The following is a 57,671-nucleotide window of genomic DNA, read 5'->3' as shown; positions in this document are numbered from 1 at the left end:
CGCCATGCGCGCCATCGAGGCGGATAATCCTGACCTGAAAGACGTGCTTCCTAAAACCTACAACCGCTTCGACAACTCCCTGCTCAAGGAACTGCTCAAGACCATGAACTCCGTCCCCAATGAAGAAGAACAACGGGGCGTCGGGGAGCAACTGAACGAGGAAGATCTGGCCCTTTTCGATCTTTTAACCAAGCCACAGATTGCAATGAGCGATACGGACCGGGACAAGGTGAAGGCCGCGGCCCGGGAGTTACCGGCCGCGCTCAAGGCGGGGAAACTGGTGCTGGATTGGCGCAAACGCCAGCAGGCCCGCGCCGGGGTGCGGGCGACCATCGAGAAACTGCTGTACCAGGGTTTGCCGGCGGTTTGCACGCCGGAGCTGTTCGAGCAAAAAACGACAACCCTGTTCCAACACATCTACGGCGCCCACTGCGGCGCCGGGCGCAGCGTGTATGCGGCGTCATGAAAATATCGGCAATGCTGAAAAGATAAAATGAAATCGGGCCTCCCCATACTGATCCTCATTCCGCACGCCGGACGGACCGTCCCCGAGGAACTCGCCGGATACGAGATCCTTGGCGACTTCGACCTGTTTTTCGAATCCGACGCCTGCGCGGACGTCCTTTTCAATTTCGACGAGAAGACCATCGCCCGCATCGATTCGCCCGTCTCCAGGGTGTTTGTCGACCTCGACCGGCACCATCTCATGGTCGCCCCGCGCACCGACGACGGTGTCGTGAAGAAACTGACCCCCTCGGGACACGCCATATACCCCCGGGGGATTTTCCCCGACGAGATCGCGATCGGCAACCTGCTCATGCGCTACTACCACGGCTTTCACCGCGCGATAGAAAAGATCCTCGAGACCGGCAAGGTCCGGCTCATCCTCGACTGCCATACGATGATGGCGGTGGGCCCCAGACACGCTGCGGACCCTGGAAGGCCACGACCCCTCGTAACCGTGAACAACATCGTGACCCATGAAGGAACGCCGATCAAGACCTGCCCCGACGAGACGGCGCGCGCGCTCCTTGAATCCATGAGAAAATCGCTCGGAGGAGAGGAATGGACCGTCGGCGAGCCCTTCGCGCTCAACAATCCCCCGTTCGCAAGCCATATCATGCTGCGCCATGGCCGGGGCAAAACGCCGCTTCTGCGGCTCTCGGTTTCGCGGGGCCTCTTCATCAACGACCGCTATTTCCGCCACGACGACCTCTCCGTAAACAGCGTGCGGATGCTCGATCTTCGTCGTAAAATATGGGAGGGTATAGAGCGTTTTTACCGCAGGCATTTCTGACCCTTCCGCTTTCCGCGTCCTCAAACGCCCGGCGCCACCGGCCGGCGGAACACGGCCCCGGCAATAAACCGTCCATCCGGTCTCCCCTGATGGCGAGTACCGCATGTTTGGTCTCATCCAGAGCGGTATATATTGCGCATAATCCAGAAAAAAACGACTGTACAGTTGCCACTGCCCTGGTTTTGTGGTACATTTACATGATTTACCCGGAAAGCGGCACCGGCTCCGGATTTCCTTAGCGTATCCGGTTCGCGGCTTGACGCAGTCGGGCGGAATATCCTTCGACTTTCACTTTACGTACAGATTACCGCAGCGAGGCGCTGATGAGATTCTTACTGTCGCTGATGTTTGTTTTGCTCGTTCCTGCTGCGCTTTTCGCGCGCGTTCAAATCGTCACCACCTATCCCTATATGGCCGATATCGCCCGTACCATCGGAGGCGATAATGTGGAGGTGATATCGATCGCCTCGGGCACCAGCCATCCCCACTACGTCAACACGAACGCCGCCGCATTGCATGCCCTTAAAAAGGCCGACCTGCTGATCATCAACGGCGCGGGACTCGAGGAGGCCTGGATAGAGGGACTCTTGAAAAGCACCGCCCGGGCGTCCATCCAGGCGGACTCGGACGGATACCTCGACCTTTCGGAGCATGTTACCCTTATCCGGGAGGATGACATACCCATACAGCGCACCTCACAATTAACGCACCACGGAGTGAACCCTCATCACCATCTGGATCCCGCCAATATCCCCGTTTTCGCCGACGCGATCGCCGCGCGTCTGCGCAAGCTTGACAACGCGAACGCCGCAGCATACCAGGACAACGCCCGCGCATTCAATGAGCGATGGAAGCGAAAAATGAAGCACTGGGACTCCGTACTCCTCGACAGGAAGGGCGCAATAGTCATTCAGCGTCACGCGCTCTTCGATTATTATCTCAGGCGCTACGACATCGTCTGCGCGGGCTCCCTCGAACCCGCCCCGGGGGTTTCGCCGACCGTCCAGCACGCCAACCGTATTTTATCGGAAACGCCGCCCGACCGGATTACGTTCATCATCCGCGACGTCTTCAACACGGCCACCGCGGCGAGCCATCTGGCGTCGCGCACCGGGATAAAAATGATCGTGCTCCCGCACGATGTCGGTTCGCTCCCCGAGGCCGCCGACATCTTTTCCCTGTTCGACGAGATCGCCAGGAGACTGGCCGAATAGCGGCGTCTTTTTTTCTTGATATTATCGCTCCCGGCCCTTCCCCTGATGCTCGTACAAATGGCCGGAGGGCGGCACGGGACACGAGCGTTACGGCCTTGCACTGAATTTATTAAGCTACGAGGTATCGCCGGAGATCCGCGCATACCGGCTCGCCTACGGGCTGCTGCTGAACCACGAATGGTCGAGCACGGGAAGCGGGTACGACCTAAGCGTGCTCCGGTTCATCTACAACCTGAAGCGCGACGGCGACTACTTCCGGCACAACTTCCTTCCGTTCTGGTATTACAGAAGCGATCCGAACGAATGGGTGCTCTGCATTCCGCCGCTGCTCACCTACGTGAGCGCCGAGAGCGATGGAGACAAATTCCAGTTGTGGGGACTCGGCGCGCTGTGGTATCGGAACCTGAAACCCGCCGAGAGCTACGATCGACAGATGCTGCTCCTGGGCATCCCCTACTATCACCTCGTGAAACCCGAGCGCGGCTACAGCTCGACGGGGAGCCTGTGGGGTCTTATATGGGAGTCGGAATCGGAAACCGAAACGGGATTCAAAAAGCTCTCGGTACTCAAGTTCGTGTACAAGCGCGTGGAGATGAACGGCGAGGCCTATCATCAGGTGCTGGGCATCAGGTTTTAGGCCCGCGCAAGCCCCTCCAGGAAGTCGTACGCTGAGAGCGCGGCCGTTGCGCCGTCGGACGCGGCCGCCACGATCTGCCTGATCGATTCGCTTCGAAGGTCGCCCGCGGCGAAGAGGCCCGGAATGGAGGTGCGCATGCGCATGTCGACCATCACCTCTCCGTAGTCGTTGAGGATCTCGCCCGGAATGTACTCGGTGTTCGACCGGTAGCCCACGAAGATGAACACGCCGTCGACCGGCAGATCGCTCTTGGCGCCGGTCTGTTTATTTTCCAGGCTGATCGATTCGACCTTGCCGCTGCCATTGATGGAGCGCACCACCGAATCGTACACCGGTTCGATGGCTCCGTTTTCAAGCACGCGCTTTTGTAGAAGCTTTGCGCCCCGGAAGGCGTCGCGCCGGTGCACCAGGTATACCTTCGAGGCGAAGCGCGTCAGATGCAGCGCCTCCTCGAGCGCCGTGTCGCCTCCTCCCACAACCGCGGTGACCCTGCCTTTAAAGAACGCGGCATCGCAGGTGGCGCAGTACGACACCCCCCGGCCGGTAAACTCGGCCTCGCCGGGAACGCCGAGCTTGAGAAGCGACGCGCCCGTGGCGCAGATGACCGCGCGCGCGCGGATCGGTTCCCCGCCAACGATAGAAATCTCGAAGCAGTTTTCAGCCTCGTTGCGGCGAAGCGTGGACAGCTCACCGCTCACTATCCCGGCTCCGAGACGCCGCGCCTGGTTTTCCATGGAGCTCATAAGCTCCCAGCCCGGGACGGGGTCGACGAAACCGGGATAGTTTTCGACCTCGTAGGTGGTCATCACCTGCCCGCCCGGCGCAAGCTTTTCAAGCACCACCAGGTCGATGCCCGCGCGCATCCCGTAGATCGCCGCGGAAAGCCCGGCGGGGCCCGCGCCGACTATTACAAGATCCTTCATCGATCCGCTCCTTCAACGATTGTATGACCGGCGACCGGCAAAGACTCGGCACTCGGAACGAATTTTGCAACCATATTTTGCAACCGTACATATCGGCGTTAAATTTTGGTTGAACAGCCGGGCCCCGTTGCTTAAAATCGGCAGTGTTGTCGGGCGGGCGAACCGGCGCCATCCCTGTCACGGATTTAAAAAGCCGTTCCATCTTTACCATAAAAAAAGTGCTCTCTCCACGGAGAAACGAGATCACAGGGAAGACCAATTTCTACCGGGCATAAATTAAAACCGGAAGAAGATTTACGGGGCATTCGCTCATATTGAAAACACCGGAGAAGCCGATCCATGATCGAATTCTTCACATCGCAGGGACCCATTATGCAGGCGCTCATGGCGACCTGCTTTACCTGGGGCCTAACGGCCCTCGGCGCATCGCTGGTGTTTCTGGGCAGGGAGGCGAACCGTAAAGTACTCGATTTCGCCCTCGCCTTCGCCGGCGGCGTCATGATCGCGGCCAGCTACTGGTCGCTCCTCGCCCCGGCCATAGAGATGTCCGAGGCAGGCCCGCTGCCGGTCTGGGTACCTCCGGCCACGGGCTTTATGGCGGGGGGGATATTCCTCCGCCTGATGGACCGGGTGCTCCCGCACCTGCATCGCTTCCTGCCCGTAAACGAGGCCGAGGGCGTCAAGACCTCGTGGCAGCGGAGCACGCTCCTGGTCCTCGCCATAACCCTGCATAACATACCCGAGGGGCTTGCCGTGGGCGTCGCTTTCGGCGCCGTAGCGGCCGGACTGCCCTCGGCCACCCTCGCGTCGGCGATCGCTCTCGCCGTCGGTATCGGCATTCAGAATTTCCCGGAGGGCATGGCGGTGTCGCTCCCGCTTCGACGCGAGGGAATGGCGCGCGGTAAAAGCTTTTTCTACGGGCAGATGTCGGGCATGGTCGAGCCGATGGCCGGGGTGCTGGGGGCGTCAATCGTGCTGGCAGCCCGGTCCATCCTGCCCTACGCGCTCGCCTTCGCAGCCGGCGCCATGATCTACGTGGTGGTCGAGGAGGTGATACCCGAGTCGCAGTCGGGCGGCAACGGCGACCTGGCCACCATGGGGGTAATGGTGGGATTTACGATAATGATGATTCTCGATGTTGCGCTGGGTTAAAGGATTCCAGTCCGACGTCGCGGGAAAAAAGATTCGAACGTTTCCGGCGCCGCCGCGATCTCACGGCGACGCCATTCATCGGCGAATGTACGCCTGTCACTTTTTCAGAGAACGACGCTCGTAAAGAAACAGGCCCAGGCCGAGCGCCGAGAGGAGCGCGAAGAACACCGCGGTGTTGCGGGTAAGCGCCGAGCCAAGCTGGCGGCGCTCGAGCAATATACCCAGATACAACCCGTCGTCTTTTGCAAGCTCCTCGCCGCCGGACACCCGCCGGTCAAAATCGCGCAAAATAAACTTCACCGGCTGCGCGGCGACGTCGAAATTCTCGTAGCGCGCGAAGATCTGCGGATCGCGAAGCATAAGGTAGGCCTCTTTATACGCCGCGGCCACATCGTTCTCGGCCGCAAGAAGGGCGCTTATCTTCGGCTCGACACGAAGCATGGAATAACCGGCGATCCCACCGCACACAAGGGCTATGCCGAGGGTTATAAGGGCAAACCAGAGATAAAGCCCCGAGTCGTCAATTTTTTTCATGAGCCTTCCCTTTCAGTACGGAATGTATGTTTTCCCGGCGAAACGTCACGCGCTTAAGCTCTATATCCTCGTCCGGCACGTATATCTCTTCGGTCGCCCCGCTTTTAACCACCTCGTCGTAGCTGATCTCGAGCATGTCCAGGAGCGGCCGTACGTCCTTCTCGGTACCGCTGGCGATCACCGAGACCGGGACCGTTTCGAACGGGAATATCGCCGGCACCGAGACGCGCACGGGATTGAACGGCGACTCCGGAAGCGCCTTCCCCTTCTCGCTGAACACCACGTCGGCCGAATAATCGAAAAAGACCCTGTCGCTGTTCTCGTTCCGGAGGCCCCCCGCCAGGTTCAATGTAAAATACACGCTGTTGTCTTTGATCGTCGTTTGAATCACCAGTCGGGGCGATTCAAGCTTCTCCGGTGCGCGGGCGCATCCCGCGACGAGAAACAGTGAGACCAGTGCGATCGATCGTTTCATCAGGCTTTCTCCAGTAAACGGATCCGCTTCATCGCCGGTATCGAAAATCGCTCCCGAATCCTCCGGCAACACTATTGTATCTGGAACGCCGTGAATGTTTCGTCAAGAAAAAATAAAAATCAGCCCCAAACCGCGCCACTTGAGCTCATAAAAATGAATTGACCGCACGCGGCCACACCCCCGAAATATCGGGCATTGAATTAACGAACCGGAAGGATGTATACCCATGAGCAGCGACGAAAGGCTTAAAAAAAGGGCCGGCGTCTGCAAGAACGAATGCCCTGTCTGCACCCGCGCCCGTAAAAAGGGCCGCGGCTTCCTTTACCGCCTCGTGAAACTCGAACGCCGCATCTGCCCCTATTGCCGGGCCTACGAAGAGGTCTACGGAAAACCGGCCTACGAGTGATGACCCTGCCCGCCCGTTTCTTCTGCGCCCCCATGGCCGAGCTCACCACACCGGCGCTTCGCGAAACCATAAAAGGCTTCGGAGGCGGGGTCGTGCTGTGCTCGGAGATGCTTTCGGCCGCCGCCATCGTCGCCAGGTCGAAGCATAACGAGCCCCTTGTTCTTAAACGCGAATTCGAGGAGCCCTTCGGCTACCAGATCGTCGGCACCGAGCCGAAGGTGATGGCCAATGCCGCGCGCATGCTCCAGGAGCGCGGATGCTGGGCGGTGGACATCAACATGGGCTGTTCGGCCCCCGACATCGCCAAGACCGGCGCCGGCGCGCGGCTGCTCGGGAACCCGGACCGCGCGCGGGAGATCGTGCGCGCCTGCCGCAGGGCCGTTTCCATAAAACTTTCAGTCAAGATGCGCGCGGGTTACGACTCGAGCGACCCCGTGCGCCTGGTCGAGTTCGCGCGCATGCTTGAGTCCGAGGGAGTGGACCACATCACGCTTCATCCGCGCCACGGCAGGCTGGGCTTTCGCCGCAAAGCGGACTGGAAGCTCGTTCTGCTCCTTAAAGAATCGCTCCGCATCCCGGTGATCGGTAACGGCGACATCATCTCGCCCGTCGGCGCCGTCGCGCGCCTGGGCGAGACCGGATGCGACGCGGTCATGATCGGGCGCGAGGCCGTGAAATCCCCGTGGATATTCATGCTCTGCACGGAACTCCTTGCGGGCGTCGAGCGCGTGCACGCCATCGACGTACGCGAAATCTTCATAACGGTGCTCCACAAACTGCGCGACTCTCTTCCCGCACATCTGCACAAGAGCCGCGGCCACCGCTTCGCGTTCTATTTTTCGAAGAACGCCTATTTCTCCCACGAACTATTCACCCGCATACGAAAAGAAACGGACATCGACGGGATGGCCAGGCACGTAATGGACTACTACGACGCGCACCCCGACGAGGCAACGCTCGTCATACGCCCCGGGAAGGCCCGCGACGACGCGGCGGCGGGATGAGATGGCGGCCGCGGCATCGATAAGTGATTGACGCGTACCGTCGAACATACATCTGATAAATTCTTGGACCATATTCACGGAAGGACGACATGCGGCTGATCAAATTCACCTGGAGCGGATTAAAACAACCCTGCTGGGGAATTGAGCGCGATGGAAAGGCATACCCCGTCGCGGGCTGCACCACTGCGGCAACCGCCTTCCGTTTCGCCCGGGCCGGAAAAGCGCCGACGGGACGCGGTGTGCCCATTGAAAAGTGCACGCTCCTTCCCCCGGCCGACGAGCGCGCGCACGTCTACTGCGCGGGGCTTAACTACCGCGACCACGCCGCGGAGGTGCGCATGCCCATCCCGGCGAGCCCTGTCTTCTTCACCAAGTCGGGGGGCGCGCTCGCGGGAGCGCACGACGACATCATCTACCCCGAAAGCGTGACGCTCCTCGACTACGAGGTGGAGCTCGCGCTCGTCATCGGCGCGCGCATCGGCCGAAACGACGTAGTGACGGCGGACAACCTTCCGGCCTGCATCCTTGGCATCACCATCATGAACGATGTCTCGGCGCGCGACGTCCAGTTGAGTGCGGGACAGTGGTTCCTCGGCAAGAGCTTCCGCACCTTCGCGCCCCTGGGACCGGTCATCCAGACCCTCGACGCTTTGGTCCTTTCGCGCCTCTACGCGCTCGAGCTCGAGCTTTCGGTGTACAACGCACTCGGCGCCCCCTACGACTACAAGCGCCAGCGCGGCACGACCGCTGACATGATCTTCAAACCCCACGAGCTCATCCGCTGCCTCCAGGAAAAATTCGACCTCCTGCCCGGCGACGTCATCGCCACCGGCACGCCGTGCGGGGTGGCACTGGGCCGGCCCTCGCACTTCCGCGCACGCATCGCCGAGATACTGGGCATACCCCAGGGCGAGCGCATCGCGCGCTTCCTCAAGGGCGAGCGACGGCACAATCCGAAATATCTGATGCGCGGCGACCGCATCGAGGCGCGCATACGGAGCGCGGACGGCGTGGTCGATCTGGGGGTGCAGAGGAATTTTGTAAAATGAGCAAACCACCCGGGGATTATCCGTGCCTGCGGGACGCTTTATAGTACCAATTTTTTTACTGCCCTCATTAAACTCTTGATTTTTCACGCCAAAGGTGTAATTCTTAGCGGTATTAATTCCTTAGCTCGATTTTTGAAATATTGTCCATCTTATACTTTGGCGTTAATACGGCGATCAGAAATTCAAATAAGGAGGTTTCCATATGGCTAAGGGATATGCAGGTCAATTTTTGCGCGTTGATTTAAGTTCGGGAGTTTGCGAAAACTTCATCATCGATGATGCGGTATTGCGGAAATTCATCGGTGGATCTTCCCTGGGTGCAAAACTCTACATAGACTCTTACAACCTGCACGCCGATCCTCTGGCCCCGGAGAGTCCGCTGATGGTTATGACCGGGCCCATGGTGGGAAGCGGTTTCTCGGGGACCTCCCGGTTTGCCGTATGCGCGAAATCCCCCCTGACGGGGATCTGGGGTGAAGCGGCCTGCGGCGGTACATTCAGCCCCGAAATGAAACGGGCCGGCTACGACGGCATCGTTATCACCGGCGCGTCACCGAAGCCGGTCTATCTATCATTGACTGATGGTACGGCGAAGCTTATCGACGCATCCGATCTCTGGGGGAAGGATATCTACGAAACAACCGACATCCTGAAGGCCCCCGATAAATCCATCAAAGTCCTGGCAATCGGCCCCGCGGGTGAGAATCTCGTGAAATTCGCCGCCATCGGGAATGACAAGGGCCATTTTATCGGACGGACGGGACTCGGCGCTGTAATGGGATCGAAGAAATTAAAAGCCATTATCGCCAAAGGATCCAAGCGCCTTGAAAAAGCCGATGACGCCCGGTACAAGGAGCTTGCCAGGGCCGCCGTCCAGGAGATCAAGGACTCGACACTGGCAGGCTCCCTGCACGCGATGGGATCGGATGCCGCCATGGTCACGGGAATGTTCAGTGGCGATGTCCCCATTAAGAACTGGAGCGTGGGCGAAGATTTCGATCTCTCGATAAGCCTCGGCGGCCCCACGTTGAGTGAGAAATACCTGACCAGGGCCCATGCCTGTTCGCATTGTTCCCTGGCCTGCAAGCGCGTCGTCGTCGTCAAGGAAGGGCCCTATCAAACCGAGGAAGGTCCGGGGCCCGAATACGAGACCTGCGGCAGTTTCGGGACCATGCTCATGAATGGGGATCTTACCGCCGTAATCAAGGCCAATGAATTATGCAACCGTTACGGAATGGATACGATCAGTTGCGGCTCGGCAATCGCCCTGTCCATGGAGCTCTATGAGAAGGGAACCCTTTCCAAAGGCGATGTGGACGGCCTGGACCTCGCCTGGGGAAACATGGAGGCCGTTATGCCGCTTCTGAAAAAGATCGCCTACCGGGAAGGATTCGGTGATACGCTTGCGGAAGGCTCGCTCAATGCGGCAAGGAAAATCGGCAAGGACGCGGTCGATTCCGTCATTCATGTCAAAGGCCTGGATCTCCCCATGCACGATCCGCGGGGATTCCATGGCATGGGGCTCGCCTACATGATGTCAAACCGGGGAGCCTGCCATCTTCAACATGCCGCGCTCGCGACGGAACAGGGGATGGCCTCCTGGCCGCAGTTGTTTGATATGAAGGATGACTACAACGGTCAGATAAGCGATGAAAAGGCCGTCCTCATCTACAATTCTGAAAACTACGGCATCCTCGGTAATTCTCTATCGATCTGTCACTACCTTGTCTATGTCCTGCAACCGGAGACCATCCGGGATGCTTTCAACGCGATCACCGGTTTCAACCTTGGCTTTAAAGATTTGCTCGAGGCCGGCATGAGGGACTGGACGCTAAAACGGGGGATTAATAACCTCATGGGGGTAACCTCGAAGGACGATGTCCTGCCCAGGCGTGTCTTAACCCCCCTGACGGACGGGGCCGCAGCCGGATCGGTTCCGGACATGAAGCGCCTGCTGTCCGAATATTATGCGCTCAGGGGTCTTGACGAACGGGGATTCCCCAGGGAAGAAAAGCTTGTAGAACTGGGCCTGGAGGAGCTGCGATCAAAGCTTTACAAATAAAATCAAGGAGGAGGTAATTGGTATGGCATTAAAAGCGTTTTCACAAGAATGGATGGATGCATGGCTGAAATCAATTCAGACTTCACAGGAATACAAAGAGATTGCCAAAGAATGGGAAGGCAGCGTGTCCATCATCGTAAACCCCGACCCATCCAAGGGCATACCGGACCCGGTTTATATGTGGACGGACTACTGGCATGGCGAAGCGAAGGACTTCCATTATTGTGACAAAGCCAAGGCGGAAAGCGCCAATTTCGTGATGAGCGGCGACTATATCCGCTGGAAGCAGGTCGCCAAGAAGGAGCTGGATTCCACGAAAGCCCTGATGCAGGGCAAGCTGAAATTAAAGGGCGACCTGACCTATGTCGTTAAACACGTGAAAACCGTCAACAAGGTGGTTGACCTGCTGGCGGCCCTTGACACCGTTTTCCCTGATGATTAAAATCTATCATATCTAAAGGAGAAACCTATGGCTTACGATCAGGATTTAGAATTCATTTATTACGGACCGACCAGGGTCGTTTTCGGCGTAGGTTCATCCCGCGAGGTCGAAGTCGAGATGAGTTCCCTGGGGTGCGGCCGGGCCGTCGTGATGACGGATCCGGGCATCATAAAAGCAGGACTTCTTGACGTCGTTAAAGATACCCTGGGGAAAAAATGCGTCGGCGTATTCAGCGATATCCCGCAGGATACCGGGGTCGGGACTGTCAATCGCGCCGCCGACTATGCCAAGGAATGTGGTGCGGACATCATTATCAGCCTGGGCGGCGGCAGTGTTATCGATACGGCAAAAAATGTCTGCATCATCCTGAAGGAAGGCGGCCGCTGCGAGGACTGGCAGGGATTAGGAATGCTGAGCGGACCGGTGACACCCCACATCGTCATCCCCACGACGGCGGGAACGGGCAGCGAGGTGACTTTCGCGACCGTCCTTTTTGATGAAACGAAAGGGCAGAAGGTCTTGACCAATGAGATGTTCAACGCACCCCGCGTTGCCATTCTCGATCCGAAAATGACGGAAAAGCTCCCCCCTCTGCTGACTGCCGGGACAGGCATGGATGCCATGTGCCATGCCGTGGAGGCCCTTCACTCATTACAGCATGAACCGATTGCAGACGGCCTTGCCATTCATGCAATTCGCCTGCTGAGCCGGAACCTGCCTGCATGTGTTGACAACGGTTCCGACCTGGTGGCAAGGGGACAGGTTCAGATCGCCGCCCTGTTGGCCGGCTGGTCTTTCGGCAATGCTCTGGTTGGCATTGTCCATGCCATGGCGCACTCCATTGGCGCCATCGCCAGGGTGCCCCACGGGACCGCCAACGGTATACTGCTGCCGCACTGCATGAATTTCAACCTTGAAGATGCAGTGGAAGCTTATGGCATGGTTGCAGAGGGTTTCGGAGTCCGGGAACGCGGCATGGACGACCTGACGGCCGCCAAGGAATCTGTCAAGGCGATGAAGGCATTCACAAAGCGCATCAAACATCCACAAAAACTCTCCGAGGTGGGTGTCAAAGAAGCGGATCTTCCAAGGGCGTCGGAGCTGTGCATGTCGGACGGCTCAATTCTGAATAACCCGAAGATGGTTATCGATTCATCGCAGGTCCTGGAGATTTACAAGAAAGCATTTTGATTGCGGATAATGCCGGGAGACAGTCGAAAGACCGCCTCCCGGAAGGATGGACAACCGGAATTTAAGGCAACAGCAGGGGGGATGATGAACCAGTTCATCGAAAACAGGGCCGCGGATGAGGTCCCTTTCTCAAATGTTCTTGAGGATCTCATGACCCAGAATATTGAAAAACACCCGGACAAGATGGAGGTCCTCAAGAAAATGAAAGGGGCCGTAGCCTTGAACTTGCATGATATCGAGGCGGTGGTGACTCTTCGTTTCGACGGGGGGAAAATGACCATCGATGCCGGAATCGTTGGAAAACCGGCGCTTGTCATCAAGACCGAATCTGCGCAGGTAATGGACCTGAATGTCCTGAAAATCAAATGGGGCTTGCCGTATTATTTCGATAAGGCGGGATTAAAGGTCATTTCGCACATCCTGACAGGCCGTCTCAAGGTGCGGGGCATGTTTTCCCATCCCATTCTGCTTACACGCTTAACTGTCATCATGTCCGTCATGTAAATCCGGCCTTGTGTAACCATCAGGCGGTAATTTTCAAGGCCCCGGCAACGGGGCCCTTTAAATTTGGAGGCAGAAATGTCGAGAAAAAGAGCCGGCGCCTTTTTCATTCGGCGACGTATGAACCTATTGATGGGTTGAGAAAACTGGAACGCTTTCCCCTGTGCGGTTAATCAGTCTTTCCGTTCCATAGCCTTTTTCCCCTCGTAAAAGGCTTTAATGTTGAGGTCGTGGAGCTTTGAGGCAAGAAGCCCCTTGACGGCCTCAAGAAACAGCTCTTCCTTGAGCCCCGGGAAAAAACTTGATAAGGCGCCCACTAGCACCACATTGGCGGACTGAAGGCTTCCCAGGTTCTTCGCAATATCCTGCCCGTTGATTATATATGCGTTGCCTTTGAAATATTTTTTGAAAGTCTCACCCACATCCTTCGGGTATTCCCTCAGGCCGAGGTTTACCGCAGGAGGGAATACCATCTGGTTATTTATGATTACCCTGCCTTCAGGCTTCACCCAGTTAATATAGCGAATCGCCTCGAGGAGTTCGAAAGAAACGAGGAAATCAACATCACCATGCTTGATCAGCGGGGAATAGACCTTCTTCCCGAACCTGAAATGGGTTGTGACCTCTCCGCCGCGTTGTGCCATTCCATGTACTTCCGCTTTTTTTACATCATAACCGGAATTCAGGAACACTTCGGCGAGGATATTGCTCGCAAGGATCGCGCCCTGACCGCCAACGCCGGAGAGAAATATATTTGTCACTTTTTCATTTTCATTCATGTTGTTTCTCCCTATTGCGATTTTTTAACGGGTTTTATAGATTCAAACTTACAGAGCTGTTGACAGACCCGGCAGCCTACGCACTGGTCTGGATTGATACGGACAGTCCCTTTCCTCTTATGGCCATCTGTTGACTCCCCGGCGCCTTCATGCCAGCTAATGGCGGGACAGTTGATATTGAGACATATTTTACACCCCCTGCATTTGTCCTCATCTATCGCATATAACGTGTACTCGAACTGTTTCTTCTCCCTTCTGAGAAGCACGCAAGGGGCGTCAACGCAGAGCACGAGTGACGGTTCGTCTTTATCCATCTCTTCCTTTAACACTTCCATGGTTTCGGCAATATTATAAGGATCGACATTCCGGATGCTCTTCACGCCGAGAGCCCTTCCGATCTGTTCATAATCCACCATATACGTCGGTTCCCCCTTTATGGTAAAGCCGGTGCCGGGATGCTCCTGTTGCCCCGTCATGGCGGTAATTCTGTTGTCCACGACGATCGTAGTGGCGTTCCCCTTGTTATAAACAATGTCCATAAGGGGAGTCAGACCATTATGGAGGAATGTGGAATCGCCCAGCACTGAACAAACCTTGCCGAGGGCTTCTTTCCCGAGGGCCTTCATCGCCCCATGGGCCTGCGCGACGCCGGCGCCCATACATACAGTCGTGTGGATGGCGCTGAGGGGGGGGGCGGCGGCGAGGGTATAACACCCGATGTCGCCGAATACGAAGGCTCCAAGCCTGTTGAGCGCGTAAAAAAGCGGCCTATGGGAGCAACCCGCGCAGAGGTTCGGCGGCCTTCTTGGAAGATCTTCCGGTTTCACGCGAGTCTCCGGCTCCCTGTACTCATTCCCTTTCAGGGCTTTTTCGATAATGTCCGGCGACAGTTCGTACATGACGGGTATGACATCTTTCCCGCGGAAAGGCTTGTAGCCCATTGCCCTGATCTCGGTCTCGAAGAAAGGGTCAAGTTCTTCGACTATGACAACCTTTTCCACCTTTTCGAAGAACTCCGCGATCATCTTTTTCGGCAACGGCCATACCATGCCGAGTTTGAGGCTGGACCATTCGGGGAAGATTTCTTTGGTGTAGTTGTAAGTTACGCCGCTTGAGATGAAGCCGATCTTCGTATCTTTCAACTCCATTTTGTTGTGTTTGAACTCATCAGCGAAGGCCTCAAGTTTCCGTATTCTCTCCTCGACTTTTATTCGCGCCGCACGGACATTCATGGGCACCATGACGTATTTCTGCCACTCTTTCCTGTCCAGCCCAGCCGGTTCGGCCGGCTCCACCCGTTCCCCGAACTCAACCACCGTATCCGAGTGAGATACCCTGGTTTCCGACCTTACCAGAACAAGCGAGTCAAACTGCTCGCTGAGATCAAAGGCGATTTTCACAAAATCGTAGCACTCCTGCGAGTCTCCCGGCTCCAACATGGGAACCTTGCCGAAACGGGTCCAATGCCGGCTGTCCTGTTCGTTTTGGGAGCTGTGACTGTATGGGTCGTCAGCCACAAGTATCACCAACCCGCCTTTGACACCGGTATACGCGAGCGTCATGAGTGGATCCGCGGCAACGTTCAGTCCCACGTGCTTCATGCAGGCGAGAGCCCTTGCGCCCGCGAATGAGGCGCCACTTGCCACTTCAAGGGCAACCTTCTCGTTGGGCGCCCATTCGGAAAATATCTCGGGGTATGTATTTGCTATATCTCTCAAAATTTCGGAACTCGGCGTTCCCGGGTAGGCTGCCGCCACCTTCACTCCCGCGTCCGAAGCGGCCCTTGCAATCGCTGCATTCCCCTGCATGATCTGTTTTTTCATGTTTTCTCCATCTCCGTTATTTCACCGGGAAAATAATTTTCCCCGGTGACATGTTCATGGGCTCGTCCCTGTTTTGTGGATATTCATGGCGATTACCCGTGATTCATGGTTGGGATTATACCAAGGGTACCTCGAAAAATCAGGACATTCATTATTAAAATAATCGTAAGTCCTGATATCACCAGCGGTTGCACCCACGGGGGAACTTCGAAAAACTGATTATAGAGGTTCCCATAAAACCAAGGAGTAACCATCAAGAATTCGAAGGGAGTACGCCAGAAGCAAGTCGAGAAGTCAAGCCGTAAAATCATAGACGAGATGATGGCACGATGCCCGGCCTTATGGTATCGTATGCGTATTTACGGGAGTCATTATGCCAAACGCCCTTGACTGGAGAAAATGGTACGGATCATCGAAAAAATTTCCGCATTTATTGCCTGGGGGAGCACTTCCGGCAGTGGGACTCGGGTCGGGAGAAAACGCGTCCCGGGGAGTGGGAACTTTCCCAAAATATTATAAATATGCTTGACAATTTATAGACGACCGGTCTACTACTCTCATCGTGGAGATCCTGCATGGCCAGAGAAGACACCAGACAACTCATCCTCACTAATGGAGCAAAACTTGTCCATTCCAAAGGATTCGCAAGCACGGGAATCCAGGAAATCCTTGACGCCTCGTCCGTGCCAAAGGGCTCATTCTATTTTTACTTTAAAAGCAAAGAGGATTTCGGCCGGGCCCTGGTGGACCATTACAGTAAATACATTTCCGCCATGTTCGACAAATATCTGAGTGACACAGGCAGCCTCCCCCTGGACAGGCTCAAACGCTTTTTCGAAGACAGCTGTCAATTTTATAGGGGCACCCGATTCTTCAGCGGCTGTCCCATCGGCAACCTGGCGCAGGAGATGAGCGGTTTGAGCGAACCTCTCAGGGAGAAATTAAACGAGGCATATTCCAAAATGCGCTCATCTCTCCGCGCGTGCATTATGGAAGCGCAGGAACAAGGCCAGATCGACCGGAGCATGAGCGCCGGCAATCTTGCCATGTTCATCCTGAACGGCTGGGAAGGCGCCCTCATCGACATGAAGCTGTCGAGGAGCGTTGCGCCCCTGGTTGTTTTCAAGGATATGCTGTTCGGTTGTGTTATTAAATGATAATGGGCATTAAAATCTCCGGACACACCAAAACCATCAATCAGGGTGAGCGGCTATGAAAGAAGAAATACGAAAATACGCCATGAGTTGCGGAGTGGATGACGCGGGATTTGCCGCAGTATCCGACTACAACAGCCCCCAGGGCCCGAAAATCGAGACGCTTTTTCCTGAAGCGAAATCCATCGTGGTCTTATGCGTCAAGGAAATGTCCCATGTAGACAGCCCCAATCCCCAGGTCGCCATGAACGGCCGTCTGGACATCATGGAATTCGCCCGGGCAACCAGCTACAAGATGGCCAGGTTTCTCGAAACAAAATGCGGCGCCCGCGCCATGACCGTGCCCCTCTCGTACCCCCTGGAGCTGAGCCCGCAAAACCAGAGAAGCGTGGCCGATGTGTCCCTGCGGCATGCTGCGGTCGCTGCAGGATTGGGCACGTTCGGCCGCCACAACCTTGTGATCCATCCGCGCCTGGGGCCGCGCGTGCTTTTCATGGCGATACTGACCGACCTGGCGCTCCCCGCTGACCCGCCGGTGACGGAGGACATATGCTCCCGGTGCAACATCTGCGCGGAAAGCTGCCCGGCATCCGCCCTGGACGTGGAAGGTCAGACTGATTTTATAAAATGCCTTATGACATCGCAGCCCTATGGCCTGGCGAAGACAATCGGATTCTGGATGAAATGGGCCGACAAGCCCCCGGAGGAGCAGAAAAAAATGCTCCTGTCCAAAGACTTTTTCATGATGTATCAGGCCGGTTTTATTGGCTTTCAATATTTCTGTTTCAAGTGCTACGCCTCCTGCCCGGCGAGAAGGTGACAACAATTTACAATCGGAGGGCTCACATGGATATGTACGAACAACTCAGGGACGTGCTCGATTCGCATCCCACTACCGCGCCGAAGTCAAAGGCAATCATCGAAATCCTTAAGATTCTCTTCACCCCCGATGAGGCTGCCGTGGCGTTAGCCATGAGCTTCAAGGCCGGCAGCATCGGTAAAATAGCGGCGGCGGCATCACTGCCGGAACCGGAAACCGAAAAGAGGCTCGAGGCGATGGCGAACAAGGGGATACTCTTTTCAAAAAGCAAAGACGGGAAAAAAATCTACGGTCTGGTGCCGCTCATCCCCGGCGTGTTCGAGTTCCCCTTCATGAAAAGCGACGGCTCGCCGATGTACCAGCGGCTGGGCCGGCTCTGGGAGGAATATCATCACGAGGCGCTGGGCGCGTCGTTCGCCGGCAACCCGACGCCCCTCATGAGGGTCGTCGCCGTGGAAAAATCTTTAAAGGCGGAAAACCGCGTCCACCCCTATGAAGAAGTGAAACACTTCATCAACAGCGCAAACTTCATTGCCCTTGCCGACTGCGCCTGCCGCACGAGCGTGGGAAAATGCGACAAGCCGAAAGACGTCTGCCTCATCTTCGAGGGTGCGGGCGAGTTCCTTGTTGAGCGCGGATTCGCCCGGCACATCACCAGGGAAGAGGGGATGCGGGTGCTGGACCGTTCGGAAGAGGCCGGCCTTGTCCACACCAGCAACAACAGCGCGGAAAAGGCCAACCTGATATGCAACTGCTGCCCCTGCTGCTGCACGGTCCTGCGCGGCAAGACACAGATCAAGCACCCCCACGCCTTCGAGCCGAGCCGCTTCGAGGCCCGGGTCAGCGGTGCCGACTGCACCGGCTGCGGCGTCTGCGCGGACGAGCGCTGCCCGGTAAAGGCAATCGAGATGAAGGAGGGCATCGCCGTCGCCAACGCCGTGGAATGCATCGGCTGCGGTCTCTGCGTCACCGGCTGTCCGACCGAAGCGATATATCTGGCCGAGCGGAAATCAATTCCCGCCATCCCGGCCACCATCACGGAGATGGGCGTCAGGATCGCACAGGAGAAAGGGCGGTTCGATAAATTCATCAAGATCATGCAGCGGTAGTCCCCGGCGGGCTCGGTCCGGATTACCACGACTGGACTTCCCGCTTGAGCTCGTGGATGGCAGGGATTCCGCTGTTTTTGAGGACTTCTCGCCGGCGATTTATTTTGTTGATGACGTTGAGCCGGTACATGATATCCTCGAGGGTGACGTCGTCCGGCGGGGAGGAAATGGCATTTATTGCCTCTTGCCCTGTCGTGCTCATGTCGTGCTCATGTCGTACGCCGTCTGGATGCCATCATCGGCCGCATTTTCAAATAATGGCGTGGTTGCATAAACGGTTTTCCTTTTGGTAGCGAAATATTTTTTCAGAGGTACTGTATATGCCGGTATACGCGTTTGATGGAAAAAAGCCGGTAATCGGCAAGGGGACATGGATCGCCCCGAATGCTTATGTGATAGGCGATGTGCGCATCGGCGACAGGTGCTATATCGGCTTCGGCGCCGTTATCAGGGGCGATTTCGGGAGGATTGAAATAGGTGACGAGTGCGCGATCGAGGAGGGGGTCGTGATCCATGGCCCGACACAGACCCTCATCGGCAACCGCGTCATAGCGGGCCATATGGCCATGATTCACAACGCGACGATCCGGGACTGTGCGCTTATCGGCATGCAGGCGATGATCTGCGACAATTGCGTTATCGGCGAATGGGCGATAGTCGCGGAAAAATCAATGGTCCTGAAAAACATGACACTGCCCGGAAAAAAGATATATCGCGGCATACCGGCGGCCGAGGTGGCCGATCTGCAGCAGCGGCATTACGATTATCTCTCATTCGGCCAGCTGGCATACGTGGACCTCGCCGAAAAATACCGGGAATCTTTCGAACGCATGGACCGGCTATAATCATTAGAATTCGGCCAACACCGCATATACCATGAAATCACTCCACCTCATCCCAACCGAAGACGGCACCCCGTCCCTCTATTCCGACGAGTACGGCCAGGCGATGCACACGCACTCCGGCGCCTACACCGAGGCGCTCGTCAAGCACGTGCGCCCTTCGGGAATCCTCGCGCGCGATGAGGGCGCACTGCGCGTTCTTGACGTGGGCTTCGGGATCGGCTATAATACACTTGCTCTGCTTTCGGAATTCAGACGGGACGGACGGGGCCAAAGACTCGAAATCGTTACGCTTGAAAAGGACCTTCCGCCCGTTGAAATAATGGAAAGTATTTCGTTCCAGGGAGAGATGGGAGCGCTCTACGGGATGCTGAAAAAACTGAATGGACACAGCGAGGTGCGCGAAGATAATTTCACCGTACGGATGCTAACCGGCGACGCGAGGAAAACGGTCCGTGATCTCATCGCATCGCGCTACCACGCCATCTTTCACGACCCGTACTCCCCGGCCAAAAACCCGGAGCTCTGGACGGTCGAATTCTTCCGGGAGCTTTACCGCGTGGCGGATGATGGATGCACGCTCACCACTTATTCCGGCGCGCTCCAGGTACGCGCGGCGCTTATGGAGGCCGGATTCGTCATCGGGAGGGGGCCGGCGATGGGGCACAAGCGAGAGGGAACGCTGGCGACGAAGGGAGCTCGCCTCGAGCCGCTCGACGAGATGGCCCGCGGGGAGCTTCAGAGCTCCGTAAAGGCGACCCCCTACCGCGACAAAACCCTCGCCGCCGGGCGCGAGGAAATACTTAATCGCAGAAAAGACGAAATGGCGGCGCGGAGAAAATCATAACCACGACCAAAGGCATGGAAGCATCGTATATTCACCTGTACGAAACCGGCCGACTTGCGGAAATCGAGGCCGCGCTGCGCGAACGCATGGCCCGATGCGACCTCTGCCCGCACCGTTGCCTGGCCGACCGCACCGCCGGAAAAACCGGGAAATGCAGAAGCGGCATGCTCCCCGTCGTATCCTCTTCCCACGCGCACTTCGGCGAGGAGTCGTGCCTGGTGGGGAAGCGCGGCTCGGGCGCCATCTTCATGACGCACTGTAACCTCTTTTGCATCTTCTGCCAGAACTACGACATCTCGCACCTTGGTCATGGCGACGAGACTACATACGATGAATTCGCCGGCATGATGCTCGTACTGCAATCGCGGGAGTGCCACAATATCAACATCGTCACGCCCACCCACATGGTTTACGCGGTCATCCGCGCCCTCCTCATCGCCGTGCCGAAGGGACTGTGCGTTCCGCTGGTCTACAACTCGGGCGGCTACGATTCGGCGGACACGCTCCGCCGGATCGAAGGCGTGTTCGACATCTACATGCCCGACTTCAAGTACATGGACGCCGACACGGCCAAACGCCTCAGCGGCGCGGACGATTATCCGCTTCGGGCCATGGAGGCGCTTCGCGAGATGCATCGGCAGGTCGGCGACCTCGAAATCGACGGCCGCGGCATCGCGCACCGTGGGCTTCTGGTGCGCCATCTGGTGCTGCCGAACAATCTTTCAGCAACCGACCGGGTCATCGCCTTTCTCGCGTCACTGTCTGAAAACACCTATCTCAATCTGATGGACCAGTACCGCCCCGAGTACCGGGCGCGGGAGTGCGCGGACCTGCGCCGCCGTGCGACGATCGCCGAGTTTGACGAAGCGGTTGAATGGGCGCGAAGGGCGGGACTCTCGCGGCTTGACAAATGGAGATAAAAATGTTCTTGCCAAAAAGGGCTGGATTTCTGCATTCTGAAACCGCGTGTGAATCGTTTTTTCATTAGAATTGTTGCACAACTGACAAAAATGTCATCGCGAGGAGGCCGCAGGCCGACGTGGCGATCTCAAAAGGCGGCGCGTTTTCACTGGAAAACCAAATGCTTTATGAGATTGCCGCGCCCCGATACGGCAGGGGCTCGCAATGACACCCGGTAAAGCGACAACTCTATTCATACTACTTATAGTAAAATTTTGATTAAGGAGCGCTCCCTATGGTACAGAACGTTGGACCGGCCGACAGGTACATCAGGTTTCTCGTCGGCCTCTCCTTTCTGCTGAACATCATCATCCTCGAGCCGGGCTTCTTCGGCGGATTGATTCTTTTCATACTTGGCGCCGGGTTTCTGGTCTCGGTCTTTACCGGCAACTGCTGGGTGTACACGCTTCTCAAAGTCGACACCTGCGCCGAAGCCCGCGAAGCCACCGCCGAAAGCGCCGCGCCGCACGGCCACGACCACTGACCGGCGCGCACTCAGCGCATTAATCGGGCGTCGGTCCGCAACGCCTCCGGTAAAACGCGCCCGGGGGCGTTTTCGTTTTATCCCCCTCCTTATAAAATTGACTTTAAACCGCGTATAGCCCATACTTTCGGCTCCATCGAGACGCTCACCCACAGATGATCGCAGATGCTGCATTCGTGTAATTCAAAAAGATGAATGGATGGATACACCTGTTCAGGCCTGGATGCTGGCCATTATTGGACCATATCCCACCAGGCCGCCGCAGGGAGGGAAAGCACCCCGGAGTGATGCTCCCTTAAAAATTTTCACCGCTAAATATTTTTTTGTTTACAAAAGCAAATGAGATATATTATTATATAAAATATTAAAATACTAAAAACTGGGGTTATATCATGGATCCGAAAAAGGAACTGCAGAGAATCGGCGAAGAGCTTGAGGCTTTAAAGACGGGAACAAAGAACAAACTGTCGATGATCGTCTTCAGCGGCGACATGGATAAACTACTGGCGGCGTTCATCATCGCGACGGGGGCCGTGGCAATGGGCCTGCATGTGGTGATGTTTTTCACCTTCTGGGGTACACCGGCGCTGCGCGACAAAAAGAAAAAGGCCGGCGGCAAGGACCTCTTCGGAAAGATGTTCGGTTTCATGCTGCCGAAGGGCGCCGGGAAGGTAAAGCTCTCGAAGATGAACATGGGCGGCATGGGGACGGCGATGATGAAGCACCTCATGAAAAAGAAGAACATCGCGTCGCTCGAGGAGATGATAGGGCTTGCCGCCGAGCTCGAGGTAAAGATCTACATCTGCGACATGTCGATGGGCCTCATGGGATTCAAGCCCGAGGAGATGATCGACTACCCGGATGTGGAATTCGTCGGGGTCGCCAAATTCCTTGAAGAGGCGGGCGACAGCAAGATTCAGCTGTTTCTGTAAAAAGACGAAAAGCGCCCGGGCCGGCGCGGTATCGGGTGCGAAATCATAAACATATTTCAGGAGGAATGTTATGGGTGATGAAATCAATGTCGATGTAAAGATGGATCTCAAGGGACTCGCGTGTCCGCTGCCCGTTGTGAAGGTAAGCCAGCAGGTGAAGAAGATGAAGGTTGGCGAGGTGCTCGAGGCCGAAACGACCGACCCCGGCGCGCACGCGGACTTTCCGGCGTGGGCGAAATCCAGCGGTAACGAAATCTTAAAGACCGTAAAGGAAGAAAAATCCGCAAAGTTCTACATCAAGAAGCTTAAATAATCATGATCCGCGCGCACGTCCGGACGGGTGTGCGCGCACCGGCGGGGATTGCCCCGCCGGATAACACGGGAGATCTTCTCCCCGAACTCCATCAGAGAGGATTCGGCATGTGGAATGACATCTATTATTTCATCATGGTCCCCATGGTATACATCGCGTTCGCCACGTTCGCGCTGGGCATTCTGTTCAAGTTCGCGGTCGTGGCGTTTTCGCCTGGCATTAAAGGGAAGCTCGGCGCTTATCCGCGGAGGCTTCCGCGGCCGCTCGGCGTCGTGAAAGAAGCCTTCGCGGTGCCGGTGGCCTTCAGGAAAAGCAAAGTCTTCTGGTTCTTCATAGTGGCCTACCATTTATCGTTCGCACTGCTCGTTATCGGCCACCTCGAGCTCATCGACGAGTTCGCGGCGCTGCAGGTCATCCCCCACCAGGTGTTCCTCGGCGCGGGATGGGTGGGGATCGTGCTGATGGTCTCGACCCTGTATTTCCTCTTCCGGAGATTCAGATACCCGTATAACGCCATCTCGGTCCCTGAGGACTACCTGATCCTCATCCTTCTTTTTTTCGCCCTGTTTTTCGGCAGTCACATGAACCTGGCCTCGCGCCATCTTGATTTCATGTTCGACGTTTCGAAGATGCGCGATTATCTGCAGAGCCTCATCGCGCTCAGGCCCGTCCTCCCCGAGGACATCGTCTCGTCGTACCATAACATCATGCTCGCGCTGCACGTGCTGTTCGCGAACCTCTTCCTGATGCTTTTCCCCTTCGGCAAGATGGTCCACTCGGTCTTCGCGTTTTGCACACTCAACCTCAAGAGGAAATAGGCCATGGAAAAGGAAAAAATACGGGAACTCAAATCACTGATCGCTTCGCGCCTGACCAGGCCGATGCGCTACTACCTGGACACGTGCACACGCTGCGGGCTCTGCTACGACACCTGCCACGCCTATTACGGCATTCCCAAAAAGGAATATTCACCGGTGGGCCGCGCCGAGGTGGTGCGCCGGGCGGTTAAAAAGCATTTCAGGCCCTCGGGAAGGCTCTTCCCCTACTGGGGCGACGCCACGGCGCTCGACGAACGGGTGATGGACGAGATGAAAGAGGCGGCCTTCTCGTGCACCGGTTGCCGGCGCTGCATGATGTACTGTCCCTTCGGCATAGACATGCCGTACATCCTGGGAATAGCCAAGGTCCTCCTCATCGGCTATGGAAACGCGCCGGAGGAACTGGTAATGCTCGCCGATGCCGCGGTCGAGAAGGGAAAAAGCATCGACGAATTCAAGGAAGGCTTCCTCTCGGTCATCGGCGACATGGAGCTCGAGGTACAGAAGCGCCTCGGCCTTCCCTCGGCCGACGGCCTTATCCCCATGGAGAAGAAGAACGCTGACGTGCTCTTCGTCGGGCTTTCGGGCGCGCACTCCATCATCCACCCGGCCGTCATATTCAACGCCGCGAAGGAAAACTGGACCTTGAGCTTCTTCGAGGCCGTCAACTTCGGAATGTTCGCGGGCGACCCCGAGAAAATGCAGTTCATCGCCGACCGCGTCGTCAACGAGGCGAAGGCCCTGGGAGTCAAGGAGGTCGTCATCGTGGAATGCGGTACGGCCTATCGCATACCGAAATTCCTGCTCGGACCGCTGCCGTTCAAGGTGACGAGCATTGTCGAGAAGATCCACCAGTACCTCGCCGAGAACCGCATCCGCATGAAGGACGGGGCCATTGCCGAGCCGCTGACCTATCACGATCCCTGTCAGCTCGGGCGCAACGCGGGCGTGTTCGACGAGCCGCGCGAGATACTCGCTCGCCTCGCATCCGATTACCGCGAGATGTCCCCGACGCGCGAATACAACTGGTGCTGCGGAGGCGGGGGCGGGCTCGTGGCGCTCGACAACGAGGAGTTCAGGATAAAATCGGGCAAGGCGAAAAAGGACCAGATCGACGCGACCGGCGCGAAGATCGTTGTGTCGGCGTGCGAGAACTGCATCCTCCAGCTCAACACCATAAAGGACGGGTACGGTCTCGACGTCGAGGTCAGGTCGCTTTCGGAGCTGGTGGCCGAGCGCCTCGCCGTCTGAACTCGTAACGGCCCGGACGAGAAGAGGGCTTTTTTCACCACGGACACCGCAAGGCCCCCGCCGCCGGCGGAGGCCCGTTTCGTCCTGGTATTGCTACCCGGTTAAATGCCCGCTACATGCCGGACACTTAGCGTTTCAGGTTGATAAGCTCCTGGAGCATCTGGTCCGAGGTCGTAATGGTGCGCGAGTTGGCCTGGAAACCACGCTGGGTGATGATCATGTCGGTGAACTGGTCCGAAAGGTCGACGTTCGACATTTCGAGCGTTCCCGCCACGATCTTCCCGCGCCCGCCCTCGGAAGCGGCCCCCACGTTCGCCAGTCCAGAGTTATTGGAGAGCTCGAAGAGGTTCTCCCCCGCGGCGGTGAGTCCCATTGGATTATTGAACACCGCCATGGCCACCTGGCCCACGCTCTGCTTGGTGCCATTGGAGTAAATACCGGTTATGACGCCCGAATCGTCGATGTTGAACGACTCCATGTAACCCATGGTGTAGCCATCCTGCTCCACCGCCTTGGTCGTCGACTGCGACGAGAACTGCGTTACGCCCTCAAGCAGCCCTGCCTTGCCGAGGTCGACGTTGATGGTACGCACCGTCGGATCGCCCGCCATGCGATACGAGGCGTTGATGACCAGGTCGCCCTGGTTGAGCTCGTCAGGACTGGAGTCGTCGGCTACGGAAACGAGTCTCCCCTCCGGCGTAAAGCGCAGGTTTATCCTGCTCGAGGGGTTCGCCTGGTTGGCCTGGTTGGCGCCCGCCGGCACGTCGAGGGTCATCTGGCCGAGGCCGTCGGTGATCGCCGCGGAGGCGGTCCACTGATTGGTCCCGGTGCGCCAGAAGGTCATGGTCATGCGGTGGTTGTTGCCCAGTTTATCGTATACGTCTATATTAGTGGTCACTCCCGCCGAGGCGCGCATCCTTCCGGTGGCGTCGGGCGGAACGACCGGCATCTTCGAATCGAGATTGCACTTGTATTTCACATAACTGGTTTCCCTCGCGTCGACCTTCCCATAGATGGGGATGATGAGGTCCTCGGGAGTGCCCGAAGAATTCGGGACCTTTTCGCCCTTTTCGTTCGTGGTGGCCATCCAGCCCTGCACCCTCAGGCCGTTGGCGGGATTGACGAGCATGCCGTCGCGGTCGAGCGCGAAGTTGCCGGCACGGGTGTAATAGTTTTTATCGCCCTCGGCCACCACGAAGAAACCGTCACCCGAAATGGCAAGGTCGGTCTGATTGCCGGTGGTCTGCAGGCTTCCCTGTGTGAATATCCTGTCGATCGAGGCGATGGTCATACCCAGTCCGACCTGTCTGGGATTGACGCCCCCCTTGTTCTCCTCGGGCTTCGCCGCCCCGGACAGCGTCTGCGACAGCATGTCCTGGAAGGTGACACGGCTCGTCTTGTACCCGTAGGTATTGACGTTCGAAATGTTATGGCCGATTACGTCCATCCTGGTCTGATGGTTCTTTAAACCGGATACCCCGGAAAACAGTGATCGCATCATAACGCATAAACTCCTGAATAAAATTTATTACCGCCGGCCCTGCCGCTTACTGATTATCCCCATACGCCTTTACGGCGAATCCATTGTTCGATTCCGATGCTCCGCGCTCACCCATGCCCTGCCGGTCCACAATATGGTCAACGGCCTCCGGACGCGGCTCCAGTGCATGCATTGTCAAAGCGGCCGATCGCGGCCGGTCATTATAACTGTCGGCGACCGGAACGGGAACGGCTTTCTGCTCGGGCGGAAGCACCGAGTGAATATCGGAGAGACCGAGTTCAGTGCCGTTTACCAGAAGCCGTATATCGTTTTCCCTGTAAAATATCCTGGAGACCTCGCCCTCCACGGCCCTGCCGTTAGCTGGATTGAACGCCTCGACCCGCTTGCCCAGCAGCGAGTACGCCTCGTTCGAGCGGGCGCTCCTGTTGAGCGAGTTCATCGAGTTGCTCACGTTCGTCATCTGCTCGAGCGCCGAGAACTGCGCCATCTGCGAGATGAATTCGCGGTCCTGCATGGGCTGCGTCGGATCCTGGTGCCGCAGCTGCGTAACAAGGAGCTTCAGGAATGCGTCCTTGCCCATCTCGCCCTTCTGGCTTCCGTCCCTGCGCTTGAGTTTTGCGTTGACGGCGTCGGCCTGCTGCTTCGTCCTGGCAAGCTCCTCACGCGACATGGTGTTGGTAATATCCATGTTGTCCTTCTCCTAAATCGTCACGTCTATGAATCCATCATGATGCCGCACGGACTGAAGTTCGTACCTGCCGTTCGCTTCCACGGGAGTTCCCGATAGCGGCGGAGGAAGGTAATCGCGCGAGCTCTGCCGGGCGTACCGTTCGTCGCCGCGCACATTCACCTGGAACTCCCCAACGCTGATACCCGACTCGGCCAGTCGTTGGCGAATGTCCTCGAGCTGCCCGACGAGTGCCTGCCTGGCCTCCACCGTCTCGACCAGAAACCTTCCGGTAATCGTCCCCTGTTCCAATCCCAGGCTAACATTCACCCTTCCCAGCGATTCCGGGTACAGGCGCATCTGAAAACTGCCGTTTTTCGCGTCCTGCACCACGACCCGCGCGTTTCTGACCAGCGACTGGAGCTGTTCCTCGAAAAGTGGATTCTGCCGCGGCAGCGGTGCCGCGTGCGCATTTTTATCCGCCCCCTGCGCGTTCTTTGCGAACTGAAAGCCGAACGCCGACGAATTCCCATCCTTCGGCGATGAATTCTCGACCTGATCCCTACCATTAAGACCATGCGAAACAATCGTTCTTTCAAGGAGCGCCGAGCGCGGCTGTTGCTGATCAGGCTCTTCCCGCAGTCCCTGTGCCACGGCCCTGTCGGTCCTTCTGGCAAGGCGGGTTACCATATCGGCAATGCGCTGTATCTCATCGCCCAACGGCGCCTGACGCGCCTCCCTGCCGCCCATCTGACCGGCCTCAATCCTCTTTGCAAGTTCGCGCAGGCGCTCGCCGAGCGCATCCAACAATGCCCTGTCGGTGCGGCCGCCCCGGCTCTGTAAAACGTCCCTGGTCTCGGCAAGCGCCGCCTTTACGTCCCGAAGCTCCCTGCTCCCTTCCGCGTAAATGGCCGCCCTTGACTGCACTACCTCAAGACGCTGTAAAAGCTGCGACCATCCTTCATCGTCACGCATGCCGGTCTTTTTGCGCATGGCCTGGTTTTCACGGAGCGTTTCCGAGGACTTCCGGGTTCCTGGAAGCAGTGCTTCCTTATCGCCGACGTCATCGGCCTTCTTCCGGCCGGTAAAATCGGCACCGACCTCCTTTCGGCCCGCATCAACGGACGCGCGTCGGGCGTCCGATTCCTTATCCTTCATATCCGACGGCCTGTCATTCTCACTTGCGCGTCGGGCATCCGATTCCTTATCCTTCATATCCGACGGCCTGTCATTCTCACTTGCGCGTCGGGCATCCACCCTCATATCATGGCCATCACGCTCTTCGCGCCCGGCGGGCCCTTCTCTGTCCACCCGCATGCGGTCGTCCTGACGCGCCGCCGGCTCCTCGTACCGCGTTTCAGGACGCTCCGGCGGATTCCCGGGACGGTTCTCGCGCTCCGCCGACAGATGCCGGTTGAGAATATCATCAAAGCGGACGGACGGCTCCTCCGCGGTGTGAAGGCGCGGGAGGCCGACCGCCTCGCGCGGCACGAGCATATCCGAAATTCCCAGATGTATCGATTGCTGCATCGTTCCTTCCCCGATGGGCGGTTAAAACCACACGGGTCCGCCCGGTCCCACAGTACTGTATTAATATCGTGAGAGGGGTATATAAACTGAATGGAAAATTAATATAAAACGGCGGATGGATGGGCGAATATCGGCCCCATCCCCGCCGGCCGGAGATGGCATTATACAAAATAATATAATTTACACATCAATAAGTGCCTTAATTTTAAAAAAACCGGCCGGCTGGTATCAGATAAAAATTTGTACCTATTTATTAATTTTGTTGTCAACATTGAATATTGACGATAAATTTTAAATAGTCAATAACGATGAAAAACTGAAGGGAGCCCGGATGGCTCCCGAAACGATGTCAGTACGAGGTGCTATACTTCCACAATTGCCAATCCTCCATTTTGGATCCCGGATTTACGTCCCCAAAATAGGAGACCTCTTGGATGCTCATCCCTGCCTTTGCAGGGATGTTTTTTTAGCGGGCGTCCGGTTTTCAGATTCATCGCAATTTCCACGCATACACCCGCATCCAGGCTTCAGAACGGGGGATTGCAACCACTCGTTCTGCGAAACTCGGTGAGCCGAACGGTTTTCGCGGGACATTCCCACTCCCGCGAATCTACACCCGAAACTCGCCCGATACGCAATTCACTTCCTGTTCACCCCTGTCAAAAAAATTGTGGCGGCGATACCGCTTGCTTGTTAATTTAAAGGGAATATAATGGCAAGGAAGGGAATGATGAACTATTCAACTGCCTTGAGGCCGCAGACCACAAAAAAGCTGGAAGACATCGGCAGGGCGGACATTCTGGTCGGGATTCCCTGCTACAACAACGAAAGAACGATACAGCACGTGATCGAGATGGTCACCGACGGACTCAACCGGTACTACCGCGACGCGCATTCCGTTATTTTCATCTCCGACGGCGGCTCGACGGACGACACGCGAGCGATATCGAAAGGCGTGGAACTGAAACCCTGGCAGGAGCGCGTAGTGCAGATATACCGTGGAATTTCGGGAAAGGGGAGCGCCTTTCGCGCCATATTTGAAGCGGCGGTGATGCTCGACGTTAAATCATGTATGGTGGTAGATTCCGATCTCCGCAGCATCTCGCCCGAATGGGTGCGGCTTTTAATCGATCCGGTACTCAATGGGGAATACGAGTTTGTGGCGCCGGTGTACACCCGGCATAAATACGACGGCACCATCACCAACAACATCGTGTACAGCCTCACCCGCGCCATCTACGGCAAACGCATTCGCCAGCCCATCGGCGGGGACTTCACCTTCTCGAACAAGCTTGCCAGATTCTACCTGGAAAAGCCCGTCTGGTCGACGGATATTGCCAAGTTCGGCATCGACATCTGGATGACGATAAACGCCATCGCCCGCAACGTCAACATCTGCCAGGCTCACCTGGGCGTGAAGGTGCACGACGCGAAGGACCCGGCGGACTCGCTCGGTCCGATGTTCGTGCAGGTTATCGGGACGCTCTTTAATCTCATGGAACACTACGCGCCCTACTGGAGAAACATCGAGGGGAGTCGCCCGGTGCCGCTCTTCGGGGACGGAACGCCGAATGAGCCCGAGGCGGTGGATATCAGCCTCGACCGCCTGGTGCAGGAATACAAACTGGGATTCAACCAGTTCGCCCGGCTGTACGAAGAGATTTTCTCGCGCGAGGTCTTTCTCTCGCTCAGAGATGCCTGCAACGCGGAGGTCGGGGAGTTCGGCTTCCCCATCGAAACATGGGTCAAGGCGCTCTACCAACTGGCGGCGACCTACCACAATTGGAAGGTAAATCGTGTGCGACTCATCAACCTTATGGTCCCCCTCTACTATGGCAGGGTGGCCGGTTTCGTCAACGCCACATGGGATATGAACTCGATCGAGGCGGAGGAAGTCGTCGAACGGCAGGCCGAGGTGTTCGAATCGATGAAGGGCTACCTGATCGAACGCTGGGACGAGAAGCGCCCCGAACCCGATGACTTCAACCCCATGCGGTAAAATTCCGTCCCGGTAATGATTTTTACTTTACGCGCCCGTTCAATAGTGACACCCTTGGCGGAGGGGATGTTTGCACGGGCCGAAGAACCACCCCCGTGCACTATCGGGTGGCCATGGAAAAGCGCATACTATTCTCCGAAAAATCAAAAGCCGGCCTTCCGGCACGCTTCAATTTTCCGTTCGACGCGACCGCGAGCACCGACATTGTTGACAGCATGAACGGCCTGCGGGAGTCGGGACACAGAGCTAAACTGGCGGTGCTGATCCTGACGGTGGACGAGTTAAGCCGATTGGAGGCGGTCGAGAAGCATCGGCCCTCCGATTCCGTGTATTTCAGGGTCATCATAACCGGCGCCGGAATAAACGAATCGCTTTCCGAATCGCCGCTGTTGGAGAATATAGCGCACGCCACATCGTCGCCCCTTTCGGCGGCCGAGCTGTCGTTTCATTTAAAAAGGGCCTTCATCTCGATGGAGCGCGAAGCTAAGCTTGCCGTCGAGCTGAACAATTACCAGAGCACCCTGCTCGACATGAAGCTCGACCAGGAAGACCTTATAAACATAGGCCGATCGCTCTCCATCGAAAAGGATCCTGACCACCTCTTTCGGCTCATCCTTATGCTCAGCAAGAAGATAACCGGCGCCGACGCCGGAAGCATTTACATCGTCGAAGAGCGTCGGGAGGAAGGAAAACATCTGAGATTCAAATATTCGCACACCTTCTCGAAGGAGCTGCCCTACGAGGAATTCGTGATGCCGCTCAACAGAAACTCGATCGCCGGATACGTCGCCGTCACCGGTACGATCCTTAACATTCCCGACGTCTACGGGCTCGCCAAGTCCGACCCGGTGGCCTTCAACTCCTCCTTCGACCGCGAGCACAACTACCGCTCGAAGTCAATGCTCGTGATACCCATGCGCAACCATCTCGACGAGATAATCGGCGTCATCCAACTCATCAACAGCAAGGAGGACGATACCGGCAACAGTAAAATGACCGGCAACGAAGCCTTCGAAATAATGCTCTCGAAGCCGGAGGACTTCGAGAGGAAGGTCGTACCATTCGCCTCGCGCTACGAGTCGCTCATGGAGGCCGTGGCCGGTCAGGCGGCCATCGCCATCGAAAACAACCGCATGATCAAGCAGATCCAGATGCAGTTCGAGGAGTTTGTAAAAGCCTCGGTTACCGCGATTGAATCGCGCGACGCGGCGACATCGGGCCACTCCTTCCGCGTGGCCGAGATCTGCAGGCAGATGGCGCTGGCCGTCAATACCGAGGAGGATGGCTTCTTTAAAGACGTGCGCTTTTCGGACATGGCGATCAAGGAGCTCGAATACGCGGCGCTGCTGCACGATTTCGGCAAGGTCTACATAGACCTTGCGATATTCCAGAAATCGAAAAAGCTCTTTCCCAAAGAGTTCGAAAACCTCATGCTCAGGTTCGACTACCTGTACCGCTACGTCGAACTGCGCTTGCTCATGGAAGAGAACCGGCTTTTACAGAAGGCCCGCGGCGGCATCGACGTTTCCGCCGATTTCGACAAAATAAACGCCGATCGGATCTCGAGGCTTGCGCGCATACGCGAGGTCAAGGCGACCCTGGCGACACTGAACGAACCGACGGTAATGAACAACGACCCCGAGGATGTCATCCGAAAGATCCACGAAGAGCTCGATTCACTCGACTGTTACGATCCCGACGGCAATCCCGTCCCGGTCATCACCGACAGCGAAAAAATGAACCTCGAGATACGTCGCGGCAGCCTCAATCCGCTCGAGCGAAAGGAGATCGAGAGCCATGTGGTGCATACCTATAACTTCGTAAGCAGAATCCCCTGGCCGCCCGAATACCGCAATATTCCCGAGATCGCCCTGAAGCATCATGAAAAACCCGACGGAACCGGATACCCCGACGGTATTTCGGGCGACGCGGACATCCCCATGCAGGCCAGGATGATGGCAATAGCCGATGTGTACGACGCGCTCGCGGCGACCGACCGTCCCTATAAAAAGTCCGTACCTCTGGAAAAGACGCTCTCGATCCTCGAAGAGGAGGCTCGAAACAACAAGCTCGATGCGGAGCTCGTCAGGCTTTTTATCCGTCACCGGATATACGAGAGGGTGGACAGGGACTCCTTTAAAACCGGAGTGATGTAAAATGCGTTTCAACCGACTTGCGCTCATCGCGATCATCGCCCTTCTCTCGTCGGTGACCGGCGCACGAACAAACGAAGCGCGCGTCACCATCGTATATTCCAATTCACTTAACGGCAATCTCGACTACTGCCGCTGCCCGTCCGATCCCAGGGGAGGTCTGGTCAAACGGGCCACCGAAATCGAGTCCATAAGAAAGGAATTCCCGGGCGCGCTCCTTATCGACACGGGCGACTTCATCACGATAGACGACGACCCGCTCCTTTCCCGGCACATCGTCGAGGCCTATCGCGTTATCGGCTACGACGCCCTGCTCGCCGGCGACCAGGAGTTCTCGGGCGGCGCTGACTTTTTCCTTGCGCTCGTCAAAGGGATGCCCTTTGTCTGCGCCAATCTGCAGGTTAAGAGCGGGAGCGACTGGAAGCAGGCCTTCGCGCGAAGCCTCGTGATTGAACGCGGCGGAACGACAATCGGCATCACCGGCGTTATCTCGCCCGCCGCGTTCAGGTATTATCCTAAAAAAGTGACCGGGCGCCTGCGCGTGCTCGATCCGGCTTCCGCGGCCGCCGCCGAGGCCGTCGCGCTCAGGAAACGCGGCGCCGCGCTCGTCATACTCATGTCGCATTCCGGATTGGAGGCGGATCTTGAACTCGGGGAAAAGCTCGAGGGCGTCGACGTCATCGTCGGCGGGCATTCACAGACCCTCACTCCCTGGCCGCGGCAGAGCGGTAATGCGGTCGTTGTGCAGGCGGGCGCCAACGGCGCTCGTATCGGAATACTCGAGCTCGCCCTTTCGGGCGGAAGGGCCCGCGTCGTGAATAACTCCTTTCGCCTTCCCGACGAGCATCAACCGGCGGACGATCCGCGCATCCGCCGCATCATCGACCGCTACAACGCGGAGGTAAAACGCGAAATGGGGAAGACGCGCCCGAAATGATAGAGTTTTCGGATTTCAAAAAGCCCGTCCGCGAGGCCGCCGTCATCATCGCGCTCGCCTGCGTGCTCGGTTTCGCGGTGAACCTCTTTCATCCGGAGGGGTACACGTTTCGCCCCAGGGAGGACCCGGCGCTTTGGAAAATAGTCCGCATCGGCGCAGCGGAGGCGAAGATCAAGTTTGACCTGGGGGTCGCCGTCTTCATCGATACGCGCTCCCCGTCAGAATTCATGGTTTCGGGCATCCCCGGCGCCGTAAACATCCCGGGCATCCCCGAATCATCCGCCCTCGCGGCAATAAAGGCGAACGGCGCCGTTCTCGAAGGTCCCGTCGAACCGGTCATCTATTGTTCGGGCACGGCATGTGACGGATCGGAAGCGCTGGCGCGGATGCTGATCTCGCTGGGCTACCCGCGCAGCGTTTATGTTATGCCAGGCGGCCTGCCGGAATGGGAGGCGCTTGGATATCCGGTGCGCAAAAACGAAGAGGACAAATCGGATTAAATGATTTTTTTCCTACGGAACATTCTGCGCGAAACGATCTACGGCAACGGGCTGACCGCGTTTCTGCGCATCGCGGTCGGCATGGTGTTTGTATGGTCCGGCGGCATAAAACTGATCGATCCCGCAGGGTTTGGCAAGATCGTGGGAATGTACGGTATTCTGCCAGAACCGCTTGCGCCCTACGCGGCCGTCACCATCCCGGCTATCGAGCTGGTTGCCGGCGCCCTCCTCGCCGCCGGGTACCGGATAAAGCCGGCGGCGCTCATCGCTGCGTCCCTGCTTCTGGTCTTCATCGCGGTAACCGCCTATAGCTTCGCGCGCGGCGAGCGCTTCGATTGCGGATGCTTCGGCCTTGCGCGCTTCGGCATCGACGAGACCATCGGCCTTCCCCTTATCGCGCGCAACATCGCCCTCTTCGCCGTCACGATCGTGCTGTTTCGCGCCCGCAGGCACGTCGTCTCGATCGAGGCGATCGCCGAGCGCACCCGGCTCCGCGAGCTGTAAACCGTCTGGAGCGCGTAAAACACGGCCGCTTTTCTACTTGAACGAATGCCCGGCCGCGGGAAAGGTTCCGGACTTCACCTCGCGGGAATAGTCCGAAAGCGCCTTCCTGACGGTCTCCGAGAGGTTTGCGTACTTCTTTAAAAATTTCGGGTTAAACCGCTCGTCTAAGCCCAGCATGTCGTTGATCACCAGCACCTGTCCGCCGCAGAGGCTTCCCGCGCCGATGCCGATGGTCGGTATCGAGAGGCTTTCGGTGATCTCGCCGGCAAGCGCCGCGGGCACCATCTCGAGCACGAGCGAGAACGCACCGCTCTTTTCGAGGATTTTGGCGTCCTCGATCATTACGCGCCGTTTGTCTTCCTCACGGCCCTGGACGGTGTATCCTCCCAGCTTGTGGACGGACTGCGGCGTAAGGCCGAGGTGCCCCATCACCGGAATCGACGCCTTCGTAAGCGCCTCGAAGATGCGCTCAAAATCGCGCCCCCCCTCGAGCTTTACGGCGTTGGCACCGGTTTCTTTCATGATGCGGCCGCAGTTGCGGAGGGTATCTTCCACCGAAACATGGTAACTCATGAAGGGAAGGTCCACCACCATAAAGATATTGGGGGCCCCGCGCCGAACGATCGAGGCGTGGTAGATCATCTGCTCCACCGTCACCGGAAGCGTGGTCGAATTGCCCGCAAACGCCATCCCCACCGAATCGCCCACCAGGATCACGTCGATGTCGCTATCCTCGATGAGGCGCGCGCAGGCGTAATCGTAACAGGTAATCATGGCTATGGGGTCCTTCTCGTCCCTGGCCTTTTTAAAGTCGTTGATCGTTTTTATCCTCGCCATCGCAACAGTACCTCCCTGTATGGTTCGTTCGTTTCCGGGTCCGCGAGTTCCGGATCGATCTCGATCAGGTGTTTCAACACGAACATCCGCTCCTTGATGCGCGGATGCGGTATTACGAGATCCGCCGTCTTCATCACAACATCGTCGTATAGAAGAATGTCGAGGTCGATTATGCGCGCGCCCCCCCGGATTACGCGAACGCGCCCCATATCGGCCTCGATCCGCGCCAGGCGGGCGAAGAGCTCCGCCGGAGGGCAGTCGGTCGACCCACGCACCACCCGGTTGAGGAAACGCGGCTGGTCCACGTAGTCCACCGGGCAGGTCTCCTCTATGGAGCTTTCGCCGGTAATGCAGAGAGCGTTCCGCTCGACGAGCAACCGCCCCGCCCGCCCGATGTTCGCCCGGCGATCGCCGAGGTTCGTCCCGATTCCGATATACGCAATCGCCACGACTACAGCCTGTCGCGGTAGTCGGGCCCCGACACCTCGATTATGACGCACATCTCCTTGATGCGCGAGAGTATCCTTCCCCCGGAAAGCTCTTTCAACGTTTTGAACGGATTGTTATTCGATGTGAAGATGGTGAATTTTTCCGCCTCGTAGCGCGCATCCACGAGGTTGTAGAGTGTCTCGGCCTCCCATGCCGAATCGCGCTGTACGCCGAAGTCATCGACCACGAGTACGTCCACCTCGCCCAGTTCCTGTTCGATCTTGTTCGCCTCGCCGTAGGTATCGGAGTCCTCGTTGAAGGTGGCGCGGAGGCGGTTAAAAAAGGTGCGCGAGATCTTGATGAAGCGCCCCTCGACGGCGTGGCGTATGATGAGCTCGGTGAGGATTATGGAAGAGAGCAGGGTTTTCCCGGTCCCGGGGTTTCCCCAGAGAAAGAGCCCCTTGCCGACATTCGGAAATTTCTTTACAAGGTCGTAGGCGGTGTTCTTGGCGTCGGCGGCCAGTTTGTGAATGGAATCGAACGAGTCGAAGAAGCGCCAGCGGTATTTTTTATCTATGCCGGAGCGCGCGTAAATGGCGTTGATGCGGTCTATCCGCATCCTGATCGAGCGGCAGGCGCAGTCGCGGATATCGCCGGCGTCGTAATGGAAATACGGGGACTCGCCGCCGCACTTGCACGCCGGAAGCACGCATTTCGGGCACGGCGAAAGGGGCACCTCTCCCATCACCTCGAAACCCACCTCGTGCACGATACCGGTATACTCGCAGTACGCGCAGAAAGGGCTTGCCGCCGGTTTTTGCCGCTGCCTGCTGTCTATCGCCATTGGTGTGCTCCCGGGATGATAATTGCGCCCCCCGCATGCGGCCGCACCCTCGATGCTGGCTGCCGGAGGGAATCCTGTCAATCAAATATACCGCCAATATACCGGTTTTCAGCGCGCACGGGCGCTATCCCTTTGCCTGCGCCGGCGGCAGAGCGGCCTTTTATCAGGGGCGCCGAATTTTACCGGGATTTCGTCAGAGGAGGTTCGAGGCGAGCTCGGCAAGCTGCGACCGCTCGCCTTTTTCGAGGGTGACATGAGCGTACAGCCGCTGTCCCTTCATCTTGTCGATGAGATAGGTGATGCCGCAGCTTCGGGAGTCGAGATAGGGCGTGTCGATCTGGTAGGGGTCGCCGGTGAAGACGATTTTGGTGCCTTCGCCGGCCCGGGTGATGATGGTCTTGACCTCGTGCGGCGTGAGGTTCTGCGCCTCGTCGACGATGAAGAAGACCTTGGAAAGGCTCCGGCCCCGTATATAGGCCAGCGCCATTATAAGGAGCTTCTCGTTCGTCACCATCTGCGAGATGCGTCTGAAGTCCTCGGACTCCTCGTCGAACTGGTTCTTGATCACCGACAGGTTGTCGAAGAGCGACTGCATATAGGGGTCGAGTTTGCTCTGGATGTCGCCCGGCAGGTAGCCTATGTCCCGGTTGGAAAGTGGAATGATGGGTTTTGCCAGCAGGATCTGCTTGTATTCCCGCCTGCACTCGAGCGAAGCCGCGAGCGCCATGAGCGTCTTGCCGGTGCCGGCTTTTCCCGAAAGGGTAACCAGGCTTATGGCCGGGTTCAGGAGCGCATTCAGGGCGAATGTCTGTTCGGCGTTGCGCGGAATGATGCCGTAGGCTTTCTTTTTCTCGACAAGCTGCAGGACGTTCTCGTCTTTCACATACATGGCGAGCACGCTCTTGGCGCCGTTACGCATGATGAAGAATTCATTGGGATGGGGCGGCGCACTGAAGCCCGATTCCTCAAAACTGATCAACCCGCCCCGATACATGGTGTCGATCAGTCCGGATGAGACGTTCTCGACGAGGTTCTTGCCGGTATAGAGCTCGTCGATGTCCTTGACCTTGCCGGTCTCGTAGTCCTCGGCTTTAAGGCCGATGCTCTTGGCCTTCATCCTGAGGTTGATGTCCTTGCTGACGAGGAACACCCGTCCGAACCCGAATTCCCTGGCGAGGTTGTACGCCAGTGAGAGAATGCGGTGGTCGGGCGTGTCCTCCCAGAAAATCTCGCGGAGGTGCTCGTCTTTACCGATGTTCGTAATCACGACGATCGTGCCGCCCGAATCGAGCGCCACGCCTTCGTTGAGCAGGCGGTCGCCGATGAGCGCGTCGAGTTCGCGCGAAAACTCGCGCGCGTTGAAATTGATAATCTCGTTTCCGCGCTTGAAACGGTCGATCTCCTCGAGGAGAGTGATGGGGATTACGACGGCGTGCTCTTCGAAGGAATAAATACAGCGATAATCGTAGAGTACAACGTTGGTATCGAGGACGAATATTTTATTATCGTTGCTGAACATGTATGCCGTGTTTATATTCCGCCTGGCGCCGCTGCCGACCATCGATGGGACCATATGCTTTCTGCACGCGAAAGGCAACCATTATTTATTCGTTTCGTGCGTTTTCACGCCGGCGGGGCGGAAAAACGCGATTATTCCTCCAGTCAATAAACTTTATCATTGACCGCGGAGCGGTTAGCCGGTATGGTATTACACATAAAGGACGGCGCCATACCCTCAGCCCCGCATCCCGCACCCCGCCGTCCGCGGCAAGGCTGACATGAAACCACTGAAGATACTTCTTTTAACAATGATCGTCGCGCTCCAGTCCCTCGACGCTTTTGCCGCGGATCGAAGGCCGGAGATCATCGCCTCGTTCTCCACCTCGGTGGAAGATCAGGACGATGCGGTGCGCCACAACATCCGCCTCGCCTGCGGGAAGCTTGGCGGATACGTCATCATGCCGAAATCCATATTTTCGTTCAATGACACGGTCGGCGAAGGCTCCGCCCGGAACGGATTCAGAAACGGCGCGGTGCTCTACCGCGACGAGGTCCGCTACGAACCCGGCGGCGGTCTCTGCCAGGTGTCGTCCACTCTCTTTAACGCGCTTCTTGCCGCGGGCTGCGAAATAGCGGAGCGACACCGTCACTTTCAGCCCGTCACCTATGTGCCGCCGGGACTGGACGCGACGATAAAATACGGAAAGAAGGACCTCCGTATGCGTAACCCCTACGATCAGAAACTGTATATCGAGTTGTCCGTAAGCGGCAAAAGCCTGCTGGTGCGGATTCGGGCTGACGGCCATCCTCCATTTCGCTACGAGATATTCACCGAGGAGGAAGAGGCGGAGCTTCCGATCCAGAACGACGGAAGGCGTCCCCGCGGAGGCATAAGCGTAAACGTCTACCGGAAGAAACTTTCCGGCGACCGGCTCATCGAGTCATTTCTCCTCTATAAGGATCATTACCCGGCGGTGTACCTCAAATGATGCGCGCCCTGCTCATCGCGCTCGCTCTTTTCGCGCCATCACAGGCCTCTCCCGACGATCCGCTTCGGGAATGGGCCGGCTTCGCGAAAAGCCCGGAATCGGCCATGCTCTCCGACTGGATGCGCTGCATTGCCCGCGAGCGACTGGCGGCCAGGGAATGCTCCCGGCCCCTTTCGGTCGGTGTTCCGCCCTATTTCGGGAGGCTCGGCTTTTTTATCACCCTTGTAAAGGGATCGAAGGTACGGGGTTGCTTCGGGGCCTTTCACCATAAAACGGAGGACGCCGAGCTCACCCTGCGCGAATACATAAACGGAGCGCTGTTCCTTGACCCGCGGTATCCTCCCTTGGACCTCCGGGATCTCGGCGAAACGAGGATCATACTCACGGTGGCGGGGGAGCTCGTGCCCGTTGACGACATTAATCAGGTTGATTTTTCCCGTTTCGGCCTTATGATAAGTTTCGAGACCGGCGAAAAGATCGTACTGGTCCCCTCCGAGATCAGGAGCCGGGACCGTCTCGACAGGATGATCGGGTCTGGAACGGTCGTACAGTGCGCGGTTTTCCGCGCCGTGACGATACGCTGAAACCGCGCCTCCACCCGGCGCGATCCCATCTCCCGGAGAATATGACAATGCGCTCACGATTGCTAAAGGCCGCACATACCGCCTCGCTTTTAATCATGGTCGCCGCCACGCTCTCATGCGCGACCACCGGGCGCGAGGTGCTCCCCGACGGCAGGACCGTTTATAAAAAGGCCGGCCCGGCCGACCTCGCCCGCTCCGAGGTCATCGAGGGAACGGTGATCGACGCGGCGACGCGCAAGGGGATCCGCGGCGCGACGGTCGAGATCAAGAACGCGAACATGGGCATGGGCTACTACCGCCTCGAAACCGATTCGAGCGGAGCGTTCCGCATCGACGAATTCATTAAACATGTCCGTTACCGCATAGAGATCAGCGCGGACGGTTATGTACCATATATTACCACCGAGTCGATATCCGCGGGCAGGTACGCGATCGAGCTGCGGCGCGAGGGCATCCTTGAGGGCGTGGTACGGGATTCGGCCGGCGTACCCATAGCGGGGGTCGAGGTCAAACTCTCGTCGGGAGACCAGGGCGAACACGACGATCCGCCGATGGACCGCCCCCTCATCGCCGCGAGTGACGCGGCCGGCAAATACTCTTTTTCGCGCCTGGCCGAGGGCTCGTATGTCGTCGCGTTCGCGAAACCCGGCTATATCGCGGAGACGGCCGTCATACAGCGACTGAAAAGCGGCGAGCGATTCGCGCTTCCGATGAGGCTCTTCCGTCCCGCGTCGATCTCCGGTTCGATCGCCATACAGGGCGTGGATGGCCGCGCCGTCAATATGAACATAACGCTGAAGGGGCGCGTAACTCATGCCGCCGTATCCTACCACGACGGAAGCTACCGGATCGATGACATCAAGCCGGGCACGTACGCCGTGTCCCTCTCCCACGAGGGCTTCTACGCCCTCGACGCACCGCCGCTCGCGATCGAGGAGGGCGCGGAGATTAAAGGCTTCAACTTCACCGTCAGACCGAAGGAACCTCAGATACAGGTGTACTCGTACCGCTACACCTTTGCGCCGGGCATGAAGGTTGAGTTCAATCTCAAAACGATCCGCCTCGAAAAGGTCAACGCCAGGATCTACCGCGTACCGCTGGGCCTCATCCTGGGCGGCCGGGTCGACCCGAACAAGCTCGACGTGCGCGAAGCGAAGCTCGAAACCGTGCGCGAATGGGAGCTTCCCGTTCAGGACTTCCAGCCCTATGAATGGCGTTACCAGTCCATGGACCTCAACGAACCGCTTCCCGCGGGCGCCTACTGCGTCGAGGTCGCGGGTGCCGGGCGCGCCGTCGATCGGAAATTCTTCACCGTCACCTCGACGGGGCTTGTGGTCAAGCGCTCGCGCGAATCGGTCTTCGCCTACGTAACGAGCCTTGTAACGAACGAACCGGTGCCTAACGCCTCGGTGGTGGTATTCGACAATACGCCGGTGAAACAATCTGCCACGGCGCGGCGCACCGCTGCGAAACCGCCCGAGCGCATCGAGGACCTTCCGATTAAAATCGTACGCCGTGGAATGACCGACGCGGGCGGCATATTCCACAATCCGCTTAAAAGCGGCATGCACCTCTCGGTGCTCGCCGTCGCGCCCGATGGAAGCTACGCGTTCGCGAGCACCGGCTCGCCCTACTCCTTCGCGCAGGAGGAGAGCAAGTATTTCGTCTATACAGACCGGCCCGTCTACCGCGCGGGCGACACGGTTTTCTACAAGATAATCGGGAAGAAGCGGGAACGGCGCTTTGCCCCGCTCTCGTCGAGCGCGCTGCATTACGAGATCCGGAATGCCGATTTCGACGAGACGCTCCGGAGCGGCTCCATGACGCTCGACCAGTGGGGGACGTACAGCGGCTCGATCAAACTCGACGGCGAGGCGCGCCTGGGCGAACACCGCATCCGGGTAGGCAAGACCGCCGAGACACTGTACGACGGCGGACGCTTTTACGTGGAGCAGTACCGCAAGCCCGAATTTAAAATCGATATCGCCCCCTCCCGGCCATATTTCATAAACGGCGACACCGCCGAGTTCCGCGTTGACGCCAAGTACTTTTTCGGCGCGCCGCTGAAGGGCGCCCTGGTAAAATACCGCTTTTACGAAAGCCGCCTTCGCGACACCGACACCACCTACTGGTGGGAGGAGGACTACGGCCACAGCGAGGCGTATAACCGCATCAGGCTGGAAGGCGACCGCTACCTCGACGATAACGGCGTGGCCGCGCTGCGCCTGGCCTGCGGAAGTTTTCCATACGACCGCGAGATAACGCTCGAAGCGACGATCGTGGACCGGTCGAACGTCAGCATCACCTCGCGCGCCAGCGTAAAGGTCGGGCGCGGGGACTTCTATATCAAGATCAACCCGGCCCGGAGCTTTTTCGCCGACGACGAAAAGAAGATCGTCGAAGTGAAGACGACCGCCCACGACGGCACCCCCGTCAGCGCGCCGGTCGAGATCAAGGTATTCCGGTATCTCTGGAAACCATGGCAGCGCGTCTACGTGCACGACAAGACCCCCGTTTTCGAGCGTAAGTTCCAGACCGACGAGAAGGGCGCCTACCGGCTCGAGCTCCCGAAAAAGTTCGACCTGTACGGCGAGTTCGACATTCTCGCCGCGGCCCGCGACCGCCGGGAAAACGAGATCACCGCCTCGCGCGTGGTGTGGGTGTACAGCTCGCGCGGCGCGCGCGTGGATTCGCGCTTTAAAAACCTCGAAATGTCCGTTGACCGGCCGGCCCTCGACAAACCCGGAGAGATCACCTGCCTGTTAAAAAGCCGCTTCCCCGACGCGTGGGTGTGCCTCACGGTGGAGGGCCGGGACGTCTACGAAAAGAAGGTCGTTCGGATGACCGGCAACGTCATGCCGGTGAAGATGCTCATAAAAGAAGAATACGCTCCGAACTGCTATATAACCGCGACGATGCAGCGAAGCCGCGCGCTCTTTACGAGCTCGGCCGGCGTAACGCTTCCCGACGCCGACACGCAAATTATGATCAGCATCGCTCCGGCGAAGGAGAAATACCTGCCCGGCGAGAAGGCCACCGTGCGTTTCAAAGTGGACGACGAGAACGGCAGGCCCCTCAGGGCCGACCTATCGCTCGGCGTGGTCGACGAGGCGATCTACTCGATTCGCCACGACCATACGCCGAAGATGCTCGATTTTTTCTACGCGAGGATCTCCAACTGGGTGCTCACGAACTATTCGTACCCGATAACGGTGCTCGCCGGCGCCGCCAAGGAGGGAAAGGTGAAGGTGCGCGAGAAGTTCGAGGACACCGCCTTCTGGAAGGCGGACATACGCACGGGCGACGACGGACGCGCCGAGGTGAGCTTCGACCTGCCCGACAACCTCACCACATGGCGTCTGACCGCGCGCGGCCACGACCTGGCCGGCCGCGTGGGCGAGCGCAAATCTGAAATACTCGTAACGCAGGACCTCATCGCGCGCGTCGGCAGGCCGCGGTTCATGATCGAGGGCGATACCGTGGGACTGGTCGGCATCGTCAACAGCAACACCACGCGCGGGCTTCCCGACGTAAAGACCGAGCTCAAGGCCGACGGGGCGCCCGTTCAGCCCGACGAGTCCGTGCGCATGAGCCTGCCCGCCTTCGGTTCGTCGCGCGCCTACTACACCGTAAAGGTCCCCGAGGGCCGCGATTCCATGAAGCTCCTCTTCTCCGCGACGGCCGACGCAGCGGCGCGCGACGCGCTCGCGCTCAGCATTCCGGTGCACAGCCGGGGCGTGCCCTATGCGCTCTACGGCGCCGGCGACATGGCCGACAACCGGACCGTGTCTGTGAGGCCGCCGCCGGCTGCGGACGACTTCGACTTCGTTCCCTCGGAAATCGTCATCTCGCTTAACCCGGGCCCCATCGCCCGTATGGCGAAGGCCGCGCGCTACCTTGCGGAATATCCGTTCGGCTGTGTCGAGCAGAACATCAATCGCTTTCTGCCCGCGCTGGCTCTTAAATCCATGCTCGCGAAGAGGGGTATGGAAGGGCTCGTATCAGCTCTCAGAATTGAGGAAACGGCCGCGGCCGGGCTCGAACGCGTGCAACGCGCCCAGAACGACGACGGCTCGTGGGGATGGTGGAGCGGAGACCGCGGCAACGAGTTCCTCACGGGCCACGCGCTCTATGCGCTCCATACGGCCCAAATGCTCGGTTATACGGTAGACCGGGAACGGGTCGGGAACGCCCTCCAGGCGGTGGAACGCATGCTCGCCGACGCCGCTAACGACCGCGACGCCGCGGCGTATCTGTTGTACGTTTACGCACTTCACGGACGATGGAACGATACGGCTTTCCGCGAAATAGCAGGCGATAAAAAACCGACTGCATATACGCTTACGTTCCTGGTGCGCGCGCTCGCGCTCGGTCAAAATATACGAAATCTTCAACCCCTGGACCGCGAGCGAATCGAGGCGGCCCTGCCCCGCTTCATCGACACGCTCAGAAACATGCAGAAGCGCGACGCGCGCGGCGTGTACTGGGAGGCCCTTCCCTCGCACGCGTGGAGCTGGCAGGGCGGCAGCGTCGAGCTGACCGCGCACGTGCTGGAATCGCTCGTCTTCGCCGGTGACCGCTCGCCGCTACCCGCGCAGATAGTAAGCTCGATCTCGCGCCGCGGCACGGACGACCGCTGGAACTCGACCAAGGAGACCGCCACGGTGATCCTCGCCGCCTGCCGATACCTGGAGGCCGCGGGCCCGGGGAGCGCCGAAAGCGGAACGGTCGCCTTCTCGCTCGACGGAAAGCCGGTCGCGTCGATATCCTATGACACGGGCTCGATGAAGGACCTTGCGGCCCTCACGCGCCGCGTCGCCGTTCCCGCAACGGCCGCCGGCGCGCTCCACACCATCATTGCCGACGGCAGCGCGGGCGGCGAGGTGAGCTTCGACGTGACGCTTCGGGGGAACCTGTACTTTAAAAGCTCGGAATTCATGTCGCTGTTCAAGTCCGAGGTGCGTAGCATGCGTTCTCTCGAGAACGGCATCGGCCTTTCGCGCAGCTTCCACGCGGTTACGCGCGTGCGCGACATCAACAACAACGAGTACATGGTGCCCCAGGCCATTTCGTCGACCGCGCCAATCCGGGTCGGCGATGAGATCATGGTGAAGGTGCGCTTCCGCGCACAGGACGATTTCGAGTACCTGGTTCTCGAGGACTACCTCCCATCGGGGTTCGAGGTCGTGATGAAAAACGCCTATGACGAGTACCAGCCGTACTCGCACAGCGAGCGGCGCGACAACCGCATGGTGTTTTTCTTTACCAGGATCAGGAAGGGGGAAATATACGAGATCGCCTATATCATGCGGGCCGAGCTCCCGGGGCGGTTCATGGTAAAGCCCGCCCGGATGGAATGCATGTACGAGCCGTCCATTCAGGGATGGGCGGTCCCGGCGCGATTCTCGGTCGAGAAGAAATAGGAGTGCCGCTTACGCGCGGCACTCTCCGGCATTTCTTCCACCCCTGGCTTTGTAATAGGGAATGATGATGATTTTATACAACACCGAAAACATACCGAAAGCGATTCTGGTCAACATGGCGAACCTCCCGCATCCCATCTCCCGCCCGCTCTTCCGGCTGGTGTGGAGCGGGCTTAATGAGTGAGTGCTCGCTCATAATATACATACAGGACCTCCGGGTGTCAATAAAAAAAATTAAATTATTGCCGCTCTGCGTTTTTTTCCTGATCGCCTGGCGCCCCGGAGCCGTTTCACCGGCGACCTACGGCCCCGATATCACCGACGAACAGACCGTTCGTATTCGCATACTTTCAAAGCCGATGCGTCTCTGCCAGGAGGGCGACGCCGCCGCCATGCCGATTTTCTTATTTCCCGAAGACACGCGGTTCGACGATGCATCCGGTGCCGGGAGCGTGTCCATACGGCGCGCCGAAGCGCGTCCCGCCGTCGGCGGATGGACGCTCGTAACCGACGCGGGCGATCTGAGCGGCACGTTCGGGGGGATGATGGATACGCCCGGCCCGGACCACACGTTCGAGCTGAGGACCGGGAACGAGCGGCGGCGCTACCCTCTCCCCCTCGAGATCAGGAACCACAAAGGGGGCATGGAATTCATCATCACCGAGCGGCTTCCCCGATACGCGCGCGATTGTGCCCGCGTTGAATACGGCCCCATGCCGCCGGGCACGGAAGAGGCGTTCGAGGCCCTGACCCTCCTCATCGAGGCCCGGCATGAACCCGGCGGCCGCTCCCGCGCCCATAAAGACTACGACGCGTGCGACCTCGCCCACTGCGTCGTTTACCGCGGCCTCGCCGGCGCCCCCCCCGCGCCGGAAACTCCGTGGCGCATCGACCCGCGTTCGCTCGCGTGCGGTGCGCATTTCCACGCGGAGTGCGGCGGGCGCACGCTCGGAGCGCGCGTTTTCGGCCCCGCCGGAAAAACCTGCCATGGGGAGCGGGACCGCCTGTCGGAAACGGGAACGAAACTGTGCGGGGGCGCCCGCTCTGCATGGCAGGCCCGCCTTCCGGCGAAGGACCTCGCCTCCATTCTCACGGGGAGCGACGCTCCTTATTTGTCACCGGTTTCCCTCTCGATCGACACAAAGACGCTCACTGTAACCCTGCGCGCCGGCGACATGCACCACGGCTACCCCGCCGAAGACTTCAGGTTGCGTATCAACCGTCGCAGGGGATGGAGTTTTTTGAAAAGCAACGAGTACCGGATTGAGACGATACTGGAGCGCGGCGAAACGGTATTCATCTTCAACGGCACCGGGAACGGGCACGGCGCCGGACTCTGCCAGAAGGGCGCGCTCGGACTCGCACAACGGGGATACTCCCGCCATGAGATACTTGCTCACTATTATCCGGCGGTCCGCTTCATGCTGTATAAACACCAGGTCGAGGCGCCCCCACCCGGGCTTTCACACGCCCTCTTCGATCTCCAGAGCGGCGAGATCACCCGCTCCAGCCACCGGGGTATCGAAAACCGCGTTCTTCCGCCCGGCTCCATCTTCAAGCTGGTCGTGGCGCTGTACTGCGCGGCCGAGCGGCCGGACCTCTTCGACGCGCACCGGTATCACTGCACGGGTCGCGCCGGAACGCCGCTGCCCGAACGGTGCTGGACACCCGTGGGCCATGGCGACGTCGGCATGAGTGAGGCGCTCTCGCATTCGTGCAACCTTTATTTCGCCTCCCTGAATGGTTCGATCAATGTAAGCTCTTTTCGCCGCTTTTGTGAATCGCTCTCCACAGCGGGAATTCGAATCGAAATGCCTCCCGTTCACGGCCCACGGGAATCCGCTCACCTGCTCGCCGGGCTCGATTACCGGTTCGGCCTGTCGGTTCGCGGCCTGGTCGCGCTCGCGCGGCTCGTTTCGCCGGGGGAAAACGCGTCATTCGAAATTCAGATCGCGCCCGGGCGGCGGGCAATCATCTCACGGGCGCTGTTCGACACCATGGATACAGGGACCGCCGCCGGCGTGCTCGGAACCGGGCGATCGGACCCCGACCGTTCGTGGGGCAAGACCGCGACCATTCTTTCCGGCACCAACCGGTTGACGGGATACGGGCTTTTCCTGGGAGGATACGGTGAAAACGGCATTCTCATAATACTGAAGGATGGAACCGGCGCGCAGGCCGGCCGGTGGGCGGTCAGTCTCCTTCACGGCCCCGCTTCGGGCGCGGTTGAAAAAAAATGAATTTTCTCCCCCCCGGGGTCGATATATTCTGTATACACGAACATTCGCACGCATATAACATTCAACGAGATAAAGAGGTTCTTTATGAGACGAGCAATCATATCCATAGGGCTGATCGCCGGCACGGCACTCTTCGCCTTTATGGCCGTGCTTATGCCCCTGTACGCCCAGGAGGCGCCCAAGGAGGCCCCCGCCGAAGATAAAAAAGAAAGCGCACAGCCGATCGAAGACATCGGCGGATGGCGAGTGAAGGACTTCAAGCCGTATATTCAGGCGATGCGCGACCTCCAGAAACTCAGCCGCGAATACGCGGAAAACCTGTTAAAGGTGGCGATAGACGAGTATTCGACGGGCCTCGACATTCTCGAGGACATGGAGAATGAGGTGGCCAAGATCGCCGTCGCCAATAAAGACAGGAAAAACCTCAACGAACGATGGTACTGGCAGGAGATCGACCGCAAAAACCAGGAGGCCCGGCAGATCGCGAAGCTCCGCTACGACGCCAAGATGAAGGCCGTCACCTTCTTCACCCGGGCCATTAACAAGCTCGACGAGGTGCGTTTCACCGAGGTGCGCAAGGACCCGAAATTCGTCAACTTCCAGTCGCGGCTTTACCAGGTCTACGTATCGTGCCAGTACGACGTGCAGAACCTTAAGCCCTGCATCCCGATCCTCGAGAGGTACATCGCCCTCTCCGACGCCAACAGCAAGGACGTCTGGGCGTACCGCTATCTCAGCAGCTGCTATGGTTTCATGGAGAACATGGTGGGAAAGTTCCGCCTGGGTTCCGAGGAAGAAGTACTGAGGTACAAGCAGCTTAAAAACCGCAACATGCTCAAGGCGACCGAGATCCAGTACGGCATCGATTCGCCGGAGTACAAGCACATCCAGGAAATAGTGGAAATCAACGAGAAGAAGACCGAGCGATTGAACGACTTTAAATAGCAACACCTGCGTTATCGTTAAGCAAAAAAGGCGATGATTCGAATCACCGCCTTTTTTATTGATACGCGTCGTGGATGCGCCGCCCGTTCACTCAGTGGCGGGCTCCACGGCCAGGCCGGTCACCACCCGATACGAACGCCCGTCACAATAAAGGAGGATTTTGAGTACGACTCCCTCGGGGACATGGAGACGCATCGGCTCGGGCTGCATGATGTTGTTGGCCCGCTCGTAGCGTTCGCGTCTCAGGTTGAGCTCCCATCGCTCGAAGGCGATCACGAGGTATTCCCCCGCCGCGACGGCGTGCCTGAAGACGCGACGGGTCTGTGCGGGGCCGGTATCCGTCCGGCCCGCTTCAACGCCGTTGATGAAGACCTTATAGAAAAGCATCCCTCCCGACGGCGAACCGGGCGTATCGTCGATAGCCTCGACCTCGAGATTGTGGGCGCCCGGCGAACGATACCTGACACCGTCGGCATAGCGGTACACGGTCCTGGCGGTTGCCGCGTCGATCACCTCGGTGCGGCTCCCGTCCGATACGAAGATCATGCGCCGATCGGGGCCGTCGAGAAAACGCGCCCTCCCCGGCAGCATAATCGCGATCCGTACATCGTCGACCACACAGCGCAGCTCCCCGCCGATACGCTCCAGGATCACCGGTCGGTCGCCATACAGGGTGAAATCGACCACCCCCTTTCGCTCCAGCACCTTTCCCCCGTTGAAATCGGCCGAATAGAGCGTGCCTTCCTCATTTTCGCCGTCGCCGTACAGGGCATAGAGCGTCTTCCCCGACCCGCAAAGACGCCGCGGCGTCGAATCGAACCGCCCCAGGGAGAGCTCGGACGCGCCGTCATCGCCCTGCATCCACCGCCCGGCAAAGGCCTCGCCGGGTTCGGCGCGCACATAGTACACCGCGCCGTCCTCCACGAGAAACCGCCCGACGCCCGATTTAACAGGTAATGCCCGCAGGCCTTCCGGGTCCGCGATGTGCAGCCGGCCGTCGAGCAGCAGTACCTGCGGCGCGGGCGCCACGGGCACGAATCCGCTCGTCGACGCGCGCACAGCACCGTGCCATGCCAATACGGCAAGGACAAGCGGGAGGACGAATGATGTGATCGAACGTCCGCGCTTAGAGCTTCTCAAGGGTGTCCATGAACTCCGATTTGAATATCCTGGCACCCAGACCGCTCTGTTCGTCGATGATCTCTTTTAATACCTCGGGCGTGGTGAGCGGGTTAATGGTGACGGCCCGCAGCACCACGATTTTCTGCGGGTGATAGCGAGTGGACTCGACCATGGTCCGCGAAACGAAGCTGTTGTCCTCCTTGCGTATCGCGCGGTGAAGCTCGATATTGAGCTCGTTCAGCGTGTCGTTGATGCGACGGAGTCTTTTCAACAGCTTTATAAGCCGGTAGGGATCGGCCTCCTCGTCGATCTCAATCATCAGGGCGTTCAGCCGGGCCTGGACCCTGCGGGGGACATAACGGTAGTTGAAAATGAAGATATCCGGGACATTCATCGGCTCGAAATCGGAATGCCGCGTAACGATGTCCCTGAGCGTCCCGGTTATGGCGAAGGCGTGATCGAAAAGTACGCGGAAGCCCTCCTTGCCGAATATCTTGAAGGTGACCCAGGGCTTCAGGCTGGAGAACGGGCGCGAACCCTCGACAGTGAAACGCCCCTGGTCGACCGAGTCCGGTCGAATGATGTAGTTGGAGGTGTGCTTGATGTAGTTGAGCGCCGTCTCGGTCCTGAAAAGTATCATTCCCATCGAGAGGGGGGAATACATGAGCTTATGGGCGTCGAAGGTCACGGAGTCGGCCTGGTCGATCCCCTTGAAGAGATGGCGGTATTTGTCGACGATGAGCAGAGCCCCACCCCAGGCCGCGTCCACGTGGAAGAAGGTTTCGTTTTCGTCCGCGATGCGGCGCAGCTCGACAAGGTCGTCGATATTGCCCGTTTCGGTCGTGCCGGCGATCCCAATGATCGCGACGATCCTCGTCTTCTCGCCGGAGCGCTCGTTCTGCTCCCTGATCTGCGCGCACACCTGGCGCAACCGCGCGATGTCGATCCTGTTTTCGGTATCCACGGGTATCTTGATGACATTGTGGTTTCCGATGCCGAGTATGCGCGCGATCTTCTCGATGGAATAATGCCCGCGGGCCGAAACAAGCACAACCGCCCGCCTGCAGTTGTAGTAGCGGTAGGCATCGTAGATGCCCGCCTTGCGGATGCCGGGAAAGCGCCCGCTCGCGGGGAACGCCTTGTTGCGCGCGACCATGAGCGCGGTGAGGTTCGCCATTGTGCCGTCGAGCGTCACGTTGCCGAGCGCTATACGGTGGTTCTGCACGTGCGTGCGGTAGAAGTTCTGCGAGCGGTCGAAGATGAGCCGGTGGATCCAGGCGATGAGTTCGCGCTCCAGAAAGGTCGAGGCCTTGGCGGTCTCTATCTTCACCTGGTTCTGGTTGAGCGCCGCTATGATCATTTCGAGGAGGATCATGAAATAGGGAATGGCGCTGGTCATGTGGCCTATGTAATAGGGATTGCCCACCTTGACCGAGTGGGCGATCACCTTGGTTTTTATTTCGCCGAGAATGTCTTTAAGCAAGCTCGGGTGGCGCGGAATTTCCATCACGGAAAATATCTTCGCCAGTTCCGGAAGGGATATCTCGCTGTGGATGCCGCCCTTGGACTTGAAAAAGTTATGGATGAGATCGAGGAGTTCGTGGCCGAACTCGAGGAACTTGTCGGGGCTATCCGGCATTATAAACAGCTTTCGCAGATGCTCGAGATCGGCCCGAACCTCTGTCGTTCGTTTTTCCTCAACCACATTGAAGAGCTTCATGGTGTCCGGACGCCTGCCATAGAGTTAGGGAAAAAGGCGCCGGCCCTCCTGCGGCACGGCCCCTTCCCATCACATGAATATTAATCCTATTTTGCAAGTACTTTTAATCATTTAAGCTGCCTTTACGCATACTGGACACAAGTGTATCAAATTCCCCTCTATTATTCTTAAAATTAATTAGGAAATGCCGAATCATTAGAAGTCTTCACAACTCAGCCCCTACCCCTCTATTTTAAAAAAGAGAAGTGCAATCCAGTAAAAGAGCCAAATGCCCGAACTTCCCTCTCTTCTCAGAAAAAGGGGCCGGGGTGAGTTGAAACGGTCCATGCGTGACAAAAAAACAATTGACAGGTAGTTTACTTTTTTATTGTGTAATGGAATACTTAAACGACGGAAGGAATGGGAGATATCATCGTGCTTTTCTCGGATGAACAGGTAAACCACACCAGCGAGATACTCAAATCGATCGCCCATCCCATCAGGCTTAAAATCCTGTGTTTTCTCATGGACGGGGAGAAGACGGTGGGCGAGATCGAAAAGGAATTCGGCTCGTCGATCTCGAACATCTCCCAGCACCTTACGGTCCTCAGGAAGATACACATGGTCAATCGCCGTAAAGAGGCCAATTTCATGTTTTACTCGGTGAAAGACCCTAAAATAGCCGAGCTTCTGGGCACCCTCAAACGGCTCTACTGCACCGGGTAGCCCCCGGGGCGCTTCTCAGTACACCTTCAGTATCCGCCGGGTGTTGAAATACCGGTCCTCTTTTCGCATGTAACAGAAGGCGTGTATATAAGTTTTATTCCCGTTCATTACGACCTCCTTGGGCAGGATGCGCCGGGTTGTGACGCGGCCGCTTTCGTCCATGTAGCGGATTTTGACCACGTCGCCGAGGTAGATATTGTTGTTGAGGTTAAGCCGTCGTTTTTCCTTGCGCGTCAGCTGCGGCTGCATCGCGTCGCCGTGAAGCCGCGTGAGATCGCCGAAGGTCCACTCCGCGAGGGCGTCGTGGAAACGAACCACCTTGCGAAAAACCTCCATACACGCGCAGGCGTCGGCGAGCGCGCGGTGATGGACTGCGCTTTCGATGTCGAGGTTGGCGCAGAGCGTCTCGAGCCGGTAATTGGGCATGTTGGCGAAGGTTTTCCGCGAGAGGCGCACCGTATCATAGGCGTAGAGCCGGGGAACGCTCATCGCGCTCCGTTTGAAGGCCACTTCGAGAAAGGTAAGGTCGAAGTGCGGGTTCTGTATTACGAGCATCGCGTCGCCCATAAACTCGGTCACCCCGGGCAACACCTCGCCGATGCGCGGAGCACCATGCACCATTTCGTTTGTTATGCCGTGAATCTCGATGGCGCGCTCGGGTATTTCCTGGTCCGGATCGATCAGCGTGGAAAATGTGGCGAGCGTCTCGTCGAGCGTAAATCGCACCATCCCGATTTCCACGATGCTGTCCAGCGCGGGATTCACGCCGGTAGTCTCGAAGTCCAGCGCGCAAAAAACCGCGTCGCCGAGCCTCGTGTATTCGTTGACCATAAAGAACGGATTCCTTTCAAGGCGTCACGCTGCTCTCTCCGGGCCGAGAGCGGCGCGGTTTTCCGCCGGCAAGTCCTAAAACTCCCCGACCAGCCGTACTTCCGGCTCGAGCATGACGCCGAATTTAATATACACCGTTTCCCGGATAAATTCAATAAGTCCGCGTATGTCCGCGGACCGTGCGCCACCGGCGTTGACGATGAAATTGGTGTGCAGCTCCGACACCATCGCCCCGCCGATGCGGTGAGCCTTGAGCCCCGCGTCGTTCACCAGCTTCCACGACGAATACCCCTGCGGGTTCTTGAACACAGACCCTGCCGATGGATACTCGAGCGGGTGCTTTTTCGCGCGCTCATCGAGCAGCTCGCGTATCCTGTGACGCACGACCTCTCCGTCGTCCGCATGGCGCAACCTGAACCAGCCAGCGGTGATGATGGCGCCCTCCTGCACGTCCAGGTGCCGGTAGCGCGCCATGGAGGGTACAATTTCCTGCAGCCTCACCTCCCCGGCCGTATCAACGTATTCGACCCGGTACAGGATGTCCACGAAATTGCCGTCGACCGTCCCCGCGTTCATTACAATGCCGCCGCCGATACAGCCGGGTATTCCGGCCATGAATTCCATCCCCGAAAGGCCTTTGTCCGCGCAGATGGAGACAAAGTCCTCCTTGCGGACCGAAGCGGGAGCATAGACCACATCGTCCTCGATGACCGGCCCCGATGCGTCCAGGGCTTCGGGCGAAATACATACCGTGACTCCGCGGACACCCCGGTCTCCCACCAGAAGATTGGACCCGCCCCCGATTACGGTGCGCGGCAGTCCGGATTCGGCGCAGATGCGTACGATCTCCCCCAGTGATTCGACGCCGGATGGAACAACCAGCACGTCGGCGGGGCCGCCGGTCTTGAAGGTGGTATGCCTGGAGAGCGATTCGTCGGTCTTCACCACGCCCAGCCCCCGGAGGCGCCGGACAACGTCCTGTGGAACGGTGACGTTCATACCGGGACACAATCGTCAAATGGCGAGGTTTTGTCAAAGATAAAAGCGCCCGCACTTTTTTATTTACAAATATGGCTATACTGCCATAGTAATGTCTGTCGATAATGAGTATACGGCGTGGAGAAAGAATCTCGTAATGATAGAAAGGCCCCTGCCGGGCCCGGAAGGAAAGATTGATCCGCAAGTCCAAGAAGACACCCATACCCGATCTCACCGAATTCACCGACGATGAAGGCAAAAAGTGGATTCAGACCTCCACGGAAGACCTGTTTTCGGTAAAGGAGCTCAACGAGGTCCTGGAGTCCATCGAAAAGGACAGGGACTCCGGGGAGATCGTGCTGGCCAGGATCGATTTCCGGCGCGTCAACAAGGAATACTACGAAACCGTAAAGGAGCTCCAGGCGACGCTGAAAAAGCGCAACCAAATACTGAAAAAACTTATCGTCGAATCGAAAACTGTAATTGACAGAAAGAACCGCAAGCTCAAAGAACTCATTGAGTACATCAAGAAACTGCATGTACTCCTGTCGTATTACAAGCTGCGGCCCGAAGACTTCGAGAAGATCGATTTCAGCGTCCAGGTCCATACGCCGCAGCCGGCCGTCGGGGTGCCCCGCGAAGAAGAACCGGTCGCGGTGGTCGAATACACCCCGGTCAAGGAGATGCTGCTGGGCGACTCCGGCGAGGAGGCAGAACCCGTCAGCCGCTGACCCCCGCCGCCCATGTCGGACGCTTCATGCAACCACATTCGCGACAATAGCATCTGGAGGATACCGTGGCGCTGCGACTCTATAACACTCTTTCCGGAATGGCCGAGGAGTTCGTGCCGGGCGGCCGGAGGAAGGACTCCATTTCCGACTACCCTCCCGCGAGCATCTATTCCTGCGGGCCCACCGTATACGGCCATGCCCATATCGGCAACTTCCGCACCTTCGCCTTCAACGACCTGTTGCGGCGTTACCTGAAGTTCCGGGGCTACCGCGTCGACCACGCAATGAACATCACCGATGTCGACGACAAAACGATCGCCGGGGCGGCGCGCGAGGGGCTAAGCCTCTCCGAGTACACCGCCCGGTACACTTCAACCTTCTTCGAGGACCTGGCGACGCTGAACATCGAGCCGGTTGAGCACAACCCGCGCGCGACCGAATCGATCGACGACATGGTCGAGATCATCTCCCGCCTGGGCGAAAAGGGCATCGTCTACGAGAAGGACGGCTCGCTCTACTTCAGCATAGCGAAGTTCGAATCGTACGGAAGGCTCTCGCGCCTCGACACGCGCGAGGTGAAGAGCGGCCTGCGCTACGACACCGACGAATACGCCAAGGACGACGCGCGCGATTTCGCGCTGTGGAAGGCGCCGAAAGAGGGCGAGCCGTACTGGGACACTCCCTTCGGCAGGGGCCGCCCGGGCTGGCACATCGAGTGCTCGGCCATGGTGCGCCGCATCTTCGGCGGCACCATCGACATACACACCGGCGGCGTGGACCTCATCTTTCCGCACCATGAAAACGAGATCGCCCAGAGCGAGGCCGCCTACGGCGAGCAATTCGTGCGCCGCTGGATACACGTGGAGCACCTGCTGGTCGAAGGCTCAAAGATGTCCAAGTCGCTCGGCAATTTCTATACGCTCCGCGACCTGCTCGAAAAGGGCCATTCACCGCGGGCCATCCGCTACCTGCTTATTTCGGCGCACTACCGCAAGCAGCTCAATTTCACCTTCGAGGGACTCGCCCAGGCGGAAAGCGCGCTCGCGCGCATCGATAACTTCCTGCTGCGCCTCGACGGCATAACCGCCGGTGACGGTGCGAACGACGGGCCTGCCGGCCTGATCGACGGATTCGTCGAGCGCTTCACCGCCGACATGGACGACGACCTCAACATCTCGGGGGCGCTCGGACGCCTCTTCGAATTTATACACGAGACTAACGCACTCATCGACCGCAGTGCGCTCTCGAAGGCCGACGCCCTCCAAGTGCTCGGCGCGCTGCGGAGGGTCGACTCCGTGCTCGGCGTCATTTTCTTCGCTGCGCCCGGGGACGACGTCGACGAGGAGCGCATCGAGCGGCTCATCGAAGAACGGCGCGAATCCAAGAAGGCAAAGAATTTCGCCAGAGCCGACGAGATCCGCGCGACGCTGGAGTCCGAAGGCATTGCCCTCGAGGACACGAAGGACGGCACTCGGTGGAAACGAAAGAGATAATCGGCCGCAACCCCGTCCTGGAATACCTGCGGGCGCTCGAGGAACGCCATGGCGGAGAGCTCTTCATCTCGAAGAGCGCGCACGGAAAGATCATCGACGTTATCGTCCGCGAGGCGAAACAGCGCGGAGTCAAAATTAGCTATTGCGATAAGGACGTACTGGCGAAGGTCGATTCCTCCTCACGCCACCAGGGCGTTATGCTGCGCCTTGCGGCTCGCACCAGGCTTCCGCGCGAGGAAGACTTTCTGGACGAGGTCGCCGCGGCTTCGGGCGTCATCGTGGCGCTGGACCGTCTTTCCGACCCGCACAATGTTGGCTCCATAATCCGAAGCGCCGAGGCGCTCGGCGCATCGGGCGTGGCGCTCTCTCGCGCGCACTCCGCCGAGGTTACGCCCGTCGTGGTGAAGGCTTCCGCGGGCGCAACGGCGCACCTTCCCGTACTCACCGTATCGAACGTCGCGCAGTTTCTGGAAAGGGCGAAGGCGCGCGGCTTCTGGATCATCGGAACCTCCGGCGAGGGCGAGTCGTCCCCAGAGGACGTAGCCGAAGTACGTCCGGCCGTGCTCGTAATAGGAAGCGAGGGGGAGGGCATGCGGCGCCTCACCGAGCACAAGTGCGATTATGTGGTGCACATTCCGCTGCGGGGGAACATCGCGTCGCTCAACGCATCGGTGGCGGCGGGAATCATCCTGTACGAACTTCTGAAACAAAACCGTTAAATCACCACTTTTTTTATCCGACCGCTTGCCGCTTCCCGCTTTTTCTATTATATTTTAATAATTTATTAAATACTAACAATTGGAGAACAATCATGAACACTCATATACTACCCACCCTGCCCTACGACTTCACGGCGCTCGAGCCTCATATAGACGCGAAAACCATGGAAATACACCATGGGAAACATCACGCGGCCTACGTACAGAAACTCAACGCCGCGGTCGAGAAGCATTCCGCCCTGGTGGGACTGCCGGTGGAAACGCTGCTGGCGAACCTGCCGAGCCTGCCCGACGACATCCGCGATGAGGTGCGCAACAACGGCGGCGGGCATTTCAACCACAGCCTGTTCTGGAAACTCCTCAGGGGAGGCGCAAGACCCGCTCCCCAGGGAGACCTGGCCGCCGCGTTAGTAGCCCGTTTCGGCTCGCTGGACGCCTTTCGGACCGAGTTCGCCGCCGCGGCCACAAAGCGTTTCGGCTCGGGCTGGGCATGGCTCTCGCTGAACGCGCTGGGCGGGCTGGTGGTCCACTCGACGCCTAACCAGGATAGTCCTATTATGGAAGGCCTGGTGCCGATACTGGGCCTGGATGTGTGGGAGCATGCGTATTACCTGAAATACCAGAACCGTCGTCCCGACTACATCGAAGCATTCTGGAAGGTGCTGGACTGGGCGCAGGCCGGGGAAAACTACCGGCTGGCCCTGGAAGGGATGGACCGTTGCATTCCCGTGGCGGTAAGAAAGGTCTCCTGAGTCAGTTGCAGGGATAAGG

The 57,671-nt window shown here is 58.2% G+C and carries 55 protein-coding genes (1 of these 55 running past the window's edge); 38 read left to right on the top strand and 17 right to left on the bottom strand.

The window, feature by feature from the left end; all coding sequences use genetic code 11:
• From VLM75_02280 to VLM75_02265, 4 genes are all read left to right on the top strand, one after another.
• On the top strand, positions 1–466 hold the 3' portion of the coding sequence (locus VLM75_02280; GenBank protein ID HSV95742.1) for a type I restriction-modification system subunit M N-terminal domain-containing protein. It extends 302 nt beyond the left edge of the window; the window shows 466 of its 768 coding nt (coding positions 303–768); its start codon lies beyond the left edge, outside the window; the stop codon is at positions 464–466.
• Positions 467–493: 27 nt separating this feature from the next.
• The gene (locus VLM75_02275) at positions 494–1,297 is read left to right on the top strand and encodes an N-formylglutamate amidohydrolase (protein HSV95741.1); all 804 of its coding nucleotides are present in this window, start codon (positions 494–496) and stop codon (positions 1,295–1,297) included.
• Between the two features lie 323 nt (positions 1,298–1,620).
• Entirely contained in the window at positions 1,621–2,511 is an 891-nt protein-coding gene (locus VLM75_02270) for a zinc ABC transporter substrate-binding protein (GenBank protein HSV95740.1), read from the top strand.
• 211 nt (positions 2,512–2,722) lie between these two features.
• A complete protein-coding gene (locus VLM75_02265) occupies positions 2,723–3,148 on the top strand; it encodes a hypothetical protein (protein HSV95739.1) in 426 nt (141 codons plus the stop codon).
• On the opposite strand, the gene trxB is transcribed toward VLM75_02265, so the two are convergent.
• The gene (trxB, locus tag VLM75_02260; GenBank protein ID HSV95738.1) at positions 3,145–4,071 is read right to left on the bottom strand and encodes a thioredoxin-disulfide reductase; all 927 of its coding nucleotides are present in this window, start codon (positions 4,069–4,071) and stop codon (positions 3,145–3,147) included. The genes VLM75_02265 and trxB overlap by 4 nt on opposite strands.
• A 339-nt stretch (positions 4,072–4,410) precedes the next feature.
• Between trxB and VLM75_02255 the strand changes: the two genes are divergently transcribed.
• A complete protein-coding gene (locus VLM75_02255; protein HSV95737.1) occupies positions 4,411–5,223 on the top strand; it encodes a ZIP family metal transporter in 813 nt (270 codons plus the stop codon).
• A gap of 96 nt (positions 5,224–5,319) precedes the next feature.
• Here the strand turns inward: VLM75_02255 and VLM75_02250 are convergent, their stop codons facing one another.
• Both VLM75_02250 and VLM75_02245 read right to left on the bottom strand, forming a co-directional pair.
• Positions 5,320–5,757 (bottom strand): hypothetical protein, encoded by a 438-nt coding sequence (locus VLM75_02250; protein HSV95736.1) that lies wholly within the window; start codon positions 5,755–5,757, stop codon positions 5,320–5,322.
• Positions 5,744–6,232 carry a hypothetical protein gene (locus tag VLM75_02245; GenBank protein HSV95735.1) on the bottom strand — a complete coding sequence of 163 codons (489 nt, stop codon included), beginning with the start codon at positions 6,230–6,232 and terminating at the stop codon, positions 5,744–5,746. Before VLM75_02245 ends, VLM75_02250 begins: the two co-directional genes overlap by 14 nt.
• Positions 6,233–6,458: 226 nt before the next feature.
• Here VLM75_02245 and VLM75_02240 point away from each other — a divergent pair, with 226 nt between their 5' ends.
• From VLM75_02240 to VLM75_02210, 7 genes are all read left to right on the top strand, one after another.
• Positions 6,459–6,638, top strand: a complete 180-nt coding sequence (locus tag VLM75_02240; GenBank protein HSV95734.1) for a hypothetical protein — start codon at positions 6,459–6,461, stop codon at positions 6,636–6,638.
• A complete protein-coding gene (locus VLM75_02235) occupies positions 6,638–7,642 on the top strand; it encodes a tRNA-dihydrouridine synthase family protein (GenBank protein ID HSV95733.1) in 1,005 nt (334 codons plus the stop codon). The genes VLM75_02240 and VLM75_02235 overlap by 1 nt, the downstream gene beginning before the upstream one ends.
• Before the next feature lie 89 nt (positions 7,643–7,731).
• Complete coding sequence (locus VLM75_02230) at positions 7,732–8,691, top strand: fumarylacetoacetate hydrolase family protein (GenBank protein ID HSV95732.1); 960 nt, start codon at positions 7,732–7,734, stop codon at positions 8,689–8,691.
• 202 nt (positions 8,692–8,893) lie between these two features.
• Positions 8,894–10,753 carry an aldehyde ferredoxin oxidoreductase family protein gene (locus tag VLM75_02225; GenBank protein HSV95731.1) on the top strand — a complete coding sequence of 620 codons (1,860 nt, stop codon included), beginning with the start codon at positions 8,894–8,896 and terminating at the stop codon, positions 10,751–10,753.
• Between the two features lie 22 nt (positions 10,754–10,775).
• The gene (locus VLM75_02220; GenBank protein HSV95730.1) at positions 10,776–11,195 is read left to right on the top strand and encodes an SCP2 sterol-binding domain-containing protein; all 420 of its coding nucleotides are present in this window, start codon (positions 10,776–10,778) and stop codon (positions 11,193–11,195) included.
• A 27-nt stretch (positions 11,196–11,222) separates the two neighbouring features.
• Positions 11,223–12,386: an iron-containing alcohol dehydrogenase gene (locus VLM75_02215; GenBank protein HSV95729.1), complete on the top strand. Its 1,164-nt coding sequence runs from the start codon at positions 11,223–11,225 to the stop codon at positions 12,384–12,386.
• 84 nt (positions 12,387–12,470) lie between these two features.
• Positions 12,471–12,890: a hypothetical protein gene (locus tag VLM75_02210; GenBank protein ID HSV95728.1), complete on the top strand. Its 420-nt coding sequence runs from the start codon at positions 12,471–12,473 to the stop codon at positions 12,888–12,890.
• Between the two features lie 170 nt (positions 12,891–13,060).
• On the opposite strand, the gene VLM75_02205 is transcribed toward VLM75_02210, so the two are convergent.
• Both VLM75_02205 and iorA read right to left on the bottom strand, forming a co-directional pair.
• Positions 13,061–13,666 carry an indolepyruvate oxidoreductase subunit beta gene (locus tag VLM75_02205; GenBank protein ID HSV95727.1) on the bottom strand — a complete coding sequence of 202 codons (606 nt, stop codon included), beginning with the start codon at positions 13,664–13,666 and terminating at the stop codon, positions 13,061–13,063.
• An 11-nt stretch (positions 13,667–13,677) separates the two neighbouring features.
• Positions 13,678–15,489 carry an indolepyruvate ferredoxin oxidoreductase subunit alpha gene (gene iorA / locus VLM75_02200; GenBank protein ID HSV95726.1) on the bottom strand — a complete coding sequence of 604 codons (1,812 nt, stop codon included), beginning with the start codon at positions 15,487–15,489 and terminating at the stop codon, positions 13,678–13,680.
• Positions 15,490–16,064: 575 nt separating this feature from the next.
• Between iorA and VLM75_02195 the strand changes: the two genes are divergently transcribed.
• Genes VLM75_02195 through VLM75_02185 form a run of 3 tightly spaced genes read left to right on the top strand, consistent with a single transcriptional unit; the run spans position 16,065 to position 18,572 of the window.
• Positions 16,065–16,646 carry a TetR family transcriptional regulator C-terminal domain-containing protein gene (locus tag VLM75_02195; GenBank protein HSV95725.1) on the top strand — a complete coding sequence of 194 codons (582 nt, stop codon included), beginning with the start codon at positions 16,065–16,067 and terminating at the stop codon, positions 16,644–16,646.
• 55 nt (positions 16,647–16,701) lie between these two features.
• Positions 16,702–17,463, top strand: coding sequence for an epoxyqueuosine reductase (locus VLM75_02190; protein ID HSV95724.1), 762 nt, complete (start codon positions 16,702–16,704; stop codon positions 17,461–17,463).
• Positions 17,464–17,489: 26 nt separating this feature from the next.
• Positions 17,490–18,572, top strand: coding sequence for a 4Fe-4S dicluster domain-containing protein (locus VLM75_02185; protein HSV95723.1), 1,083 nt, complete (start codon positions 17,490–17,492; stop codon positions 18,570–18,572).
• A 22-nt stretch (positions 18,573–18,594) separates the two neighbouring features.
• Here the strand turns inward: VLM75_02185 and VLM75_02180 are convergent, their stop codons facing one another.
• The gene (locus VLM75_02180) at positions 18,595–18,774 is read right to left on the bottom strand and encodes a hypothetical protein (GenBank protein HSV95722.1); all 180 of its coding nucleotides are present in this window, start codon (positions 18,772–18,774) and stop codon (positions 18,595–18,597) included.
• 118 nt (positions 18,775–18,892) lie between these two features.
• On the opposite strand from VLM75_02180, the gene VLM75_02175 reads away from it, so the two are divergent.
• The 8 genes from VLM75_02175 (at position 18,893) to VLM75_02140 (ending at position 25,019) form a co-directional block, all read left to right on the top strand.
• Complete coding sequence (locus tag VLM75_02175; GenBank protein HSV95721.1) at positions 18,893–19,417, top strand: gamma carbonic anhydrase family protein; 525 nt, start codon at positions 18,893–18,895, stop codon at positions 19,415–19,417.
• Between the two features lie 31 nt (positions 19,418–19,448).
• Entirely contained in the window at positions 19,449–20,261 is an 813-nt protein-coding gene (locus VLM75_02170; protein HSV95720.1) for an MnmC family methyltransferase, read from the top strand.
• A gap of 14 nt (positions 20,262–20,275) precedes the next feature.
• Positions 20,276–21,181 carry a radical SAM protein gene (locus tag VLM75_02165; protein ID HSV95719.1) on the top strand — a complete coding sequence of 302 codons (906 nt, stop codon included), beginning with the start codon at positions 20,276–20,278 and terminating at the stop codon, positions 21,179–21,181.
• Positions 21,182–21,456: 275 nt separating this feature from the next.
• Positions 21,457–21,705, top strand: a complete 249-nt coding sequence (locus VLM75_02160; GenBank protein ID HSV95718.1) for a DUF2892 domain-containing protein — start codon at positions 21,457–21,459, stop codon at positions 21,703–21,705.
• Between the two features lie 392 nt (positions 21,706–22,097).
• Positions 22,098–22,637, top strand: coding sequence for a DsrE/DsrF/DrsH-like family protein (locus VLM75_02155; protein HSV95717.1), 540 nt, complete (start codon positions 22,098–22,100; stop codon positions 22,635–22,637).
• An 82-nt stretch (positions 22,638–22,719) separates the two neighbouring features.
• Complete coding sequence (locus tag VLM75_02150; GenBank protein HSV95716.1) at positions 22,720–22,950, top strand: sulfurtransferase TusA family protein; 231 nt, start codon at positions 22,720–22,722, stop codon at positions 22,948–22,950.
• A gap of 107 nt (positions 22,951–23,057) precedes the next feature.
• Positions 23,058–23,768: a respiratory nitrate reductase subunit gamma gene (locus tag VLM75_02145; GenBank protein ID HSV95715.1), complete on the top strand. Its 711-nt coding sequence runs from the start codon at positions 23,058–23,060 to the stop codon at positions 23,766–23,768.
• 3 nt (positions 23,769–23,771) lie between these two features.
• The gene (locus VLM75_02140; GenBank protein ID HSV95714.1) at positions 23,772–25,019 is read left to right on the top strand and encodes a (Fe-S)-binding protein; all 1,248 of its coding nucleotides are present in this window, start codon (positions 23,772–23,774) and stop codon (positions 25,017–25,019) included.
• A gap of 127 nt (positions 25,020–25,146) precedes the next feature.
• Here VLM75_02140 and flgE read toward each other — a convergent pair whose 3' ends face one another.
• From flgE to VLM75_02125, 3 genes are read right to left on the bottom strand one after another with little or no spacing between them, the layout of a single operon-like run.
• Positions 25,147–26,520, bottom strand: coding sequence for a flagellar hook protein FlgE (gene flgE / locus VLM75_02135; GenBank protein HSV95713.1), 1,374 nt, complete (start codon positions 26,518–26,520; stop codon positions 25,147–25,149).
• A 46-nt stretch (positions 26,521–26,566) separates the two neighbouring features.
• Positions 26,567–27,208 carry a flagellar hook capping FlgD N-terminal domain-containing protein gene (locus tag VLM75_02130; protein ID HSV95712.1) on the bottom strand — a complete coding sequence of 214 codons (642 nt, stop codon included), beginning with the start codon at positions 27,206–27,208 and terminating at the stop codon, positions 26,567–26,569.
• Between the two features lie 12 nt (positions 27,209–27,220).
• A complete protein-coding gene (locus tag VLM75_02125) occupies positions 27,221–28,717 on the bottom strand; it encodes a flagellar hook-length control protein FliK (GenBank protein HSV95711.1) in 1,497 nt (498 codons plus the stop codon).
• Between the two features lie 730 nt (positions 28,718–29,447).
• Between VLM75_02125 and VLM75_02120 the strand changes: the two genes are divergently transcribed.
• The 5 genes from VLM75_02120 (at position 29,448) to VLM75_02100 (ending at position 34,810) form a co-directional block, all read left to right on the top strand.
• Complete coding sequence (locus VLM75_02120; protein ID HSV95710.1) at positions 29,448–30,716, top strand: glycosyltransferase; 1,269 nt, start codon at positions 29,448–29,450, stop codon at positions 30,714–30,716.
• Between the two features lie 95 nt (positions 30,717–30,811).
• Complete coding sequence (locus tag VLM75_02115) at positions 30,812–32,872, top strand: HD domain-containing phosphohydrolase (protein HSV95709.1); 2,061 nt, start codon at positions 30,812–30,814, stop codon at positions 32,870–32,872.
• Position 32,873: 1 nt separating this feature from the next.
• Positions 32,874–33,806 (top strand): hypothetical protein, encoded by a 933-nt coding sequence (locus VLM75_02110; protein HSV95708.1) that lies wholly within the window; start codon positions 32,874–32,876, stop codon positions 33,804–33,806.
• Complete coding sequence (locus tag VLM75_02105; GenBank protein HSV95707.1) at positions 33,803–34,306, top strand: rhodanese-like domain-containing protein; 504 nt, start codon at positions 33,803–33,805, stop codon at positions 34,304–34,306. The genes VLM75_02110 and VLM75_02105 overlap by 4 nt, the downstream gene beginning before the upstream one ends.
• Complete coding sequence (locus VLM75_02100) at positions 34,307–34,810, top strand: MauE/DoxX family redox-associated membrane protein (GenBank protein HSV95706.1); 504 nt, start codon at positions 34,307–34,309, stop codon at positions 34,808–34,810.
• 33 nt (positions 34,811–34,843) lie between these two features.
• Here VLM75_02100 and panB read toward each other — a convergent pair whose 3' ends face one another.
• From panB to VLM75_02080, 4 genes are all read right to left on the bottom strand, one after another.
• A complete protein-coding gene (gene panB, locus VLM75_02095; GenBank protein ID HSV95705.1) occupies positions 34,844–35,647 on the bottom strand; it encodes a 3-methyl-2-oxobutanoate hydroxymethyltransferase in 804 nt (267 codons plus the stop codon).
• Positions 35,635–36,096, bottom strand: a complete 462-nt coding sequence (gene folK / locus VLM75_02090; GenBank protein ID HSV95704.1) for a 2-amino-4-hydroxy-6-hydroxymethyldihydropteridine diphosphokinase — start codon at positions 36,094–36,096, stop codon at positions 35,635–35,637. The genes panB and folK overlap by 13 nt, the downstream gene beginning before the upstream one ends.
• A 2-nt stretch (positions 36,097–36,098) precedes the next feature.
• Positions 36,099–36,920 (bottom strand): AFG1/ZapE family ATPase, encoded by an 822-nt coding sequence (gene zapE / locus VLM75_02085; protein ID HSV95703.1) that lies wholly within the window; start codon positions 36,918–36,920, stop codon positions 36,099–36,101.
• A 193-nt stretch (positions 36,921–37,113) separates the two neighbouring features.
• Positions 37,114–38,493: a PhoH family protein gene (locus VLM75_02080; GenBank protein ID HSV95702.1), complete on the bottom strand. Its 1,380-nt coding sequence runs from the start codon at positions 38,491–38,493 to the stop codon at positions 37,114–37,116.
• A gap of 205 nt (positions 38,494–38,698) precedes the next feature.
• Here VLM75_02080 and VLM75_02075 point away from each other — a divergent pair, with 205 nt between their 5' ends.
• The 5 genes from VLM75_02075 (at position 38,699) to VLM75_02055 (ending at position 48,601) form a co-directional block, all read left to right on the top strand.
• Positions 38,699–39,409, top strand: a complete 711-nt coding sequence (locus tag VLM75_02075; protein HSV95701.1) for a VanW family protein — start codon at positions 38,699–38,701, stop codon at positions 39,407–39,409.
• Positions 39,406–39,993, top strand: a complete 588-nt coding sequence (locus VLM75_02070; protein ID HSV95700.1) for an AMMECR1 domain-containing protein — start codon at positions 39,406–39,408, stop codon at positions 39,991–39,993. The genes VLM75_02075 and VLM75_02070 overlap by 4 nt, the downstream gene beginning before the upstream one ends.
• A 47-nt stretch (positions 39,994–40,040) precedes the next feature.
• Positions 40,041–45,416, top strand: a complete 5,376-nt coding sequence (locus tag VLM75_02065; GenBank protein ID HSV95699.1) for a carboxypeptidase regulatory-like domain-containing protein — start codon at positions 40,041–40,043, stop codon at positions 45,414–45,416.
• A 176-nt stretch (positions 45,417–45,592) separates the two neighbouring features.
• Positions 45,593–47,656: a hypothetical protein gene (locus tag VLM75_02060; GenBank protein ID HSV95698.1), complete on the top strand. Its 2,064-nt coding sequence runs from the start codon at positions 45,593–45,595 to the stop codon at positions 47,654–47,656.
• 84 nt (positions 47,657–47,740) lie between these two features.
• Positions 47,741–48,601 carry a hypothetical protein gene (locus tag VLM75_02055; GenBank protein ID HSV95697.1) on the top strand — a complete coding sequence of 287 codons (861 nt, stop codon included), beginning with the start codon at positions 47,741–47,743 and terminating at the stop codon, positions 48,599–48,601.
• An 87-nt stretch (positions 48,602–48,688) separates the two neighbouring features.
• Here the strand turns inward: VLM75_02055 and VLM75_02050 are convergent, their stop codons facing one another.
• The gene (locus VLM75_02050) at positions 48,689–49,741 is read right to left on the bottom strand and encodes a hypothetical protein (GenBank protein HSV95696.1); all 1,053 of its coding nucleotides are present in this window, start codon (positions 49,739–49,741) and stop codon (positions 48,689–48,691) included.
• Positions 49,728–51,443 carry a pyridoxal-dependent decarboxylase gene (locus tag VLM75_02045; GenBank protein HSV95695.1) on the bottom strand — a complete coding sequence of 572 codons (1,716 nt, stop codon included), beginning with the start codon at positions 51,441–51,443 and terminating at the stop codon, positions 49,728–49,730. Before VLM75_02045 ends, VLM75_02050 begins: the two co-directional genes overlap by 14 nt.
• A gap of 399 nt (positions 51,444–51,842) precedes the next feature.
• On the opposite strand from VLM75_02045, the gene VLM75_02040 reads away from it, so the two are divergent.
• Entirely contained in the window at positions 51,843–52,148 is a 306-nt protein-coding gene (locus VLM75_02040) for a metalloregulator ArsR/SmtB family transcription factor (GenBank protein HSV95694.1), read from the top strand.
• 15 nt (positions 52,149–52,163) lie between these two features.
• Here VLM75_02040 and VLM75_02035 read toward each other — a convergent pair whose 3' ends face one another.
• The gene (locus tag VLM75_02035) at positions 52,164–52,979 is read right to left on the bottom strand and encodes an exonuclease domain-containing protein (GenBank protein ID HSV95693.1); all 816 of its coding nucleotides are present in this window, start codon (positions 52,977–52,979) and stop codon (positions 52,164–52,166) included.
• Between the two features lie 75 nt (positions 52,980–53,054).
• On the bottom strand, positions 53,055–53,978 hold the full coding sequence (gene murB, locus VLM75_02030; protein ID HSV95692.1) for a UDP-N-acetylmuramate dehydrogenase: 924 nt from the start codon (positions 53,976–53,978) through the stop codon (positions 53,055–53,057).
• 173 nt (positions 53,979–54,151) lie between these two features.
• On the opposite strand from murB, the gene VLM75_02025 reads away from it, so the two are divergent.
• From VLM75_02025 to VLM75_02010, 4 genes are all read left to right on the top strand, one after another.
• Positions 54,152–54,688: a hypothetical protein gene (locus tag VLM75_02025; protein HSV95691.1), complete on the top strand. Its 537-nt coding sequence runs from the start codon at positions 54,152–54,154 to the stop codon at positions 54,686–54,688.
• Between the two features lie 98 nt (positions 54,689–54,786).
• Positions 54,787–56,181 carry a cysteine--tRNA ligase gene (cysS, locus tag VLM75_02020; protein HSV95690.1) on the top strand — a complete coding sequence of 465 codons (1,395 nt, stop codon included), beginning with the start codon at positions 54,787–54,789 and terminating at the stop codon, positions 56,179–56,181.
• On the top strand, positions 56,163–56,900 hold the full coding sequence (rlmB, locus tag VLM75_02015; protein HSV95689.1) for a 23S rRNA (guanosine(2251)-2'-O)-methyltransferase RlmB: 738 nt from the start codon (positions 56,163–56,165) through the stop codon (positions 56,898–56,900). The genes cysS and rlmB overlap by 19 nt, the downstream gene beginning before the upstream one ends.
• Before the next feature lie 92 nt (positions 56,901–56,992).
• On the top strand, positions 56,993–57,652 hold the full coding sequence (locus tag VLM75_02010) for a superoxide dismutase (GenBank protein HSV95688.1): 660 nt from the start codon (positions 56,993–56,995) through the stop codon (positions 57,650–57,652).
• Positions 57,653–57,671 lie beyond the last annotated feature (19 nt).

This window comes from Spirochaetota bacterium (assembly GCA_035477215.1).
In the GTDB taxonomy this organism is placed as follows: Bacteria; Spirochaetota; UBA4802; order UBA4802; family UBA5368; genus MVZN01.
Note: the sequence above shows the minus strand (reverse complement) of the source record. Positions and strands in the feature narration are given on the sequence as shown.

Coding starts and splice junctions, on each gene's coding strand:
- VLM75_02275 (HSV95741.1), top strand. CDS start 494: ATGAAATCGGGCCTCCCCATACTGATCCTCATTCCGCACGCCGGACGG.
- VLM75_02270 (HSV95740.1), top strand. CDS start 1,621: ATGAGATTCTTACTGTCGCTGATGTTTGTTTTGCTCGTTCCTGCTGCG.
- trxB (HSV95738.1), bottom strand. CDS start 4,071: ATGAAGGATCTTGTAATAGTCGGCGCGGGCCCCGCCGGGCTTTCCGCG.
- VLM75_02255 (HSV95737.1), top strand. CDS start 4,411: ATGATCGAATTCTTCACATCGCAGGGACCCATTATGCAGGCGCTCATG.
- VLM75_02250 (HSV95736.1), bottom strand. CDS start 5,757: ATGAAAAAAATTGACGACTCGGGGCTTTATCTCTGGTTTGCCCTTATA.
- VLM75_02245 (HSV95735.1), bottom strand. CDS start 6,232: ATGAAACGATCGATCGCACTGGTCTCACTGTTTCTCGTCGCGGGATGC.
- VLM75_02240 (HSV95734.1), top strand. CDS start 6,459: ATGAGCAGCGACGAAAGGCTTAAAAAAAGGGCCGGCGTCTGCAAGAAC.
- VLM75_02235 (HSV95733.1), top strand. CDS start 6,638: ATGACCCTGCCCGCCCGTTTCTTCTGCGCCCCCATGGCCGAGCTCACC.
- VLM75_02230 (HSV95732.1), top strand. CDS start 7,732: ATGCGGCTGATCAAATTCACCTGGAGCGGATTAAAACAACCCTGCTGG.
- VLM75_02225 (HSV95731.1), top strand. CDS start 8,894: ATGGCTAAGGGATATGCAGGTCAATTTTTGCGCGTTGATTTAAGTTCG.
- VLM75_02220 (HSV95730.1), top strand. CDS start 10,776: ATGGCATTAAAAGCGTTTTCACAAGAATGGATGGATGCATGGCTGAAA.
- VLM75_02215 (HSV95729.1), top strand. CDS start 11,223: ATGGCTTACGATCAGGATTTAGAATTCATTTATTACGGACCGACCAGG.
- VLM75_02210 (HSV95728.1), top strand. CDS start 12,471: ATGAACCAGTTCATCGAAAACAGGGCCGCGGATGAGGTCCCTTTCTCA.
- VLM75_02205 (HSV95727.1), bottom strand. CDS start 13,666: ATGAATGAAAATGAAAAAGTGACAAATATATTTCTCTCCGGCGTTGGC.
- iorA (HSV95726.1), bottom strand. CDS start 15,489: ATGAAAAAACAGATCATGCAGGGGAATGCAGCGATTGCAAGGGCCGCT.
- VLM75_02195 (HSV95725.1), top strand. CDS start 16,065: ATGGCCAGAGAAGACACCAGACAACTCATCCTCACTAATGGAGCAAAA.
- VLM75_02190 (HSV95724.1), top strand. CDS start 16,702: ATGAAAGAAGAAATACGAAAATACGCCATGAGTTGCGGAGTGGATGAC.
- VLM75_02185 (HSV95723.1), top strand. CDS start 17,490: ATGGATATGTACGAACAACTCAGGGACGTGCTCGATTCGCATCCCACT.
- VLM75_02180 (HSV95722.1), bottom strand. CDS start 18,774: ATGAGCACGACAGGGCAAGAGGCAATAAATGCCATTTCCTCCCCGCCG.
- VLM75_02175 (HSV95721.1), top strand. CDS start 18,893: ATGCCGGTATACGCGTTTGATGGAAAAAAGCCGGTAATCGGCAAGGGG.
- VLM75_02170 (HSV95720.1), top strand. CDS start 19,449: ATGAAATCACTCCACCTCATCCCAACCGAAGACGGCACCCCGTCCCTC.
- VLM75_02165 (HSV95719.1), top strand. CDS start 20,276: ATGGAAGCATCGTATATTCACCTGTACGAAACCGGCCGACTTGCGGAA.
- VLM75_02160 (HSV95718.1), top strand. CDS start 21,457: ATGGTACAGAACGTTGGACCGGCCGACAGGTACATCAGGTTTCTCGTC.
- VLM75_02155 (HSV95717.1), top strand. CDS start 22,098: ATGGATCCGAAAAAGGAACTGCAGAGAATCGGCGAAGAGCTTGAGGCT.
- VLM75_02145 (HSV95715.1), top strand. CDS start 23,058: ATGTGGAATGACATCTATTATTTCATCATGGTCCCCATGGTATACATC.
- VLM75_02140 (HSV95714.1), top strand. CDS start 23,772: ATGGAAAAGGAAAAAATACGGGAACTCAAATCACTGATCGCTTCGCGC.
- flgE (HSV95713.1), bottom strand. CDS start 26,520: ATGATGCGATCACTGTTTTCCGGGGTATCCGGTTTAAAGAACCATCAG.
- VLM75_02130 (HSV95712.1), bottom strand. CDS start 27,208: ATGGATATTACCAACACCATGTCGCGTGAGGAGCTTGCCAGGACGAAG.
- VLM75_02125 (HSV95711.1), bottom strand. CDS start 28,717: ATGCAGCAATCGATACATCTGGGAATTTCGGATATGCTCGTGCCGCGC.
- VLM75_02120 (HSV95710.1), top strand. CDS start 29,448: ATGAACTATTCAACTGCCTTGAGGCCGCAGACCACAAAAAAGCTGGAA.
- VLM75_02110 (HSV95708.1), top strand. CDS start 32,874: ATGCGTTTCAACCGACTTGCGCTCATCGCGATCATCGCCCTTCTCTCG.
- VLM75_02105 (HSV95707.1), top strand. CDS start 33,803: ATGATAGAGTTTTCGGATTTCAAAAAGCCCGTCCGCGAGGCCGCCGTC.
- VLM75_02100 (HSV95706.1), top strand. CDS start 34,307: ATGATTTTTTTCCTACGGAACATTCTGCGCGAAACGATCTACGGCAAC.
- panB (HSV95705.1), bottom strand. CDS start 35,647: ATGGCGAGGATAAAAACGATCAACGACTTTAAAAAGGCCAGGGACGAG.
- zapE (HSV95703.1), bottom strand. CDS start 36,920: ATGGCGATAGACAGCAGGCAGCGGCAAAAACCGGCGGCAAGCCCTTTC.
- VLM75_02080 (HSV95702.1), bottom strand. CDS start 38,493: ATGGTCCCATCGATGGTCGGCAGCGGCGCCAGGCGGAATATAAACACG.
- VLM75_02075 (HSV95701.1), top strand. CDS start 38,699: ATGAAACCACTGAAGATACTTCTTTTAACAATGATCGTCGCGCTCCAG.
- VLM75_02070 (HSV95700.1), top strand. CDS start 39,406: ATGATGCGCGCCCTGCTCATCGCGCTCGCTCTTTTCGCGCCATCACAG.
- VLM75_02065 (HSV95699.1), top strand. CDS start 40,041: ATGCGCTCACGATTGCTAAAGGCCGCACATACCGCCTCGCTTTTAATC.
- VLM75_02060 (HSV95698.1), top strand. CDS start 45,593: ATGAGTGAGTGCTCGCTCATAATATACATACAGGACCTCCGGGTGTCA.
- VLM75_02055 (HSV95697.1), top strand. CDS start 47,741: ATGAGACGAGCAATCATATCCATAGGGCTGATCGCCGGCACGGCACTC.
- VLM75_02045 (HSV95695.1), bottom strand. CDS start 51,443: ATGAAGCTCTTCAATGTGGTTGAGGAAAAACGAACGACAGAGGTTCGG.
- VLM75_02040 (HSV95694.1), top strand. CDS start 51,843: ATGGGAGATATCATCGTGCTTTTCTCGGATGAACAGGTAAACCACACC.
- VLM75_02035 (HSV95693.1), bottom strand. CDS start 52,979: ATGGTCAACGAATACACGAGGCTCGGCGACGCGGTTTTTTGCGCGCTG.
- murB (HSV95692.1), bottom strand. CDS start 53,978: ATGAACGTCACCGTTCCACAGGACGTTGTCCGGCGCCTCCGGGGGCTG.
- cysS (HSV95690.1), top strand. CDS start 54,787: ATGGCCGAGGAGTTCGTGCCGGGCGGCCGGAGGAAGGACTCCATTTCC.
- VLM75_02010 (HSV95688.1), top strand. CDS start 56,993: ATGAACACTCATATACTACCCACCCTGCCCTACGACTTCACGGCGCTC.